Origin of the sequence: Segatella copri, assembly GCF_051861805.1 — a bacterium.
Classification (GTDB): Bacteria; Bacteroidota; Bacteroidia; order Bacteroidales; family Bacteroidaceae; genus Prevotella; species Prevotella copri_M.
In genome coordinates this window covers 1,921,030-1,978,700 of the sequence record NZ_CP146520.1, presented here as the reverse complement: position 1 = coordinate 1,978,700, position 57,671 = coordinate 1,921,030, and the positions used below count along the sequence as shown (strand labels likewise).

Below are 57,671 nucleotides of genomic sequence, written 5' to 3'. Positions count from 1 at the left end.
TTCTGACCAAGAAGCCAGTACCATCTCTGGGTTCCGACGAAGCAAACAGCGAGAAATATGGCAACAACCAGGTAGATATCGTTCGCGACTGGGTAACCGTAGCCGAGGATGGCTATCTCACCCTCCGCTTCCGTGCTCTCTGGGGAGGTCAGAAGCCTCATTACATCAATCTCGTAACAGGAGTAAACCCAGAGAATCCATACGAGGTAGAACTTCGTCATAACGTAAATGGCGACCCTCAGAACTACTGGCGTGATGCCCTGGTAGCCTTCAATCTCAACGAAGCCCTGCCAGATACCAAGGGCAAGACGGTGAAGCTCACCATCCGCTGGCGTTCAAGCCAAGGCTACAAGAAGGTAGATTTCGACTACTGCTCCCGCAAGTCCATCACCAGCACCAGGATGCTGGAAGGCTATAGCGAAGCTGGCGAAAGCATCAGATAAAAGAAAGATCTGAAAAGGAAAAGGATATATGGAATAAAAGGAAATAAGGAAACAAAGAATCCCCTGATGACAACTCCCCCATCGGAGTTCATCAGGGGATTTTTGTATTTATTAGTAGTTACTAATCCCGATGCCTTGGTTTAGGCTCCGCTACCATTGCCGGTTTTTCTTCCGGCAATTCATACCTCCTAATATGATGATCTTCCAGGAAGATATGGTTCAGGGTAAAAGCCAGCGACTCCAGAGTCTTCTCTCTGACAGCCGGTTTCAGTTCGCATTCCCAGATAACGATGGTATGCCATCCCATTTCAGCCAACCGATGCAGCACCTCATGGTCCCGTTCCCGGTTCCTCCTGATTTTATCCTGCCAGAACTGGGTATTCGATTTCGGCATCACATAATACCTGCACCCTTCATGTCCATGCCAGAAGCATCCATTCACCAGAATGCAGGTACGATACTTCCTGAGCACAATATCCGGTTTTCCCGGCAACCGTGGATGATTGAGCCGATACCTGAATCCTCTAGCCCACAGGAACTTCCTTACAAGAATCTCCGGTTTGGTATCCTTGCCCTTGATTGCCGCCATGTTGTTGTGGCGCTGTTCTATGGTCATTTTATCTGGCATACGCTTTATTTATTAAAACATCTTTTTTCTAATCCAATCACGCCATTCGATACAAAATTAATCTTTTCTCACGAAAACACAAAAGAAAAAGGCCAAAAACTTGCATAAAAGAGAAATATTTCTTATTTTTGCAGCAGATTTAAAACATAAAAAGATGGAAATATATAAGTATCAAGCAGAAATAGACGCATTGATACAACAAGGACTAAAGTGACTAACAACGATAGCAACATTACTACACCTGCTAGTAACGGGCATTATAACTTGTTTGAATTCCCATCATGTGACTTATCCAAAACATTTAAACTAGAGGAGGGAAAATTATGAAAACAATAAAAGGTATTTGCATCAAGAAGCGCAATTTCGATAAATTCAAGAAGGTGGCCGATCTGATATATTTCGATGGACCATTGTTGTCACACTACGTAACCAACAAAGGTGATAACTATCTCTTCTATTGGATAGACCAAGACGATACTGCCAACCGCTGGATGTTCATCAGAACCGATTACGATAATATACAAAAGTATACGAATAAAAAGCAAACATTGCGTAACGTATTAAGTTCGCCATTAGACGACATTGTATATACAGTCGATATTGATGAAGAAGGCAATCATCACAACTTCCAGGCCCACTCCATAGAAGATCTTCCAGAGGATTATCTCCCTACAGAGGATTCTTATTATGAATTTGAGCCAGAAGATGTAAACAAGGAGAACTTATCCATAGCAGAAATGAGCGGCAAGAAACTCGACTGGTTCCGCAAGGTCTGTGCTGCTATGCTATAGTCACCTTTCCCCCCACACGCCCTGAAAGGGCAGAAGCTCCTAGCCCAGGGTAACACCCTGGGTATAAGCGCAGTCTGCCTTGCGCCCTGTAAGGGCAAAAGCATGATGGCACAGCTCTAAAAACAAACTATTTTTTTCTATATCCCATCAGCTTTTCTGCCGTCGTAAACATCGGTTCACCAGGAACATAACTATCAAACTCCTTCAGATGCGCAGCCTTTAAATCAAGAAACAGCCTTCTGATATCAATCTTTCCGATATTCACCTCCTCGTCAAAACGATAGAAGAAGTAATTACGTTTCGTCTCACTATCCATCCCTTCGGCAGCCTCCATCGGATACCAAGTCTTGCGCATTCTCTCCTCAGTCACCTTGCTCGCAGTATCCTTTACATGAAACACCCTATATTCACCGGTTTCTTCTACTCCATCAGTATAGAGTATCACAAAATGCACATTCTTCTTTTCATAGAAATATGCAGTATGAGCACCATCACGAGCCTCATCTTCCTTAAGTTTCAAACGCACATTATAAACCAGACTTCCCTTGTCATTATTGCCAAGAATCCACCGCAGGTGTTCTTCCGACTTGTAATAACCCACCAGGATACCACGGTTCAAATCACGCTCCAGATAATGCACAGTAAGCCATGGTGGTGAAGCCAATGGCAATCCAAGCTCATGCTCCAGTGCCGGCCTCAACACTTTTTCTGGGTCCTTACCCATATTACACTCATCAATGATGAAGTCTTCCTTCAACTCATAAAACTGCCCCTCTGTCTCTTTCCATTTATTCAAAGGACGAGCATACGCAAAATACACTTCCCTGTCATCACCATAAGGCTTAAACACCCTACCATTCAACTCATAGAAATGCTTCTGCATATACAGCTCACCATCTACACCAAGCTTTGCTCTCATGGCATAGATGCGATAATTTTTCTGAATCACCTCCCTAATCTCGTTACGGAAGATGTCTCTCACCTTTCTCTTCCACTGCGTCTTTTCGTTGGCCTTGTTTCGAGCATAAAGGAAAAGCACATACAGAAAGTTAACATCATATTGTGACAGGAAGAGCGTATCACGGTCAAAGAGTCTGTCAGGGAACTGATACGATACCGTGGTGCAATGCTCACCCTTACCATTACAATGCTTGCGGATATTCTTCTCGCCTGCATTATATCGGTGGTCATCATACACAAAACCACTGATAAAGAAGTTAGGTATCACATCATAACCCTCGGTAGCTTCAGCATCCTGCAGATGGATATCTTTGTATTTCTCCTTGTCTTTCGTCCTGTTTTTCCTATCTTCATCATCAAAGGCAGTATCATCCGAGAGGAACAGGTTGATGTTCCACTGTATCACGTTTCTAGCATAAGTATATTGCTTATAGATAGATTCCGATGTCAATGGATGCCCATTCTTATAGTACTTGCTGTCACCGATGTAATACACCTCACGGCTAGCCTGTGCGTCATTAGATGTCAAAGCCAAATCCGTATAAAGATGATCCACCCGCTTTCCATCTTTCTGGTCGGCAAGTCCCTTTGGAATATCGGTATGCGGCGTACCTATCAAATCATCTATCATTGCTTCGAAAATGATATTGAAATTCTTGGCAAGAATATATTCCTGGGCATGCGCATTGATTGCTATACGGTAAGAGTTCTCGAAGAAGGCATAGCACATATCCCAAAGTTGCAGCGCCTTGTCCGAGAAATACTTATATTTTATCTGCATGAGCCTCATCTTACCCATACCCTTCAGATATTCCTTGAATTGCTTACCGGTAATCAATTCATACTGAATATTGATAGGTGTCTGAAATCCATACTCTTCGTTCAGATAGTTCAGAATACTATAGTAGATAACAAACAGTTCCTCCTCATAGTTCACGATACGTTTCTTATTGACAAGTTTCAGATATACAGGCGCTCCATTCTCCTGCATAAAGGCAGAAGAATGACTGATGGTCTTCGTCCAGTTAATCTTATTATTACCCCGATGCAGGTTCTTGACGGTGAAAAGCACGAAGTTACGATTCTCCTGATTAAACCTGATCAGCGAAAGAACGATGTCGAGATAAGTATTCGTATGCTGTCGCTTACCTTTTCCTGTTCGGGTAATGTGCTTATACAGGATGGCCTTGCTGTTGGGGTTTGCCTTGTAGAATACACTCAGCGCACGATATACCCAAACAGAGAATTCGTAGATAAACTTACGATATTCACGGCTCAGTTTTTTCTGCTTTTCAGGAGTCATTACCTGCTCTGGGCTTACAGTTTCTCCATTTTCCAAAGTCACCCCAGCCAGCACTTCCTGTTTCTTTTGAGGATCATCTCTCAAGAGCACCTTTGGCAGAATAAAGACACAATCTCTGAGCTGTGGATTATAGAAATAACCCACATACTGCACGCTCACCTTCTTATCCACATCCTGCAGCACATAGATGTCCTTCAGGATTTTCTCTACAGTAGAGCTTTCATACTGATGTTCCTCAAATAGAATATACATTATTCGTTCTCCGTATTATTATTTTGCCATTTCATTATTTTCTTCAGGAAGTCAACCAGTCTCACTGTATTGACCTGCTCTCCTTCCTCATCATAGAAATCAGCGAAGGCAAGGTCTTTATCCATTTTCTTGCCATCCTTCTCCTCCTGATAGGTAAAGAGCGAAGCATCTTCGAAGCCATAATCTTTAAATACATCGTTCCAGAGATAGAATATCACCTTACCCACCAGCGTATCAGCCGTAATGATGGTAGGTTTCTCGTCTGTCTCGTTAGCCTTCTTAGATGGCTTGCAGAAGAAATACCCCAACTGCTTATCGGCACTGGAGGTCATGGAAGCGATGATTTCATTCACCTTCTGGATAAAATCCCACCAAGGGAGCTTTGTTTCCTCTTTTATAATCTTTACAGGTTCACCATTCACACCCTCTATCTGGATGTTCCAATCTAACTTCTTGCCGTCCTTATCCTTACCAGGCTTAATCTTGATGTACTTCCAGTCCCAGCGACGCTTAAAGGCAGAATCGATTGGGAAAAGACTCTGGTCGCTGGTGTTCATGGTAGCAAGAATACTCATGTTAGTGGGCAGAGCCATGAAGCCAAACCAATCCCTATCAGGGTATCTATCGTTACCCTCCTTATCCAAGCCAAATCTCTTGTTCATAGTCGCAGCATACCCAGGGATACGAAGTTCTTTCAGATGTTCTGCAATATCCGTATCAGCCTTGATAGGATAAGTACTCCATCCGTCTCCACTTCTATCCAAGAGCTGGAAGATATCACCAAACACCTGGGCACAGTTACCACGATTAATCTCCTCGATAACCAGGGCGATTTCCTCCTTTGGATTCATCCAGGCTTGCTTGTAAGCCTCCAGGAAAGCCTGCTCCACAAACTCATAAGTCAAATCGTTGGTACCTTTTATCTTATGTGGCTTGTAGCATCCCACAAAAGTAGCATAGTCGCTATCAGGGTGGAAGGTGGTACGGATGCAAGTAATCTTACCTTCATCCTCTTCCTTCTTGATGGTATGCGATTTACCTGTACCAGGAGCACCATAGAAGATGATTTGACGAGGGGTGAAATCACCAAATTCCAGGGGACCGTCCTCGGGTTCTTCCAATGGCATAGTTGAATCATTTTTCAACAATTCAACAAATGCATCATAGAACTTGCGGAGATTCTCATTTGGTTCCTGTCCGTCATATAAGCCAAGGTCATCCAAAGACACAACATCTTTAGTAATTCTTTCTTTAGAAGGTTCAAGATATTCTACTAGTTTCAAAGAAATGATAGTATCACCATTCCAGTTGGCAAGCACATTATGCCCAGTACTATCCCAATGTAGATAAGCGGCATTTCCTTTAGGTCCCTGTCCATGTACAGCGATACAAATTCTACCAGCAGAATATTGCTCCCATGGCTCTATCTGCTTTTGAATATTACCCCCATTGTAACCTTGCCCTGACTTTCTAAAAGAATCATTCTCTACAAATGGCTTCAAATACTCCTCGTAGCCTTTAACTGTCTCATCACCAGTAACAACATATTGAAGATGGGCACAGAAATACTCTAGGAGATGCTTGAACTTAACGTAGTCAGAAGTTTCTTCACCATTTACATTTTGTATGATCTCAAAACTTTCTGGATTATTAATCTCCCACATTTCATGAGTTCCTTGAGCATTACGATACACATACTTTTTGCCAAAGCAATCAGATACAAACTTGACAAAATCAGGAACCATTAACTGGGTATCTTTTCCTTTAGAATCTTTTCCCGGAAACCAATCCACATAAAGATACAATTCCCTCCCATCTACATAGAATGGATCTGTGTACCATCTTCTTCCATTATTTGTCGAATTACGAGTATTTATTTCCGTTATGTCGGCAAACATAAACATATTCTGCAACTTATATGCATCATCTTTTTTAATAGAGACTGGCACATTAGATTCTTTTGTATTAAAATAGGGGAGCATTTTGTCCAACTCACCCATCATACGAAAATAATCCAAACATAAATGTACAAAAGTTCTATGTTCTTTAGATATTGCAATAAGTCTATTCTCGTGTGAAGTATCATACGTTGAATCTATTATAGCAAGCAATTTTTTGAAAGAACGAATTTTAGTTAGCAATCTAAAATATTCTTCCTTTGATGCTGTATATACAGATAAAGATTGACTATTTCCAAAAATATCCTCCAAACCCGAATAATCCTCAGATTTATTGTTTAAAAGCCAAAATACAGGGGTTTGATTTTCCAATGCAAACCACACAAGATACCAGTCAACTTTATCATTAGATGCAATATTTCTAATTTGCTTTACTACTGACTTTACAGGTGTATTTGTTTGAGAATCAACCTTAGTACTTCTCTTATTACCAATCTTACTAAACGCACACTCCACAAACGAACATGACTGATTTACAACAAGAATACCATCCTGCTGCACCGGAGTATTTGGCAGATAGGTTAAAACCTTCTCAGAAAGTCCTATGTGAGTTTGACCACTAGGAGAGTTCTCTCTATTCAACTCTGCATCAGAGAGTTTCTTTACGCCGATAGAATATTCTTTATATAATGTTATCATATCTCTTATTGTTAAATGTAAAACGGTATCAATCTCAATTCAAAGCAATCATCTCCCATTTCGAAATCTAATGCAGAAGAAAATTCGACCAGGAAATCACGAATCGTGAACCCTTTTTGCTTCAAGTTTTTTAAATAAATTCTTCCATCCTTTCTTCGATACAAAGTAACAGTATACTCCTTAAAATCATTATTGCCAAAGAAACTATCTATGGCACATAAGAGTTTCTCAAAGATAGGATTCCCTACTTTTATTTTTATACTTTCTCTAGATGTACTTCTATACAGAGGAAGCTGAGACTCAATAAAACTTAAAGCATCAACATAGTCCTTCTTATAAATGCGAAAAGTTATTCCACATTCTTCACCAGAATCTACCATGCCATAGGAAAGATAGTCGAATATTTCACTACTCAAATTAATACTCGTCTCCCCAGAACATCCAGCGGTTTGCTTCCACCCACTGTCTTGACGCCGAATTTTCTTTACCATTCCCATAATTACATTTTCATTATGTTATTATCAATCAAAAAAGATAAAACTGCATAGATAGTATTAACACTAACCGCATTACCAGCTTGCTTATATAAAGCACCATCAGCCACACCTGCCTTGCTAGCATCAGAGGCAAATGAAGCAGGAAAACCTTGTAGCATAAAAGCTTCTTGCGGTGTTAATCTTCTTATTGATATCTTTGCCAGTTCTTCCTTTGACATCCATGTAGAAGGTCTAACTTCTCCTTTACTGTCGATGAACATATCACTATAATAATTATCTTGACATGCACGATGCATTTTATGCATAGAAGCCGTAAGGGTTCTTGCTACAAGCTTATCAATTTCAGAATTCGATTTAAACTTACCGCTACCATCACTAAGAATGGTTGGTTTTATCCTCTCTGACAAATAGTACTTCTCTGAAACGTTCTTCGCCAACACATCTATTGTATTGTTATAGAAACTGAGAGAACAATCATTCCGTTCTAACGAATTGAAATGTTGAGACACCAACTCATTTGTAAACTCAAACTCTCCGTATTTTGAACTTCGTGCAAAAATTAGTGTTCTATTTCTCACTTGTGGAAGTCCATAATTTACAGAATTGAAAACATCATGATGAACAATATATCCTTCCGCTGACAATTCTTGCAATATTCTACGAATTGTTTTACCACTATCATGAGTCATTAAATTTTTCACATTCTCCAACAAAATATACTTAGGATGTTTGAGCTTTACTATATCCATTATCCGGAAGAACATCTGACCTCTATCTTCCTTGAAACCAGCCATCGCCCCCATCACACTAAAAGTCTGACAAGGAAAACCACCAGTTAACAATTCAAAATCTGGCAGTCCAACAACATTATGCTCATCAGAAGTAAATTCAACTATATCTCCCAATTCTATTTCACCGTTTGTATTATAATTGGTCTTATAGGTTAAGACGGCTTTAGATTCGATTTCAGAGAATCCAATACATGTTACAGGTACATGATAATCCTGTCCAACCAAATCTATGGCTCGACGAAATCCTCCAATACCAGCAAATAATTCTAAATGTCTCATGCCTCTATAAATTTCATAATACCCATACCTATAGCCTTAGCTAGCTTTACAGGAACAGCATTTCCTACTTGAGCATACCACAAATTCTGGGCTCCAGTCAGCACATAGTCATCTGGAAAGGTCTGAATCCTGGCAGCTTCACGTGGACTTAGCCCTCGTGCCTCCCAGGGATGGATATACATATTACAATCAAACTTCATATGAGATGTTATAGTCTTACATATCTGAGTTTCATCCAATTTATAATACTTATCCTTGAAGATGCCGTTTCTTCTCGAATATGGCATAATATCAGCTATTGAATCATGCAAAGAATTAGCCCCTTGAGGTAAGCGACGATAAATTTCAATATCTCGAGGGTTATTGTACCTATTCTTATGATTATATAACTTATCAATATGTCTATATCCATTGATGAAATGGTAGAATTCTGTTTCTGGATACACAAACTGTCGTTCAGTAAATCCAGACCGTTCATTCTCTTCATTTTTCCCAATTCTTTTTCTAGACTCAAGATGAGGCAACCCCTCAAGAGCATCCTTCAAAACGAACGGAGAACGTCCCTGTTTGAAAATTTCTTCAAAAATATCATTAGGATTTACTCCAACACGATTGCCTATCATTATGAAGCGTTCCCTGTTTTGAGGTACGCCAAAATCTTGAGCTTTCAAGAGTCTATAATCAAACTGATACTCCTCACCTAGATATTTAGCAAAATCATCCTTTATCTCTCCTATTTTTTTAGACATCCCTTTAACGTTCTCCATTATAAAGAACTTTGGACGTACTTGACTTAAGAAATAAAGATAAGCTTTATACAACTGATTACGTGGATCATCCAGAATTCTCTGGCGATTTGCCATAGAAAATCCTTGGCAAGGAGGTCCACCACATACCAGCGTTATATCTTCCAGATATTCTTTATAGTCATCCAGATTTTCATTTAAATCATTAATGTCACCGACAAAATAATGATCTTCATCCAGATTATGATTTTTTTTGTATGTATTACAAAACGTTTCGACAATTTCATTCACGAACCATGGAGTAAAGCCTGCTTGTTCCAAGCCACAGCTCAAGCCACCACATCCGGCAAACAAATCGACTATCTTGTATATTTTCTTAGACATTACTCAGTAATCCTTTCTAATTTTCCATTAATATAATATTCCTCACTGTCTGCAGTATTCTGCACCACAGCTCTATCATTGATAAACGGTCCGATATTATAGTACTTCGGCTTAACCTTAACCGTTCCATTTGCAAGCAAGATACCCCATTTTCCATTTTGCTTAAACGGAATATATCCTTTATGGTAAGGGCGCATCTCTTCATAGATGGGTGGAACTATCACCCTGTTGTTATGATTGCAAACACCATACAAACCATTCTTTCTAAATACATTGTACTCCGAAAGACTTGCTGCCTGATTAGCAGCATCAGGCCTTATCTGAGCATTACCTTCTGCATGTTCTACAACAACCATTTCTTCATCATCCTCAGAATAATCAGGCTCATACTCCGAATCAGAATCAAGAATCAAGTCACGTTTGATACCTGAACCATCATTATAGCCTTCCTCATTATCAGTACCAAGGAAATGATACCGCCAATGACGGTTTGCCATCGGAGTACCGAAACGATTATAAAGTCCTACGTTGTCCAATATAACCGTAGTCTCCTTGCCTTCCGATATTCGAAGACCTCTACCCACCTGCTGGAGATAAAGCGAAAGCGACTTGGTTGGTCGAGCCAACTGTATAAACTCTATATCCGGACAGTCAAAACCTTCTGAGAAGATATTGACATTCACGATAACCTCTATACTTCCATTGGCAAAGTCTGCTATCTTTTGCTCACGCTCAGCGGTTGGAGTTGTACCATCTATCATACAGACACTAACGCCCTTTGTAGCATATAACTCACAGATATGATTGGCATGCTTGCGGTCGATGGCATAGATAATACCCTTTTTTCCTTTGGCATATTTCTCGTAGCTTTTATATAAACCGGCACGTATCTTATCCTTGTCTATCACAGCACTCAACTCAGAATCCAGATAATCGCCATCAGCCCCCATTCGGTCGATTCCATTAATGGCATGCTGAACTTCCGAGGTTGGCTTGATACTGATGTAATCATAATTGGCCAGATAGCCCTGATTAACAAACCATTCGATACTCTTTGCCAATACAATATCACCAAACAAAGCCGTAAAACCACAGTGGCTCATACGCCACGGAGTAGCCGTAACACCCAGTTTTTTACTATTGGGGAACATCTCCCAAAGCTTCTGGTATCCTGGCGCCATGCAATGATGAGCCTCATCTATGATGATAAAGTCAAATTGCTCACGGCGCATCATCTCATAATGCCTACGACTCATGAAGGTTTGGATAGAAGCTACCTGTATAGACTGGTCCAAATCCAGTTTCTCTCCGCTTACGATCACTCCATGAGGGATATCCCCCAGCTTCTTGCTTGCTTGCCTTATCAATTCCCTACGATGGGCTACAATCAATATCTTAGATTCATGACTATGAAGGTTGCACCATCTCAAGATATCCTTAACAACAGAAGTAAAGACAATTGTCTTGCCTGTACCAGTAGGCATCTGAAGCATCACATTGTCTATCTTATCCCAAAGGCCATAAACATTGTGTTTCATTTCCGCCTGGTAAGGACGCAAGCCCACATCATCCGACTCAATATGAGAGAATCGGATGGCAGGGCGTTCGAAGGGTTCCACCTTCTCCACTTCCTCGTCAAGATATATGTCTTTATCTGTTATCATTTTAATTCTTTATTTTTCGTTCCAACCAGCATCCACGGCTTTCTCGTAAATGTCGAGAGCCCATTTAGATTGCTTGTATGTCAATGCACGTCCCCGTTTTGAAGAGAAAGCCACCTGACCTATGAATGCCTGCTCCTTTGGAGTCAGTTCACCAGGATTATCTTTTGACCATTTATTCAAGGCAAACCATTTATCCGTCTCCACTTCCTTAGCCTCATCCATCTTTTTCTTCTGGCCTTCGGTTATCTCTTCATCAACATCACCTACACCGCCCAAGAGTTCTGCTGGTATATTGTATTTATCGCCTTCTTGTGAAAGCTTTGTTTTGAGAGCATCCCAGCAAAGAGTAGCCTTTGTCCACTCATTGATATTCTTACCCTCATCTACATCTATCAAATGCTTATAAACAAATGGTTCTATATCTTTTACATAAAGCAGAACCTTGTAGAGCATTGTTGCCTTTAAGCGTTCAATATCCTCTTGTGGAATTTCCTTTGGTACATAACGATTTTTACGTCTGCCATTACCATCCGTATATGATTCCTTAATCTTGTATGTAATATGCTCTGCACCACAAAGGAGTTTGGCATAAACATTATAAATATCCAATGTCAACTCGTTGTAAACCGAAGGACTGATTACACACTGCTCATTCCAAATAGCATCAAGATTCAATGCTCTACCTGAATTCAGCGACAGCAAAGACATCGTATAAGCTACCATGTTCGACTTATATCCAGGCAATGCCAATCCATCTTTACCATACAAAGCATCTATGCCCTTGAAGAGGATAGCCTTTGCTATTGTACGCTGGTAACGAGTCTTATCGAAATGAGCACCATTACGTTTCATCTTGTCAAAGAACTTAGTATAGTTATTCTCGCCACCCTTACAAACACTGGCAGGATCCTGCTCCCAGCTCATCACAAATTTAGAGAGCGTAGTTTTGTCAAACATCTGATTCTTTGGATATTCTGCATAGAACTCTTTTTCTGCCTTGCTGGAGTTTTGACGTTTTGCCTTATCCAAGTACTGCCCACGAGTTCGTTCAAAGAACCATTTGCTCACAGGTTTACCACTGATATTCAGAACCCATGTTTCACGAGATTGCTGCTCTAATTCTACGAGGAATCCTTCATTGATGTTAAAGTCAGACTTCTTGACAGCGGATTGCGTATTGGCAAATCTCGAGATCTTCGGAACTATCGCAGACAGATTATCCTTATCCTTGACAACAGAGATTTTCATAGCCACATAGACAGAAGCCAATTGTGAATAATCAACGTCTTTCATGCCCATAACAGCACTGATAGCCGCTGTAGTCTGACCACCATTAACTATCTGCCAAGATTTAATCTTGGTTATAGCAGAGCCTTCTTCATTCAGTTTTACATCAGAAGCCGTGGCAGAGATACCATTGTTATAGGCAAAGAACATATCAGGTTCAGGCAAGGTATCCTCCATACCTTTTTTGCGTTCAACAGCTGTTGCCGTATGCCCTATCAATGTATCACGGATGCCTTTGTTTGAAGCTCCCTTAAATTGAAGGAATGTACGAACATTCATCTCCAGTATCTGCTGGTGGTATTTATGGTAAACTTGCGAAAGCACCATACCTGGAATAATACAGAGATAACACATAACATGGTCAGACACGTCTGGCATCTTGACACATGGCAATGTGCAATTGTAATCACCTTCGAAATCAACAACGATAGGCTTTCTACCAGATATGATATTATCTTGCTGCATAATGCGCTTGGCATCCCAGACATAGAACTCGCAGGATGTACCATCCGCAATCTCTATGTTATCTTTTTCATAACTGACAGGTGCTATTGCATTGGTAAGGATAAACAATCTGATTCGGTCTATCTTGTTTGTACTATGAATAAGATCAGCTACCTGATAGAGGTCACTCTTAGTATCATCCATAAATTTGCCCAACATTGCACCACTTACCGACTGATCGTAAAAGCGCTGCAGCCAGTTGAATTGGCGATCTAAATCATTAGCCGAAATATTAGAACCATTGTTTGGATCCTCATATATGGTCAAGAAGAGATCTATCGTTGTAAGGTCTTCATCACCATTAAAGCCCCATCCATCAAGTGCTACTCCATTTTTTGATTTGTAAGAGCAGATATTTACCTGATTCACATCTCCACATCCTTGAATATACCCTACGATAATTTGAGTCAAATTGTCTTTAGGATTATCAGACATCAAGAGCTGATCATCAAATTCTTCCTTGAACAACTCCACTTCCGACAACTCTCGTTCTATCACGTTACCGATTGTCTCATTGACAAAAGCAGCTTGCTCTTCAGCTGGTTTGAAATCATCAAAGATTTCGTTATTATCGAATTGTTCCATATTATTCGGCTATTTTGTTAGTTTTCTTATCATGTTCCATTTTTCTTGCTTCGATTTTCTCAACTTGAGGTATAATCTCAGTCTCAACTTCCTGCATGAAATCGACAACAGACATTCCCAACAAGTTACAAATGGTGCGGAGCTCTATAAAATCCATCCTGCGCTCACAAGTTTCAATCTTGCTCACATAAGATTGCGGAAGACCGAGCATCCCAGCCAACTGTTTCTGGGTAAGACCTCGCTCTTCTCGCTTGGTTCGTAACCGAGCTATCACCTTTTGGTAAAGTATTGTATGTACACTTTTATCTATTGCCATTTTATCAAAGTCATTTATTATTTTAATTTTAATAAGCAAAATTACCCTTTTTCCAATGAAAACCCAAACAGGGTTTTCCCTATAATAACCGAAAATACCTAACTATAGTTAGGTTTCATATCACGCTTTTCCTACATTTAACCCAAATTAACAACAAGACATAGCAAAATACAAAATAACATAGCATTATTTTCATTAATCTTTGCAAGATTCAAGATTTAATTATATCTTTGCGGTAGAAACAAATAAAATGCAAATTATGGAGTCAAGAGAACATTATATAACGCAGATTTCATCTCATTCCGAAGAGCTAAAAAAGAACTTCGGAGTTAAGTCGCTGTGCCTTTTCGGTTCGGTTTCAAGAAACGAGCAGAAAGAAGATAGTGACGTGGATATATGTGTAGAAATGGAACCTAAGGCATTCCTTGTTGTTAGACTAAAGCGTTATCTAGAAAACCTACTTGAAAGTCCCGTAGATTTAGTAAGAAAGCATAAGCACATCAACCCATACCTTCTTCGAGAAATAGAACAGGATGGAATATATGTTATCAAATAGAGCTGGCAGCGATAGCTGGGTATGGTACCGATTACTGCTACGCTTGGCACCAATACATCGCTATCGCTACTAAAGTACATTACTCATAAAAGTTTATGAGTCAAAATGCATCTCTTTAAAATCAAAATAGACAGAATTCTTAAAATCTGCTTTCTTAAACTCTTCGAGAAACTTTTTATATTCATTAAGCTTAGCTGATTGAATATTTAAACCATTTACAAATTTATAGTATTCATCCCAACCTTGCCATATATGAGAAACGACATTACTTATATAATATTGTCGATCAGTATTTGGTCGCAAAAACGAAATGGTATTCTCTGCGAATTCTTCTATGTGATTTATCGCATAATCCTTCATCGCTTTGCGTGATATATCAGAATGTTTTATTTCTTTATGTCTATACCCATCACTATGAGAAATCCAAACTTCATGTGAAGTATCTCGCCAGCAATATAATACATCAATCATTGGATGTTTTTCTTTTAAATATTGCAAAAAGATCTTTTGTTGAATCGCAATAACCTCATCTTCAGATAGAATAAAATCATCCACAAATGAACCATTGCAAAACAATTCACACAAAAAATCTAGCATAAAACTATTGATACCATTTTCATCTAAGCATTTTAAGAATTCATCTTTATCTTCTGTAAGGTAGTTATGTGGTTCTGCATTCAGGTCCTTCAACTTTTTAATTCGTTCTACCATCACCCGAGATTCGGGTTTATACTTATTCCCTATAGAGCCCAGATAAAACAACATATGAAGTTGCTTATAAGCATCTGCTTTATTTTGGGCATCTATCTCTTCAACTTTTTTCACCAAAGAGTATGACTTATTAACCATCCATTCCTGCAATGTCGGTTTCATTACTTCAAAAGGTAATTTCATCATTTTTTCAAATTGCACATCAGAAACGTCAGAATCCAATATAGAAGTATGCAAATACCTTTGGGTATATTCAGGTACATTAATTCCCTTACTACTTTGTGTTCTATATTCACCCCAAAGAGCATCCAGTAACTTCTTCAAACTATCAATCTTAGCTTTAGGCACAGATAGTGCTTCACTATTTTTCTCTATGTATTCTAAGATATTAAAACCCTTAAAGGGATACATTTTAGAAAGAATATCATCCTTTTCTTCAGGACCATTTTTTCCATTAAAATAAACATATTTTCCACTATTATTACACAACAAAATATCATCCTTTCTATCAACAATAAGTTCTAGGACAAAAGGATACTGCTGTCTTAAAATTTCCATTATAACATAATCACAGATATCGATTTCACCATGAAGTTTTTTAAGATGTAAAAGTAAAGCATTTGCAAGGCGTTTTATGTCCCTTATATTTCCTAGATAATTAAACACATTAATTGAATTAAACAATTCTCTGTTAAGCAGTTTGTCTACCTGTTCCATTTCTTCTGTATTCAAAAAAACAGATAATTTTTCCCGCAGAACAACTTTCAACTCATTATTTTTGATAATAGGAAGGAAAAACTCTTCTTGTAGTATCTTTTGAGAATAACTTAGGCTATGGGATGGAAAGACACTATTAAGACTATCCACAACATACTTTTTATCATAAGCCATAACAAAATACATAAAAGGCAAGTTTGATGTATTTCGTACTAATCTAAACAACTCCTCTATTTCATTTGGCCCTAAACGATCTATATCATCAATAAAGACAACTATTTTTCTCTGTATATTGCTGATATTCTTCTTCAAATCCTCATACTGTTCTTCAACTGTTTGAGAGGCAAAACACCCCAATATACTTCCAAGAAATTTCGTCGTAGAATTCTCAATACTAGACACAGTACGAGCATAACGAATTATATCATAAGAAAAAGAAGTACTATATGGCGCTAAAGATTTACTTAATTCTTCAAAGAACAAATATGTTAAATTAGATGACTTTCCATATTTCCATGGATGAAATGAAATGGTAACTACATCACCAGCCCAATTATTATCTATATGCTCTTTCAACATATACAAAAAAGAGGTCTTACCATTTCCCCAAGGGGCAACAACACCAAATGTAAAGGCATTTTTTTCTGTATTTGTTGCCAACAACTTTTCAGCAGCATCATGGGCATATATTTTTCTACCCAACAAATCATCCTCACTACGTGTTATTGGCTCATCTGCCAAAAATCCATCAGAAGAGATTTCGCCTTTCATTGAGACACTACGAAATAACCGCAAGATGAGATATTTTCCTGTGAGAACTGGAATAAAATCGACATAACAAAGAAAAGGAATATATGATATATAAGCTGAATCTGCACCAAGACGATACTTTCCCCAAAGAAATAGCATAAACAACCAGAAGCCTACAGTTTGATTACTTACGAGTATTCTTTTTTGATACTTCCTAAAAAAATCAGCAATAATACAGACCAATAGTATTACCAACACAACTGTCGACATCATACTAACAGTAAAGCCCTTCATTATTGGTAACAAATATGCAGCAAATAATGATTCCAATGTCTTATCAAAGCACAAATAAGCACCAATACAACATACCAACAATTTATTATCAAAAATAAATGTACGCAGATTATCCCAACCTCGATTAATCAATTTACAATTTATAATTATTTTCATATAAAAAAAGAGATTATACTTAACTTAAACAATACAACAATTCAACTACAAGACACTTTAAATTCAATTATGCAGTATTTATACTTAGTGCCCTCCTCATCAAATCGAAACCGACACAATAAATCTCGACATTTGATTTTTCGCACACATTGAAAGATTCTTCCTTTGGCTCCACGTTCTACAGCTGCCTTGATATCTTTAGACAAGAGTACCAGACTGGCTTTCTTGATAAAGCTGACCGAGAAGTTAAATGCCTTGCAACGACGCAAGTTCATCTGAATGGTTGACAAGAAGGTTGTCTCTGTATAATTGGTTAAGAACCTTGATTTCATAAGCCTTATTTTTTATTTCAAATGCAAAAGTACAAAAAAGATTCCACTTACGGTACTTTTCTCATATTTTTTTTCAAAATATTGGCTATACACAGCTATTAGGAATGCTAACATATAGTAATAGGAGGCCAAAATAAAAACTGTCACAACTGTAATGTAACGCTTTTAGTACGAGTAAACCCTAAGCGATTAAAAGTATATATTACTGGTTGTCAATACTTTAAGTCTAGCGACCCTGCGTTTCACAGGGTCGCTAGAATAGGTAGGTCTGGCTAATTTACTGTATCTACCAGTTGGCTGTCTCTACCCATACGCAGCATTTCGCTGCATCATGTGTATTAACACTCTGGTTTACAGCTATATACTCTTTTTAGTCCTATGCATCAAATGCTTGATTGTACTTGTCACGATTAGCTGTGTCTTGAGAATAATGATAGCAGCGAAAAAACAAAAAAAAGTCAGGTCTAGCGACGCTGCGAAACGCAGCATTGCTAGACCTAACCTAACTCTTTTGCTTGCTTTCATTACTTTTCCTTAACTCACATGCAGCTCATTACTCCGAGCAGTGTACCAATGGCTGTAGTCATACAAAAGTTACTTACCTGCGTTCCTACCATTTCGTGGAGTGCACTTTACTTTACGATACTTAATGTTCCCTGTCCATTTTTTTAGTGATTAGTGTGTAGTGTTTAGTGAGTAGCGAGCAATGAAGGAATGGTAAGTAACTCTTGGCTTTCTAAAAAATCAGAGGGGGACGATTTCTCTGAATGACGGTGCAAAGGTACTACTTTTCTCTGATACCACCAAAAAACACCCTGCACAGTTCTGTTAAACGGAATTAACATTTGTGGCGGATTCAGTTAAAAATAAAAACTCATAGATCTTTGGGTGAGAAAACTATGAGTTGATATCAGGAACTCTATGAGATAATACCAGGAACTCTATGAGATGATATCTAGAAAAGCTTAGTGCGTTTTTGCTCTCATTTAGCTCAAAAACGTTACAGTTACAGTTGTGACAGTTTTTTTCCGAAGGGGGTACCCCGTTTTTTGCAAGTTTCAATCTGTAAGTAGTATATAATAACTTATATATATAATATATATAAGTTCCTTCTATATAACGAAAGAAAGAGGGGTGCGAGAAAAACTGTCACAACCGTAACGTAACGCTTTTGCCTCACCAAGCGTTCATCAAGAAACCGCACAGAGGGCTACAGAATGTCTATTTATTTCACACAAAGATAGTCGTACAACTAAGTGGTATACAGTCGTACAACCAAAAGGTATACACTCATACGACTAAAGGGTATATGGTCGTACGACTAAGAGGTGTATACTCGTACGACAATTCAGGTTGTAGTTGTACGCTTTAAAGGTGTTGCGACTAGGCTCAGCAGACGTGCTGACTGCAGTCTGCAGACCTGCCGACTAGGCTCAGCAGGTCTGCTGAGCCTAGTCGCAACAGTCAAGAAGATACCTTCTCGAACCCCGAAAGATACCTTCTCGAACCCCGAAAGAGGCATACTTAACCCCCGAAAGAGATATTCTTGAACCCAAAAAGAAACATCCTTTAAATTAATATCCATAATCGTGGAATAAAATGCTATTTTCGAAACCGCTGTTTCCGAAATGGCGGTTTCGAACCCAACATTAACAAAACAAGCTGAATATCAGCTTGTTTGTTTGCTTATTTAAACTTTTTTAATTGTTTGAATATTGTTGATGTTTCCGAAATAGAGGTTCCGAACATAACGCTTTATCAAGGAAAAACCAACTCATAATTGGTGCTTCTGCCACCCTCTCCTGTGGGTCTCAATATGCCCTTGGCTATCAAATCCTTGATATCACGATTGGCCGTGTCCTGAGAACAATGATTTATCTTATACCATTTGGAGGAATTCAACTTGCCTTCAAAACCATCAAAAAGCATGTTGAGAACCTTACGCTGACGCTCGTTGATGGAAACCGTGCGATGCGCATCCCAAAACCTGGACTTGCGCAATACTCCTTCTGTTTTCGCAAAAGCAGCTTCCAGCGCTAACTTCAATGTCTGCAAAAACCACTGAATCCAAGGCGTCACGTCAAGACGCTAAGCACCCGAAATACAATTATCTCACATCACCAACAATTTTGAGAAGATTATTTGGAGTTCTCATAAAAAAGCTGTAACTTTGCCGATTCAAAGATGAAAGAGAAATCATAATCAATAATAATAGCATTAATAGTAAAATAAACAACCAAGTAATGAAGACTCATACGACATCAATAACAAGCCACAATAAACATCACTACCGGGAACTGCTTTCCATCGGTATTCCTATCATCATCGGACAGTTGGGTACCATCATCCTGGGATTCGCCGACACGCTGATGATCGGTCATCACAGTACGCCCGAACTGGCGGCTGCCGGACTGGTGAACAATATCTTCGGTCTCGTATTCGTATCCTACATGGGATTCACCTACGGACTCACCCCTATCATCGGCAGGCTTTACGGAGAGGAACGCACAGACTGCATCGGACAAAAGGTGCGCAACTCCTTCTTTGCCAACATGATTACGGGCATCCTCTTCACCCTGGTCCTCATCCTGCTCTATTTCAACCTGGGGCGCATCGGACAGCCGGAGGAACTGCTCACACTCATCCGCCCCTACTTTCTGGTGAACCTGGCATCGGTGCTCTTCATGGGCATCTTCTTCACGATGAAGCAATTCCTGGATGGTATCGGACAGACCAAGGTGGCGATGTGGGCGATGATTGGCGGAAACGTGGTCAACATCCTGGGCAACTGGGTTTTGATTTACGGTGTTGCGGGATTCCCGGAGCTGGGTTTGCTCGGAGCGGGCATCTCTACCCTGGTAAGCCGCATCCTCATGGCTACGGCGATGGTGGGCATGGTGATGGTGTGCAGGAAATTTGCTGATTACAGACACAATATCATTCATAGTGAAATCAACAAGGTGGATTTCAAGGAGATGAACCGGTTGGGATGGCCTGTGGCATTGCAATTGGGTATGGAATCGGCTGCCTTTACGCTGAGTTGCGTGATGGTGGGCTGGCTGGGCACCATTCCGCTGGCGGCTCACCAGGTGATGATTACCATTTCACAGTTGTTCTATCTGGTACTTTCGGGTATGGCGGCAGCGATGGCTATCCGCGTGAGCCACTTTATGGGACAGAAGGACTATGTTGCGGTGCGCCGCAATGCCTACGACGGATTCCGACTGAACCTGCTCTTCTCGCTGTGCATGGGTTTGCCGGTGCTCTTGCTCCGCCATCAGATAGGCGGTTGGTTTAACGACAATGCTGAGGTTCAGGCTTATGTGGCAGTATTGATTATCCTGATGATGGTATATCAATTTGGCGACGGCCTGCAGTATACCTTTGCCAATGCGCTGCGAGGCATCGCCTGCGTAAAACCGATGGTGCTCTATGCCTTCATCGCCTACTTCGTCATTTCATTGCCTTTGGGATATACCCTCGGTTTTCCATGCGGCATGGGCTTGCTGGGCATCTGGATAGCCTTCCCGTTTGGCTTGACCATAGCGGGCGAAATGTATCGAAGAAGATTTGAGAAGGAATTGAAAAAGATTGAAAAGAAATAAAGAATTAGAGGGTGTGTCAAAAGTTCAAGACACACCCTCTTTTTTGTTGCTTCATCGTTTTTCTTCATCGGATTACGCTGAGTTAACGGAACATTCTTGCTTCACGGATTACGCACGGAATTTAAACGGATTTGGCCTTACGGCCATTGGGCTAGCGCATTCGCATTCCAGCTTTAGGGGGTATCGCCACGACCGTTAGGTCGAGTTTCCGTTTAAAATCCGTGAGTAATCCGAGGAAGGCGGTTAAGGTTCCGTTTATTCCGCGTAATCCGATGAATAATGACACACCCTCCTAAAAAATCTGACGGGATTTACTCAGCAACCTGCTCAGCACGATCATCTACGTTCTCACCCTCTGTTGGAGCGAGAGTAGCCTTGAAATCGGTGATGCCGTACTTAGCGAGGATGTTGTACCACTGGAGGAGCTTCTTGATATCGCTGTCGTGTACACGGTCGCGGTCGTAGTTAGGAAGAACCTCTGCGAAGTAATCGTGGAGCTCAGCAGCTGGAGCCTTCTTGTAGTTGAAGGTGCTAGGCTTGCCCTCTTCCTTCTTGCTTACGCTGTCGAGAACCTCCCACAATGGAACCTCGTCTGCATCAGTATACATAGCGATGTCGCCAAGACTTGTAACGCGGTCTGTTGCGAAAGCTGGCACACGCTTGTGAGTCTCGTCGAGAGTCTCAACGATAAGAGTTCTGTTACCTCTTGAAACCAGTTTATAAAGGCCTGGCTTGCCTGCAATTGAAAGGATTGTTTCCATTTTCTTTATTCTTCTATTTTTTATATGATTTCTTTTATTTCAAATGAATTCCCGGATGATTCAAGCCATCCAAATAATTCAGCAGATTCACTACCTGCTCTTCCACATTCCTCACCCCATCATTCACGATTTCAAAATCAGAACGGGCTTTGAGTTCTTCCTGCGGCATCACGGCATCTATCCATTGCTGCGCCTTCTGCTGCGAGATATGATCACGCTGCATGATGCGTTCGATACGCACGGGGATGGGAGCTGTGACGCAGACCACGAAGTCGAAGTGGGTGCGACGATAGAAACCGCTATCAAATAGGATGGCACTCTCCAACCAGCTGCAATCGCTCTTTTCGAAATCGCGCGCCACGGCTGGATGCACCACATCATTCACTGCCTGCTTGTTTGCCTCGCCGGTGAGGATAAACTGGGCAAGCACGGGCTTCTGCAAGATGCCATCGGCACTATACACCTGCTCGCCTACCAACTTCTTCAAGCCGGTCTGCAAGTCAACATCCTGCCTCATCAACCGCTTAGCCCCGGCATCGCAGTCGTAAACCCTGATGCCGTGCTTCTCCAAGATTCTGCACACATAGCTCTTTCCGCTACCTATGCCCCCCGTTATAGCTATCTTCATCATAGTAGAAAAACTATCAACTATAAACTATCAATTATCAACTATAAACCATCACTGCTGTTCCAGCAGATAATCCACCCTATCTATTTCGAGCGAAGCCTTGCTCACGGAGCGTGGCACACTGCGAAGCTGCAAGGTGCATTTATCCGACGGATTGGCTGCCAACTCTTCGTAATCTACCACCACCTTAAACAGGTTTGGCTTGATGGTACGGAAGAGACTGGCTCCGATGGTAAACCTCACTGTCACCTTGGAAGGGAAGGTTCTGAGCACCATGCCCGGAGGCATATTGATGGCAGTAATCGGCACTTCGATAGCTTCTTCGGTCAGCACATCAGGATATACCGACAATCTAACCGTAGACGGAACGATTTTAACGCCACGAATCTTCCTGATCTTCACCGCCTGGCGGATGGTATCCTGAAGATTGCGGTAATTGAAAGGTTCTATCTCTACCGTCTGAAGCTTGTCAAGCTGCTGCTTGTTGGCATACACGGTGACCATAGACGGATAGAATTCCGTATGAGCCAGATAATAACTCTTGCTGGTCGTAATCTTACCCCTGAACACCACCGGCACCTTCTTGGAAGTTCCATAGGTGAAATAGAAGTCGAATGCACCCGGTTTTACCTGCAGCAGTTTACTGGAACCATACATCTGCGAGAGTACCTGCTTCTGCACATCCGTCAGCGGTATCACTCCCTTGCCTTCATCCTCATCAGCATAGTTGCTGAATCGGAAGACGAGAGGACGGAAATCGTAGGTAACGAGCGTGAATCCCTTATCTCTCACCGTAACGCGCACGGTATCAGGCAGTTCACCCGTTATCACGGCATTTCTAGGCACGCCGGTCAAGCGCATAGGAATCTTGAATTCTCTCTCCATGGTCTCATTGAGCGTCATCAACAACCAGAAGGCGCCGCTGAGAGCGAGAAAGAACAAAAAAATCAGAAACTCCTTATTCAGGCCACTGAACAGGAAGTTTCTGACAGCTTTCAATATGTTCCGAACACTACGCATGAGAGTTCCTAGTGAATCCTATTTATGCGTTAGGAGTCTGGCTGGCAGCATCGGCAAATACATAGCCCTTGGCTACAGTGATGACCACGCCACGTGCAATCTCCACATCTACAGTGTTCTGCTCAAGGTTTACATGCTTTACGGTGCCATAAACACCACCACCAGTAACCACCTTAGATCCCTCGGCGAGAGAGTTCTGGAACTTGCGTATCTCTTTCTGCTTCTTCTGCTGAGGACGAATCATGAAGAACCACATGATAGCGAAGATGGCTACCATCATAATGAGGAAACTCATGCTGCCACCACCAGCAGCTGCTTGCAATACTAAATTTGTCATGTCTTGATGTTATTATTTTGTTGAATTATCTATTTATCTATCTATTCACTCTATCATACCCTACATCATTCAATATATCATACACACTATATAATGTACGCGCGTACATTATAATATATACTACTTATCGTAATGTGGGTTATTTGGTTGATTTGGACGATTAGGATGATTTGTATGATTAGGATGCTGACCGCCTCTGTTATTCTTGCGCTCTGGCATATCCTTCTGGATGAGACCGCGAGAGTTGAGGAAACGGGCGATGTTATCGAGCATACCATTCACATAACCACCGCTGCGAGGAGTGCTGTATGCCTTGGCAAGATCCACATACTCGTTGATAGTAACGATGGCTGGGATGCCAGGGAAAGTCATCATCTCGGCGATGGCAATCTGCATAACTACCACATCCATGTAAGCCAGGCGTCCGAAATCCCAGTTGCGGCAGGCATCGCTGATGTAGCGCTGGTAGGATTCGCAATTGAGCAGGGTGGCACGGAAGAGCTTGCGGGCAAAGTCGCGGTCTTCTGCATCCTTATACTCTGGGAGCAACTCCTGGTTTGCCTTGTTGGCTGGGTCGAAGCGCTTGATGGTCTTCAGCACGAAGGTATCTACGATGTCCTTATCGTCGTTCCAATAGAGGCTCTTCTCTTCGAGCATGGCATCGAGGTCATCGCTGTTCATGATAAAAGCCTTGTAGGCACGGCGCCAGAACTCACGGTCGTATGCATAGTCATCGAGTTCTCCCTCCTCGTGGTCCTTTGTCATGGTACCATCAATATAGCTGGTATAGAGATCGCTAGAGACGATGGCAGTATAGAGCTTGCGGACCACCTCGATATCCTCTTCCCACGAAGACTTCTTGATATCAATCCATTCTACGAGCATCTTGTTCTCCTCCAACTGCGTAGCGAAGCGGTTGAAAGCCATTCTTGAAGAAGGCTCTGGTGTACCCTCACGCTGAGCTCGTGCCACCTCTACGTCATAACGCTTGCGAGCCTCCTGGGTGATAGCCACCATGAGCTGCAACATGTAGTTGTACAAATCATACGACTTTGAGAGAGCAAACATAAGCTCCTTTTCAGCATTATCAATATTATGATTGCTGTTCTGATAGTATGCATAGGTTAACTGCACAATCTTACGTCTTATCAAATCCCTATTAATCATTCTCTAATAATTTAAAAGATTTATTTATATATTTACCTAAAACACTGCAAATTTACATATTTAATATATAATATGCAAGAAAACGGGTAATCTTTTCTATTTTTTTAAGGTTAGAAGAGCGTTTTTAAATATTTAACGCATCATGAGTGAGAAAAATCGGGCTAAAATTTGCGTAATTCAAATAAAAGTAGTAATTTTGCACCCGCTTTGCGAGAAAACCTCGCGGGGCATGCTTAAAACAAAGCTAATCCGTGTGATGGCGAGTTAAGGCAAAATTATTATTCACAACTTAATTTAGAGTAACACAAATGAAAGAGATTAATGTAACAGGTCAGAAGCGTACAGACCTTGGCAAGAAAGCTTCTAAGGCATTGCGTAAGGAAGGTTTTATCCCATGTAACCTTTATGGTGAGAAGAAGGATGCTAACGGTGCTCCTGAGGCTTTGTCATTCGCAGTTCCATTCACAGAGTTGCGTAAGATTATCTACACTCCTCATGTATACGTTATCAACCTCATCATCGATGGTGAGAGCCGTACTGCTATCATGAAGGAGATTCAGTTCCACCCAACAACAGACGCTCCTCTGCACGTTGACTTCTACGAGGTGAACGACCAGAAGCCTATCACTATCGGTATTCCAGTGAAGTTGGTAGGTCTTGCACAGGGTGTACGTGATGGTGGTCGTATGAACCTCTCTATCCGTAAGATCAACGTTACTGCTCCATACCAGCAGATTCCTGAGCACCTCGATGTAGATGTTACAGAGTTGAAGATTGGTAAGAGCATCAAGGTAGGTGACCTCTCATTCGAGGGTCTCGAGTTGGCTACAAGCAAGGCTGTTGTAGTTTGCTCTATCAAGATGACACGTAACGCTCAGCTCGCTGCACAGGCTGCTGCTGAGGAGGCTTAATCGATAGTCATCAAAGATTTTACGAACCTGAGTAAAGCATTATCAAACATTGGATAAATATTTGATTTGTGGGCTTGGTAATCCTGGCGACGAATACGCTGATACCAGGCACAACACAGGATTTATGGTATTGGACGCTTTTGCTAAAGCGTCCAATATTCATTTTGAGGATAAGCGATATGGCTTCATTGCCGAGACTACGCTCAAGGGAAGAAAGATTATCCTGCTGAAGCCTACCACCTTCATGAACCTGAGTGGTAATGCCGTGAGATATTGGCTGAATCAGGAAAAGATTGACCAGAGCCGACTCCTGGTAATCAGCGATGAGCTCGCCCTGCCTCTCGGCGCTTTCCGCCTGAAGGCGAACGGAAGCAACGGTGGTCACAACGGACTGGGTCATATACAGCAGCTTATCGGTCAGAACTACGCCCGCCTGCGCATGGGTATCGGCAACGATTATCCACGTGGCGGACAGATAGACTGGGTGCTGGGTAAATACACTGAGGAAGACATGAAGCAGCTTCAGCCTGCCATCGACCTGGGTGTGGAAATTATCAAGAGCTTCGTATTGGCTGGTATCGACATCACCATGAACCAATACAATAAGCTAGGAAAGAAATAATCATGAAAGAATCAGCACGAATAGACAAGTGGCTTTGGGCTGCCCGCATTTACAAGACCCGCAGCATTGCTGCCGATGCCTGTAAGAATGGCCGCGTCATGGTGGGAGGCGTAACGAGAAAGCCTTCTTTCATCATCAAGCGTGGCGATGTGGTGAGCGTAAAGAAAGCCCCTATCACCTACTCTTTCGAGGTGCTTGATTGCATAGAGCAGCGTGTAGGAGCCAAAATGCTCTTCGGAGTCTATAAGAACGTGACCGATCCTAAGCAATATGAATTGCTGGAGATGAGTCGCATCAGCGGATTCGTAGATAGAGCTAGAGGCACTGGTCGCCCAACCAAGAAGGAACGCCGAGCCCTTGACGCCTTCGTAGATCCAGCCATGTTTGGATTTGACGAAGAAGGCTGGGACGAGGATGAAGAATAAAAAAGAGGATTGAATTAACTCGTTGAAGTTAATTCAATCCTCTTTTTCTTTATTTTCTGAACTTTCGTATGCGGTTTATGAACGGGCTGAAGGCCCAAAAGCTCCTAGCCCAGGGCAACGCCCTGGGTACATTAGCAGCAACAAGACGCCCTGTAAGGGCAAAAGCTTTGTAAATTGCCTGGTTCTTTTGAAGTTTTTGCCCTTACAGGGCGACAGGTTTGCGCCCGTAATAACCCAGGGCGTTGCCCTGGGCTAGGAGCTTCTGCCCTTTCAGGGCGTATGGAGCTTATTTGCGAAAAACAGTTTATTTATCTTAAGCCGAAAGGCTTTTTTCTTTCTTTTGCTTCTTTGTATCATAGATACCTATTCCTAATCCTACCAAACAAAGTAAGAAAAGGGTTCCTAATATAAGCCAAGTATTAAGTTCATGAGCATCCATATTTATTTTCCTTTCTTTTTTACTTTGCAAAGATACTACTTTTTATCAAACAATGCAAGAAAACGGGGATAAAAAAAATCTAAAAATATTCTATATGGTAACAATTTCGTATTTTTTCGCCCGATTTAAGCAAATAATCATTAATTTGTTTGGACTCTATTGTGAAAAATTATATCTTTGCACCCGAGAGATGATGGTAAGGCATGATAAATGGCTACCTCATTTCAGCTTTATAGTAACATACTATTTCAAAAGCTACGTGAATATTAACAGTTTTAAATTTATAATTTGAAAGAGTTATGAAGAAATTATTTGTTATGGCAGCTATGGCGCTGTCTTCAGTAGGTGCTTTCGCACAGCAGGCTGCAGGTACAACAACTCTCCAGCCTAAGGTAGGTTTGAACGTTGCTACAATCGGTGATAACGACTGGAAGGCTGGTTTCGCAGCTGGTGCTGAATTGCAGTATCAGGCATCAAGTAACTTAGGTGTTGCTGTAGGTGCTCTCTATTCTGTGCAGGGCTTCAAGGCCAAGGATGTAAAAGTTGCAGGTATGACTTTTGAAGGTGGTAAATGGAACCCAGGCTATATCAATGTGCCTATCACTTTGAACTACTATCCTGTATCTGGTCTCGCTCTCAAGGCAGGTTTGCAGCCAGGTTTCTTGGTTAATAAGGATGATGCTGAAGGCGTAAAGACTGTAGATCTCTCTATCCCAGTAGGTCTCTCTTACGAGTATCAGGGCATCGTATTCGATGCTCGTTACAACATCGGTGTAACTAAGGTTGCAGACAACTGGGATCACTACAACAACGTAATCCAGATTACTGTAGGTTACAAGTTCGCTCTCTAATCAATGAACTTTTAGTAATCCCAAATAAAACAATCCCCGTTCTTCATTACGAAGAGCGGGGATTTCTTTTTTCTCGTCATACCTATTTGAAATAAGCCTCGCATAAACATTGAGTGAGGCTTACTATCGTTTTAAATGAAGCTTACTTCATTTTCTTTTTAGAACATTCTTCCGAATGGACGACCACCACCGAATGGACGACCACCGAAGTTAGGACGACCACCAGGTCCACCAGGTCCGCCAGGTCCATCAGGTCCATCCCTGCGAGCCTGCTTGCCTCCGAAGAGATTCAAGCGATATACCACATGAAGCATCGCATAGCTGTTGATGGCATTATACTCCGTATCCGTACGGGATGTAGCAGAAATGGCACGGGAGAAAGTGCTCTGCTGACGAAGAATATCGTAGAACTGGAGCATGATGGTCAATGGCTTGCCCTTCAGGAAACTCTGGGAGAGCTGCGCATTCCATACATACTCATCAGTGTTCATGCTGCTGTCATTATATCCACGACGACTGCTGATAGAGAGGCTTGAGTTCAAGCTGGTTCCCCAAGGAGCTGTAAGCGTCATGCTAGGACCATAAGAGAACTGCCAGGTATCGAGGTTGCTGTTAGGCTGCAACTTGTTCTTGGCATGGTTATAATTCAATGTTCCATCAAGCGAAAGCTCCAACCAGTCGTTGCGATAACTGAATGAGAGGCGCTCTCTCCAAGTAGTACTCCTGGTGGTATTCTTCTGGGAATCAGACTGCTTGTCGAGACTCAGATAGCTCACGTAGTTGTTGTAACCCAAGTTGGTATCGGTATTCACGTTCCATACACCAGCACTGTCGATAGAGCAGTTGAACATGAAGGCTCCCATCACATTCCAATTACCATTGATATTCTCCGGACGGGTGATTCTTCCACCAGTCGTCTCATCGTAGGTCACCTTGTTGCTGATGCTATTGTTGGTGGTAGAGAAGTTGATGAAGGTCATGACACCCTTGTTGTGGTTCTGCACGAAGTTGTTGTAGAACAATCGGAAGTTCTGGGTGAACGATGGCTTCAAGCCAGGGTTACCCTTCGAGATATTCAGCGGGTCGCTGTTATCTGTGATATCAAGCAACTGCGAGATGCTTGGCTGAGATGTGGTACCACGATAGTTCACACGCAGGTTGCTCATCTTTGAGAAGCGATAACGGAAATCGAGGGTTGGACTGATATTCGTTACGTTGCGAACGGTATCTACATGCACTCCCTGATAATCCTGGATATACTTCGACTGCTGTGGCTGAACCATCACACCGAAGTTCAGATTATACTTCTTACGGATGAATCGCATCATCACCTGGATATCATGGTTATAGTTGCGATACTCAGAGAAACGGCTCAACTCATTATCCCTATAGTCATTGAGTTGACCGGCAAACGGATTCAGATAACTATCCCAACCACGATACTCATGATCTCCTGTCATCGCATTCTTGCTGAAATCGTAGGTGTTGCGGTCGCTCTTGGAGTAGCTGTAAGTAAACTTATAGCTGAACTGCAGGAAGGTGGCCTTCCAGAGTGGCTCACTATAGGTCAACTGTCCCGCATAACTGTAATCCTTTGAAGGAGTCAGGTTGTAGCGGTTGGTCTGATAGGTAGAATCCTTACCCTCCGCTGTCTGCACAAGATAGAGCTTGGCATTGTTGAGCGAGATGCTCTTGCTGTCCTTATCCGTATATTTGGCATCCATACGCAAGGTGATGTTGCGTCCCTTGTTGCCCAACTTGCGGTTTACCTGCAACATGCCACGGATATTGTTGTTATCAGAATAGCTGATTCCCTGAGAAAGCTGTCTGTTCACCATAGCCTCAGCCTTGTCCAACTCCTCAATACCTTCCTCAGAAAGAGGGTCTTTGGTGGTGATGGTGTAAGGATCCTTGTTGTAAGATGCCGACTGGCTGCCGCTTAAACCATCGCTGGTGCTCCAGGAGATGGAAGGACGGAAGAGGATATTGGTCATCGTATCAGGCATCCATTCCAATCGGATGTTACCATTCCAACTGTTGCTGCGGGAGAAACTCTGGCTCAGACTATTGCTGAAAGAGCTGCTGCTACCCATGAAGTTCTCGCTGGAACGACTGCTCCATACATCGCCATCGCTGTGGTTCCAGCGGAGGGAAGTATTGAACTTGAACTTGTTCTTCAACTCATAGTTATAGTTGGCAGCTATCATCTTGCTGGCATTCAAGCCATTGGCACCGCCCCAGAATCCTCTGCCAGGACCACCGCCGAATCCACGGTCGCTGGTATTGTTGGCATTGGCAAAGAGCATGAATCGGTTGTTATCATTGAAATAAGCGCCCATGCCACGCATATTGTAGCGGCTCTTGTTGCCCACACCCAGGTCGATATTGGAAATCATACCCTTGTTCATACCCTTCTTCACACCGAAGTCGAGCACGGTCTGCTCCTCGCCATCATCAATACCGGTTACCTTAGAAAGATCACTCTTCTCATCGTAGGCCTTGATCTTGTCGATGATGCTGGTAGGCAGGTTCTTCAGGGCTGTCTTGGTATCGCCCGTCATAAACTCCTTGCCATCCACGAGAATCTTCTTCACTTCCTTACCATTGATCTTGATGGTACCGTCGTCGCTAACCTCAGCACCCGGCAGGCGCTTCACCAGCTCCTCAACCACCGAACCTTCCGGTGTGCGGTAAGCCGCCGAGTTATAGACGAAGGTATCCTCCTTCAGGTTCACCTTCTGCGCCATGGCAGTAACCACGGCACCCTTCAGCATGATGGCATCTGCACCGAGAACCACATTGCCCATTGCCAGATTCTTATCATCGGCAATCTGCACACGCTTCACGGTAGTCTTGTAACCCACACTCGAAATCTTTAGTAAATACTTGCCATTGGCAGGTGCATTGAGATGGAAGAGTCCCTTCTCGTTGCTAATGGCACCCGACACATAGGTGCTGTCGGCCTTAAGTAGCTGAATCGTTACTTGCTCCACGGGATCCTTAGTATCGCGGTCGATAATCGCACCGCTTATCAGGCGTTCCTGAGCAAAGGATGCCATGGCGAAGATAGCCAGGAGCATCGTCAGAATTGTTCGTTTCATCATTTATTTAATGTTATTATTTATTCTATGCATTTTATAACTGCCTATTTTGACGCACGAAATATAACAAGGTTTAAACTTTTATCATTAAAAAGTGCTTTTTTATTTTGTTTTGTCTCTTATTTAACGTACCTTTGCAACATAATTTCAGATGAGCCAGCCAAAGATGGCTCATAAATAATGACCTTTAAAATGTTTATATGTTATGAATCAAAGAGTTATCATATCAACCCATCTAGAAGGCGAACTGGTGAGCGCCCTTGCCGAATGTGAGCACGACAAGCTGTTTGTTCTTACTGATACCACTACCCAGAAAGAGTGCCTCCCGCTGCTGAAGAAATTCTACTGCATGAAGGAAGCACAGGTGATTACGATTCCGGCAACCGACAGCCACAAGGACATCGAGAGCCTCATGATGGTTTGGAAAGGATTGCAGGAGGGTGGCGCTTCCCGTCACTCTTGCATGATTAACCTGGGAGGCGGCATGGTGACCGACCTGGGAGGTTTCGCTGCCAGCACCTTTAAGCGTGGCATCAACTTCATCAATATCCCAACCACCCTGCTTGCCATGGTGGATGCTTCGGTGGGCGGAAAGACCGGTATCAACTTCGGCGGACTGAAGAACGAAGTGGGCGTTTTCAACGACTCCAAGTTCGTGATTCTCGACACCGAGTTCCTGAAGACCCTGGATGCCGAGAACATCTGTTCGGGCTATGCCGAGATGCTGAAGCACGGTTTGATTTCTACCGAGGCGATGTGGGAAGAACTGGTGAGCTTCGACCTTGCCAACCCCGACCTGAAGCAGTTGCAGCGTATGGTGGGCGACAGCGTGAAGGTGAAGGAGCGCATCGTGGAACAGGACCCTCACGAGAAGGGCATCCGCAAGGCACTGAACCTGGGTCACACCTTCGGTCATGCCTTCGAGAGTTGGGCATTGAAGCGCAAGCCTATCCTCCATGGCTACGCCGTGGCATTCGGTTTGATTCCAGAACTTTACCTCAGTGTCATCAAAACGGGATTCCCTACCGAGAAGATGCGACAGACCGTGAACTTCATCAAGGAGAACTACGGTACGCTGAACATCACCTGCGATGACTACGACGAGCTGATTGAGCTGATGCATCACGACAAGAAGAACCAGAATGGTATCATCAACTTCACCATGATGGGAGGCATCGGAGATATCCGCATCAACCAGACGGCTACCGTTGAGGAAATCAAGGAAGCACTCGACTTCTTCAGAGAAGGATAGATCGCTTTTTTCATCGGATTACGCGGAATAAACGGAACCTTAACCGCCTTTCTCGGATTACGCACGGATTTTAAACGGAAACTCGACCTGACGGTCGTGGCGATACCCCCTAAAGCTGGAAAAAGCCAGCCTATACTGGGCAATCGCAAGCCTGCCTATACGGCGCTAGCCCAATGGCCGCAAGGCCAAATCCGTTTAAATTCCGTGCGTAATCCGTAGAGCTAGAATGTTCCGTTAACTCAGCGTAATCCGATGAAAGAAAGACAGCAGCGCTTCGGCTTTCCGGTTTCGGTAAGCGGAAGATGCTCTACATATCGGAATTCCCTTGGAATCCAATATTTATGGTCTGATAAGAGGCGGCGGATAGTCGCCTCTACTTTTTTTATATCCTCATCTTCTGTCAGGAGAACGGCGATTTCTCCAAACTTCTCATCTTTCTTCTTGGCTATCATGAAAGGCTTTTCAAGATGAGGCTTCAAGAGAGCCTCCACTTCTTCTATCTGAATCTTGATACCTCCGCTGCAGATTACATTATCCTTTCTGCCCTTGATTCGGAAACGAAGTTTTTCCACCTTATTATGATTTTCCACCTTATTATATATATAAGGCTCTATTTCCACGATATCATTCGTTACCAGGGTTTCGGCACAAACCAGAGGAGCATCGATGACGAGACAGCCTTCATCAGTCTGACTGATTTTCACGCTATCGAAAGGCTGATACCATTCGCTAGCCTCATCGCCATTGATTCTTCGCAAGGCGATATGAGATAAGGTTTCGGTCATGCCGTAAGTGCTCCAGATGGCAATATTGCCAGGAAGCGAACGGAGTTCTTTTTCTAAAGATGCATCGATGGCTCCACCTCCGATAATCAGATGGCGTACGTGAGTAAGTCGCTCCCGCTCCTCGGGAACCTGCAGGGTGTTATACACCTGCATCGGAACCATGGCAGCAAAAGTAATCTCCCCGTTTACATCTTTTCCATTTGCATCTTTCAAATTGATATCCTTCAGCGGATGGCCACTGGGAGAAACAGAAATAAGATGGAGATGGCGCTCGATACTGCGCACCACCACCATCTTACCTGCAATATAATCAAGCGACATACAGAGCAGAGCACTGTCACCCGGCTTCAAACCCAGGAAATCACAAGTAATGCGGGCGGAGTTGAGCATTCGCTTCTTCTCTACCATCATCGGCTTGGGCTTTCCCGTGGAGCCACTGGTATGCACCAGCACCCGGTCGCTATCGTTATTCCATTCAGAAAAGAAATCTTCTAAAGTCATTTTACAACAAATAATTTATCACCACGGATTTCCAATGGCATCGGGATGTTATCAGTAAAGAGCTGACCAGTGCCCAACCCCTGCGGCATCTCGACATTCGGACCATATACCTTGGCAGCATAATGAGCGATGGCATGAAGACCGATGTTGCTCTCCAATGCCGAGGTAATCCAACTGCCGATGCCTCGCTGGCTGGCCAACTGAATCCACTCGTTGCAACCATAGATACCCCCATGGAGCGAAGGCTTCAAGATGATATATTGTGGACGAATGGTATCGAGCAGAGCCTCTTTCATGCTTCTCACATTCACACCAATCAACTCCTCATCCAGGGCGATAGGGAGCGGAGTTTCCCTACAGAGCTGAGCCATCTTAGGCCACTGATGCTGCTTGATAGGCTGCTCAATGGAATGGATATCATACTTGGCCAAAGCCTCCAACTGGCTCATGGCATTCTCTGGCAGAAAACCACCATTGGCATCCACTCTCAGTTCTACCTGTTCCTGGGTATAGACATCACGAATGCGCTTGATGAGGTCGAGTTCCTTGAAGAAATCGATGGCACCAATCTTCAGTTTCACACAATGGAAACCCGCCTGGAGCTTCTCCTCCAGTCGTGCCAGCATTTCCTCGTAAGTACCCATCCACACCAGTCCGTTGATGGTGATGCCCTCTTCTCCCCTACCGAAAGGAGAGTCAAAGAGATCTGTCAGATTCTCCATTCCGGCTGGAACAGAAACACTTAAGTTCTGCTTCTTAGCCGCATCGAAGAACGAGGCAAAGGCTGTTTCCAAACCGAAGGTAATGCTAGGGTAAGCACGAATCATATCGTATGGGATGCGTCCCATCTGCTCCACCATCTGGCACACCTGCCGAAGGGTGACAGCATATTCCGGTTTGGCATCGCAACTGAGATCTGGGAGCGTAGCACACTCACCCACTCCCTCTACTCCCGGCAATTCATCCGATGTAAGGGTGAGATAATAACTGTGTCTCGTGGTATATACGCCACGAGACGTGCCTGCCGGCTGCTTGAAGTGGAGCGTGCGCTCCGAGATGTCTATCTTATACATTATTTATATCTATATATCAATACAATTGAATTCTTCACTCTTCGTTCTTCACTCTTCACTAAAAGAAAGTGCTCTTCACTTAACTTACTTCTTCTGCTTCAAGTCATAAAGATCCTTGCGGCGATCGCGAAGATTTCTTACAGCACCATAGGTATGAAGCTCGTTTAGAAGGTTCAAATCTACATCTGAAACGAGAATCATCTCGGTATTCGGTGTTGCCTCCGAACGCTTACCGTCGTTAGGGAAGGCGAAGTCGCAAGGGGTGAATACGGCACTCTGGGCATACTGGATATCCATGTTGTGAACACGAGGCAAGTTGCCCACACTACCCGCAATGGCTACATAGCACTCATTCTCGATGGCACGCGCCTGGGCACAGACTCTTACTCGGGAGTAAGCATTCTGTGTATCGGTCATGAACGGAACGAAGAGAATCTGCATGCCATCCTCCGCCATTAATCTTGACAACTCAGGGAACTCCACATCATAGCAGATTACGATACCAATCTTACCGCAATCGGTGTCGAAAGTCTGGATATGGCTACCGCCGCTCAATCCCCAGCACTTCTGCTCATCTGGCGTTACGTGAATCTTCTCATACATATCCACGCTACCATCTCTACGGCACAGGAAGCCCACGTTATAGAGGGAGTCATCCTTGAGATAAGGCATACTACCCGTGATGATGTTGATGTTGTAACTGATGGCCAACTCGCGGAATCGGTCACGAATTTCATCTGTATATTGAGCCATCATGCGGATGCTCTGTGCCTCACCCAAATCGTTGAATCTTGCCATCAATGGCGCATTGAAATACTCTGGGAAGAGGATGAAATCGCTCTTGTAATCGCTCACGGAATCCACGAAGAACTCTACCTGCTCAAAGAGGTCGTCCACCGAAGCGTATGGACGCATCTGCCACTGTACCAGACCGATTCGCACGGTTGGCTTTCTATCTACATAGGAATCCGTAGGTGGCTGATAGTAGATGTTATCCCACTGCAGCAGGGTGGCGCAGTGTTCGCTCTCCTCATCACTAGGAAGATAGTTGCGGATGACGCGGCGCACATGGAAATCGTTAGAGAGCTGGAAGGTAAGAACCGGGTCATAAATTTCACGGTTTCTTACGTGCTCGATATACTCCTTAGGGCGCATCTTGTCGGCATACTTATGATAGTTTGGAATACGACCTCCAAACATGATAGCCTTCAGGTTGAGCTTCTCGCAGAGTTCCTTTCGATACTCATACATACGGCGCGCCAATCGCAATCCACGATAGTCTGGGTGGATAAACACCTCGATGCCGTAAAGGATGTTTCCATGAGGATTGTGGGTATTGAAGGTTTCATTACCCGTTACCTGAGCATAGGTATGGTCGCCTTTCACCATATCATAGTTAACGATGATAGAGAGGGCACAGCCCACAATCTTATCATCCACGATGATAACCACCTGTCCCTCAGGGAAGATAGTAATGAGTTTCTTAATCTGTTCTTTTGTCCAGAATACATCTGAGTCAGCGTAAATACGCTTAAACGACTTGGCGAGCTGGTCGTAATCCTCCATGCGGAGGTTGCGCATACCCACCTTTTCTATTTTTCGAGTTGGTTCCATAACAACTGTATTTTTATTATTATCTAAATCCGGGTGCAAAGATACAGCAAATTATAGATACGACAAAGAGTTTTCGCAAATAATTGATATTTACGAAAACTCTTTTCATGAATTTTACATCAGGAAAGCCTTTTGGCTTAGAATTTAACGCAAAAACTTGGCATCTTCCTGTGGTATAGCCTCATCATGATCATCGAGATAGAGCAACTTTACCGGATGATATTTACCACTTGCCACCGAGTATTCATCCTGGCGATAACGGGTCTGAATGCCACCGATGCCCAGCATGGTATGAAAAGCCGAAAGACTACTCTGCACCTGTTTTGACCGATTTTCTCCCAATGCCTTCAATATATCCGGATATTGTTTACTGAATCCATCAGAAGTCCAAATGATGAAAGGCACATGCAGTTCGTAATCCGAAGCCTTCGGTGCTGCATGAAGGAAGAGACAGCGCTCATCATCGAAAATATTCTCTCCATGATCGCTGGTATAGAGCATCGCTGATGTAGGCTGGCAATATACCCCATCCGTCTTTGCCTGAAGCTTTGCCTGAGTCTTAGCTAGAGCCTTAGCTTGAAGCTTCTCCCATTTCTGCAGACGTTCTACGATACCATGCAGGATATAATCGGTATATCGGATGGTATTATCGTAGGCATTCAGCAAATCCTGTCGGTTTTCCGGCTTCGCTTCACTCCTGCTATCGGGCTTGAAGTAAGCAAAACTCCTAGGATAGCGCTCCTGATAATTGAAGTGCGAACCATAGGTATGAAGCACCACGAAGAGCTTGCGATAGCGGTAATGGGAAGAGGAGGAAGCATCAGCCAATGGCAATATCTCATCCAGTTTCTTCAGCAAATCCGCATCGTAATGATCCCCTGCATCATAATGATTTCCCTTAGAAGCATCCTCTGTCTTCAGAAAATAATGCTCATCAGCCTGTTCTCCCAGAAAATCGATAAACGAATGGTTGGGCTGTTGGTTACTGATAAACACGGTATGGAATCCGGCTTCCTTAAAGGCTGCCAAGATGCCTTTCTCATGAAAGAGCCGCTCAAAATCCTCTGCCGATGCTGCCGAAAGAAGCATCGGTACACTCTTGTGGGTAGTGTTACTCTGCGTCATGGCATCAGGAAAGGCGATGATACCCGGTGTCTTTGAAAGCAACGGGTTGGTATCCCGCGGATAGCCATAGAGACTGAAGTTATGGGCACGAGCCGTCTCTCCCACCACCATCACATACACCTCAGGAGCCTCAGCATCGTGCTCGCTCCTGGCATCAAACTTGAAGTCCCTGCTTGCCTCCCTGTAATTTTCCGATGCCGCATTGCGCTCGAAAGCCAGATAGAGATTGTAGCAGACGTTGACAGGATAGAGCTGGTTGCGCATGCAGTAATCATCCACTACCACATAGCATGCCAGCAGACAGAAGAGGCCGATACCTCCCACCTCCATCACCCATTTTCGAACGTGATGCTGAAATGCAGCTGATATCTGATGTTTCTTCCTGATATGGATAATACCCAGAACCAGCAGTGGCAGATAGATGACGAAGACACCCACCACGGCAGGAGCCAGATTATCCAGGAGTTCCATCGCTTCACCCGCATTGGTGGTTACGAGATTCAGAAACATATCCACCGCTATCACTCCCGTTCCGAAGAGATAGAGCAACACCAGCTGGAAGGCTGCGAAAAAGATGAAGATGAACGCCCACCATACCATCCTTCCCGGACATCTGGCGATGGAAAAGAACCACATATACAGTGCCAAAGGCAGCAGCACGTTGACACCACAAGCCCAGAAAGATAATCTTTCGGTAAAGCACAGGGCTATATTAGGCAGCAGCAGCGCCACCACCGCATAACCATAAAGAAAGGCTCCCGAAGACACCTTATTATATATAGTATTACATATCGTTTTACATATAGAATTATTCATAGCCTACACCTTATTATATATAGAGCATATCATGAAAGCATCGTGAATGCATCATGAAAAAGCCTCATCAAAATGCTTCGTTGATATTGAAGAGGAAACCGGATTGTCCCGACTTTCCAAAACCATAATCCAATCTTACATTCACATCCTTCTTGAATTCCCAGCGATAGCCCACACCGGCATTCGGCAGAATCTGCCGGCTTCTCATGGCAGAGAACTTAGGAAAAACGGTGCCGGCTCCTGCCCAGACCACAATGCCGTTGCGCTTCCACACATGCTGGCGCAGCTCCACCGTAGCCTCCAGAGAATGCTTGTCACGATAGCGACCTTCGTAGTATCCACGCATCGAACTGGTTCCGCCCAACTCCGCCATCATGCCCCACGAAGGATTTCCGAAATTAAGATTCGCTCCAAAATCCTCGGCAAGTATCGTTCCCTTACCCAGCCGCTGATAAGCATCAAAGCGGAATTTCGTACTGCTGAAGGCATAGTCATTGCCCATGAACTTAGGCCGGAACATCTGCTTGATATTCAGATAGATGCCCCGATGCGGATTCGTCAGATTATCGCGATTATCATAAACCAGCGATACACCCGCTCCCACATTCCAGGTATGCTTATCCATGCCCTGCAACAGTTCTGGCCGTTCTATCTGCTTTCCGATTACATAATCATAAGCCGCCATCGGTCCTAGATAGAAGTTATCAGCCACCTTGATGAGGAAGCTTGCCTCCACCTGAGCCTGCCATCGCTTCATATCGCTCTTGTTGTCGTCGTTATCGCCCATCTCAAAGCCCATTCCCCAGAAATCAGAAGGGAATGAATAGAAATAAAGGTGATAGTCTATGCGATAGCGCCCCTGGGGTGCGAGGTGGTTACCCCTAACACCCAACATATAGAACCCCACCGTGCTCACATCGCCAAAGAGCGATACATTGGAAGGAGGAAGAATGCTGTCGTTCACATCTGTACGATAGAGACCCGCCGCCACCATGCCCAAGCCAAACTTGGTATCGGATGCATAGTGCGGACCACCTATCACACTGAAGTCAAAACGCTTATGCTTCTTGTTCTTATTGGCATCATTGAAGTAATCAAGAAAACGAGTCATCCACGATTTCTTGGCTTCATGAATTGAATCAGCCTGCACGATAGTGCTGCTAGCCTTTTCTGAAAAGACACTATCTGCAGAAAATGGCTCCGAGGCATAGCTGCCCAATGCCAACATCGCAACAAGTATTGTCAGGATATGCTTCATAAAGTCAATATTTAAAAGTCAATATTTAAATGATTAATACACCATTGCCACATTATCAATCCACAGGGTATTGCCCGGCGTACCGATATAGGCTCCGCCATGCGAAGAGGAGAACTGCAGGATGAGATGGCTCGGCGTATCGCCAGCACTCGCCCATCCCACTTCCTTCACAGGCACACGCTTTCCCTTGCTGTTGCGGGCGTAATCGGTAGAACGGAGACCCATCGTGGCTGCATCGTAACCGGCCATGTGGCGGATGTCACCATAATGAATGGTATAGGTGGCATTCTCCACCCATCCATTGGTGCTCTTGCCATACTTCACCACCATCGTTCCCACACGCTTGGCCGTGATGTTGCCCTGGGCATCCTCATGACGCTTTTGCAGATAGAGCACGGCGATGGCATAGTCGCGACCCGCCACGGTGGATGCACTGCTGAATCCGGTCTGCTTGATGCGATGAGCCACATTCGGCATGTAGGTCTTGTAGTCGAACCTCACAGCCTTAGGACGTGCCGTAAACGGGATGCCCCAGTTGATAGCCTTCGGACCATCCTTGGTACTGGTAATCGGTTCGCGCACATCGCCCAGAAAGAGGGAACCGGCAGCCAGCACCTTGATGTTGATGAGTCCGAGCACCTTCACCTTTTCTATATGGGTAACCAGTTTGGCACAATATCCCCCCTCGTGTTTGTCGCGATACACCGAGTTGTTGGTTTTATAGATGCCCGACACATGTGCCAGCACATTGGATGATCCCCATGGCGAACCGCCCTTGTTGGTATAAGGCGTATTTCCATTGATGGTCATATTCGGTCCCACGGCATAGATGGTTTTCTGATTACCGCCGATGATAGCCGATTCCTTGATATTTCTTACTACCCAGTGGTCCATATTTCCATATTTCAATGGAACCACCTTTTCCTGTCCCTTTATAGGGAGGCACCACAAGGCGGCAACCGCCATTGCTATGCCAAATTCATTATGCTTCTTCATCTCAATACCTTTTATTATTCCTTAATTCATTCTAGGATATTCTTGTTACTATTCTATGATATTCCTTATCATTATCTAACTTGAAACTGCAAAGATAGAAAAATATTTTCTACTTTTGAGTTTTCCTTGAAACAAACATGAAAATATTAAGAAATTATAATAGATTTATAGGTTTTTAATCGATGAAAAGCAAAAAAGCCCTGCATTTGCGCTAACAAATGCAGGGCTTCTATATGATAGGATGTACTACTATCGGTTAGAATACATGTTGTCGTAGTACTTCTGGTAATCACCAGAGGTTACGTTGTCCATCCATTCCTGGTTATCGAGATACCATTTTACGGTTTCCTCGATACCCTCCTCAAACTGGAGAGATGGCTCCCAACCGAGTTCCTTCTGAAGCTTGCGAGAGTCGATGGCGTAACGCATATCATGACCCTTTCTGTCGGTTACATAAGTGATGAGATCCATATCCTCGCCTTCCTTTCTGCCGAGCAATCTATCCACGGTCTTGATGACTACCTTGATGATGTCAATGTTCTTCCACTCGTTGAAACCACCGATGTTGTAAGTCTCGGCAATCTTGCCCTTATGGAAAATCATATCGATGGCACGGGCATGATCCACTACATACAACCAGTCGCGCACGTTCTCACCCTTACCATATACTGGCAATGGCTTGCGATGACGGATGTTGTTGATGAACAGCGGAATCAACTTCTCTGGGAACTGGTATGGACCGTAGTTGTTAGAGCAGTTGGTCACGATGGTAGGCATACCGTATGTATCGTGGAAAGCACGAACGAAATGGTCTGAGCTAGCCTTAGATGCCGAGTATGGAGAATGAGGATTGTACTTGGTTGTCTCTACGAAAAACTCCTCGCCGTAAGCCTCGTGGTTCTTACCGCTGGATGCCTTGGTAGTGAAAGGAGCAGGAACGCCCTCAGGGTGAGTCATCTGCAATGCACCGTAAACCTCATCAGTAGAGATGTGGTAGAAACGCTTGCCCTCGTAACCCTCTGGAAGACTCTCCCAGTAGATCTTTGCCGCCTGGAGCAGAGACAGGGTACCCATCACGTTGGTATGAGCGAAAGTGAATGGATCCTTGATACTTCTATCTACATGGCTCTCGGCAGCGAGATGGATGATGCCATCCACCTTGTAGTCCTGCATCAGCTTCAACATCAGGTCGAAATCGCAGATATCGCCCTTAACGAAAGTATAGTTAGGCTTGTCCTCAATGTCCTTGAGGTTAGCCAGGTTGCCTGCGTATGTCAACTTATCGAGGTTGATGATGTGATACTCAGGATATTTGTTCACGAAAAGCCTTACTACGTGTGAGCCGATGAAACCAGCACCGCCCGTGATAATGATATTCTTCATTTCAATTAATAATTTACAATTAATAATTAATAATTATTTAGCTTCTGCCAATTCGGCGATGCACTTCTTCAAACTCTCTGTCCAGTATGGCACCTTGAAACCGAAGGTCTGCTTCAGCTTGCTCTTGTCGAGCACTGAGAAGTGAGGACGCTTCACTGGGCTTGGGAACTCCTCGCTGTAGCAAGGCTGGATATCACAGGTGTTGCCGCTGAGTTCGCAGATAATCTTGGCAAAATCAAACCAGGAGCATACACCCTCGTTAGAGAAGTGGTAGATACCGGTCTTGTCGAGCTGGTTGGTCTCGATGATGTGAGAGATGACGGCAGCCAGGTCGCCAGCGTAAGTAGGAGTACCCACCTGGTCGAATACCACCTTCAGGGTGTCGTGACTAGCCGTGAGGCTCTGCATCGTCTTCACGAAGTTCTTACCCCACTGCGAGTAGAGCCATGCAGTGCGGATGATGATGTGCTTGCAGCCTGTAGCTTCGATGCTCTTTTCTCCTGCGAGCTTGGTCTTGCCGTATACACCGAGCGGATTGGTTTCCCAGTCTTCCTTGCAAGGGATGTTCTTGTCGCCCTGGAACACATAGTCTGTGCTCACATGAATCAGGGTTCCATCCACTTCCTTCATCGCCTGCGCCAGGTTGCCTGCCGCCGTATTGTTGAGCAGGTTGGCGAGGTCGAAGTCGCTCTCTGCCTTATCCACGTTGGTATAGGCAGCGCAGTTAACGATAACCTGGATATCATTTTCCTTCACCTTTTCGCGTATAGCGTCGAGGTTGGTGATGTCCAATTTCTCATAGCCTTCAGCCACATCGGTGAAGACAAACTTGTGATTGCTGTTTTTGGCGCAAATCTGCATTTCATGGCCGAGCTGACCATTAGCGCCTGTTACTAATATATTCATTGGATTATATTTATTCTATATTCATTTATAACTAAGATTAAAAACTAAAGTTCACTAGCCCATTTTTTCCCTCGTTCCGTATGAAGGAAAATTGCCAGGCCCCATCCAGCAATAGCAAAGATTGCAAAAACAAAAGTCAATAATTCCATAATAGTTTATTTTTTTGTTTGAATTCTCAGCAAAGAATTTGCTCAGTTTCGATACATCATACAGGTAGGTGGCGAGTATCGTGCGCCTATCGTATTCCTTTTCAGTATTCGACTTATTGCCCATTTCAATGCTCTTTAATATATTATATATAAATATGTGGCAAAGGTACGTAATAAATCTGATATACGCAAGTTTTCGGTGAACAAAGTGAGGATAAAGAGGGAGATAGTAACAAAAATTAAAGTTTAGGCTTTGAAAGTATAGAGCATAGATATGAAAGTTTAGGGCATAAAAAAGCCCACCACCTTCTTTCACAAGAAAATGATGGGTCTTTCCTAAACATAATAGAAAAGCATTTCTGCTTTTTTGAAAGCAATACTGATTCAATCAAGCAGGCTTCCTATTCAATCAATCCTTTTCCCTAAAAAACTAATACTGTCCTTATTTAAATCAACATACTAAATCAACAAAAGGAATATTTTATACCTTTAAAACTAACTTTTAAGAAGACTTGAAGTGGTAATAAAACCTTTGTCTTAATTATACTGCTTTTTTGAATTCCGATGCAAAGGTAGGCATAATTTCTCAAAGTTGTATACCCTTGTAGGAACTTAGTAAACTTTTAAAAAGCAAAAACTCCATAACCGCCTGATAATCAATATAGGTTAAATCTTAACTATTTTTATCAAAGTAAATGATATTATATGAAAAGAAATTTGTATCTTTGCACCACAAAATCGACAAAAGACTATTTTGTCACCCTTTGGAGACTATTTTGTCCCATTTGGAGACAATTTTATCATTAACAAATTACTAATAAAAGATGAAGCAATTGTTATTTTTACTTCTTATGCTTATGATGCCACTGCTCACCCAAGGCAAAACCGATGAGAAGAAGCTTCTGGAGCGTATAGATTACATGATTGATAACGACCAGTATTATCAAGATATCAAGGAAAAAGAGCTGAAACAGCTGAAACTGCAAGCCATTGAGGCAGAAGACAGCAAGACCCGACTGCTTTTCCTTGACAGCATATACCATGCCTACAGTGCCTACCGCTACGACTCGGCTTACGCCTACATGCAGCGTGGACTGGAGTTGGCACAGAAGGTCAACGACACCTATTATATAACACTCAACCAGATCAACCAAGCGTCCATACTCTCGGTTAGGGGATTCTATGGCATGGCCAAAAACAAGCTCGAATCGCTCAACCCCGACGAGATGCCCCACAAGCAGAAGCTGTACTACTACTTCACGTATGCCTGGTTGTATAATTACTTGGAATCCTACGCCAAGGGATCTAATTACGCCGAGGAATTCCGCAGCCAGAAGAAGCATTACATGAACCTCCTGATTCTGAATTTTAACGAAGAGGACAAACATAGTGCGTACTATCATTATCTCATGGGCGAATACATCTATCTCGACAATCCTACCAGTAAGGAAGGACTCAACCATTACCAGAAGGCACTGAAAATGTCTCCAGCCAAATCACGCATCCATGCCATGTCGGCATACGCTGTCGCCAGATATTACAAGCTTACAGGCAACTTCGATCTATACGAGGAATATCTCGTGGAAGCATCCGTGAGCGACGGCCTATGCCAGCTCAAGGAAACGGTAGCCCTGCAGAAACTTGCCTACTTCCTCTTTAAAAAGGATGAAAACAACAGCAAGAGAGCGGCTAAATACATCCAGCACACCATGGAAGATGCCCAGTTCTTCAACAACCGACTGCGCATGATGGAGATTTCAAACATCCTGCCAGTCATCGCAGCTGCCAACCAGCAGGCTGCCGAGCGTTCACGTGCCCGCATCCTTACGGGCTTCATCACCGTAAGCGCAGCACTGATCATCATCATCATCCTTGCCTTCGTGAACAACAGGCAGAAGAACAAACTGAAGAAAAACAAGCAGAAGATTGAAGAGCAGAACAAGAAACAGATAGAGATGAACGGCCAGCTTTCAGAGATGAACAATCAGCTCACCGAACTGAACCAGCAGCTCATAGAAACCAACATCAAGCGCGAAACATACTTGCGCCTCTTTATGGACATCAGCGCTGCATACATCAGTAAGCTCGCTGATTATCGCAAACTGGTAAGCCGAAAAATCAAGGCAAACCAGGCTGCCGACCTGCTGAAGAGTCTCAACACCCACAAGTTGGAAGAGGAAGAGACACAGATGTTCTACAACCGTTTCGACAAGGCGTTCATGGAACTGTATCCAGGTTTCGTTACGGAGTTGAACAAGCTCCTGCTGCCAGAAAGCCAGCTGGAGGCGCCAACTACCCACACGCTGACCACGGAAATCCGCATCTATGCCTTGATGCGACTAGGCGTAACCGACAGTCAGGAAATAGCCACCCTGCTGCATTACTCCACCCAGACCATCTACAACTACAAGTCGGGCATGAGAGCAAAGGCGATCAACCGCGATACGTTCGAATCGGATGTCAATCGCCTCTGCCACATTATTGCATAGTATTATATAGTTAAAAGTTTATAGTTGATAGTTGATAGCAAGATTGCCTATCAACTATCAACTATAAACTATAAACTAGTCTCTGTGTATCACGGTTCCGTTGGCCTGATGCGTAGCCAAAACCAGAACTTCGGCTATCTGCACATGCTCTGGGGCACTGGCAGCATAGAAGGCTACGTCTGCCACATCATCACCATTCAATGGTTCGATGCCACGATACACATTGTCGGCACGGCGGGCATCGCCATGGAAACGCACGTTAGAGAAGTTGGTCTCCACCAATCCCGGCTTCACGTTGGTAACACGCACCTTGGTGTGAGCCACGTCAATACGCAGTCCATCAGAGATGGCCTTCACAGCCGCCTTGGTAGCACAATACACGTTGCCACCCGCATAGGCAGCATCGCCAGCCACACTACCGATGTTGATGACATGACCATGGTTTCTTCTCACCATCCCCGGCACGATGAGACGGGTCATGGTGAGAAGGCCCTTGATATTGGTATCAATCATCTGATCCCAATCATCAAAATCTCCCTCATACTCAGGTTCCAGACCACGAGCCAATCCGGCATTGTTGATGAGTACATCAATCTTTCGCCAATCCAGCGGAATGTAATCCACCGCCTTCTTGGCAGCATCACGGTTGCGCACATCGAAGGCAAGTGCCAGCACCTGGATGCCAGTACCTTCCAACTGTTTCTTCAAGATTTCCAACTTACCGGTGTTTCTACCCGTAAGAATCAGATTGTAGCCGCCTTGAGCAAAGCGACGTGCGCAAGCCTCGCCTATTCCGCTGGTTGCGCCAGTAATAAGAGCAATTTTATTCATGTATTTTGTTATTTAAAGAATCAGAACTCTCACTTCTGCATTCGCCATTTTTTCTATCTGGTTCATCGGGCGCTTGTAGTAAACACTCTGAATCGCCTTGTTGATGATGCCATGTCCCACGGCAAGAATCGTCTTATCGGGATACGCCACCTTGAGCCAGGTAAGGAAGTTCTGGGCTCTCGACTTCATCTTTTCCAATCCCTCGATGTTATCAGGCCAATCCTTCGGGTCCTTGGGAAGCGAAGGGATGAATTTACCCGTGAAATCTCCCCAGTCACGCTCACGAATCAGAGGAGTCGTCACGATATGCTGAAGAATTTCGTCTTCAGACAAAACATGGCGAGAGCCTGCAGGTTCACATTCCAGATGAGGACGGGCGATGATGGCACAGGTCTGCATGCTGCGGTAAAGGTCGCTCGAAACGAAGACATCGATGTGGTCGTTTGCCATCTTCCGGGCTACTTCCTCAGCCTGCTCAATACCCCTTTCATTCAGTCTGCCAGGCGTTTGTCCCTGCATAATTTGTGCGGCATTGTCAACGGTCTCTCCGTGACGCACCAGATATAATGTTGTCATATTTTGTTTTTGCTTACAAAATTACTGATATTTATTGAGAATAAGGAATAAATTGCGTTAAATAAGATATAAAAGGTGTAGAAAACACGGGTTATATGAAATTTCTTTTGTATTTTTGCAGTAGGAAATATATCCTGAAACGAGATATAAGATGACGGATATGACAAAAGGAAGAAAATAAGATTGCAAACGAATAAAATATTAACAAAAAAATGAAAGTGATACATAGTTCATTATTCCGCGCCGTTTGCGCTATCATCGTGGGCGGACTGCTCATTCAATACCGCGAGCAGACCGTAACCTGGATTACCATAGCCATCGGCATACTGTTTTTCCTCTCGGGTGTCATCTCGCTGCTCACCTACCTGAGTGCCAAGCGAAATTCCGAGAAGATGAAGGGACAGTATCTATATGATGCCCAGGGTAACCACATCGTGGGCATGCGTCCCAACTTCCCGCTGGTGGGAATGGGTTCGCTGATTCTGGGACTGATCCTGGCGCTGATGCCAAACGTATTTATCTCCTGGCTGATGTTCATCCTTTCGGCATTGCTGATAATGGGAGCGCTCAGTCAGATGGCGAATCTGGTGGCAGCTGCCAAGATGGGAAGAGTGGGAATCGTGTATTGGCTGATGCCTACGGCACTCCTCCTGCTCGGTCTCCTTGCCCTCTTCCGTCCTAGCTCCATCGCCTCTGCCCCACTTCTGGTCATAGGATGGGCGATGCTGGTATATGGAGTGGTAGAAGCCATGAATGCCTTCAAGGTTTCCAACAACCGCAGAAAATGGAAGAAGATGCAGGAAATCAAGACCACCGCCTCCTCTTCTGATAAGGTTTTCGAGGATGCCACATTCATTGAAGAGAAATAAAAGAAGAAAGAGGGTGTGTCATTATTCATCGGATTACGCAGAATAAACGGAACCTTAACCGCCTTCCTCGGATTACTCACGGATTTTAAACGGAAACTCGACCTGGCGGTCGTGGCGATACCCCCATAGCTGGAAAAAGTCTGCCATTACTGTGCAATCGCAAGCCAGCCTATATACGGCGCTAGCCCAATGGCCGTAAGGCCAAATCCGTTTAAATTCCGTGCGTAATCCGTGAAGCAAGAATGTTCCGTTAACTCAGCGTAATCCGATGAAGAAAAACGATGAAGAAACAAAAAAGAGGGTGTGTCTTGGACTTTTGACACACCCTCTTCTACGATTAATCCACCAGGCCCTCTACATATTTACATAGAATACCGATGCCGGTGGCATTCTCGCCGCCTTGCGGGATGATGATGTCGGCATAGCGCTTGGTTGGCTCGATAAACTGCTCGTGCATAGGCTTGAGCACCTTGAGATAGCGGTCTACCACCATCGAAACCGTTCTTCCACGGTCGATGGTATCACGCTGGATATTGCGGATCAGGCGCTCATCGGCATCCGTATCCACGAAAACCTTCAGATCCATCAGGTCGCGCAAGCGTTTGTCTACCAGCGTCATGATACCCTCGATGATAACCACAGGCTTCGGATCCACATGCACCGTTTCCTTCTCACGGTTGCATTTGATGTAGCTATAGGTAGGCTGCTCGATGGCATGGCCCGCTCTCAGATCCGCCAACTGCTCGTGCAGCAGTTTCCAGTCGAAAGCATCAGGATGATCGAAGTTGATCTGATGACGCTCCTCCTCGGTCATCTCCGAGGTATCATTGTAATAGGAATCCAATGGCACCACAGCCACGAAATGAGGCGGCAAAGCCTCTACCAGTCGCTTCACCACCGTGGTCTTGCCAGAGCCCGTTCCGCCGGCAATACCAATCACAGTTACTTTATCTAGATTTTCCATTTATTCTATTTTTCTATAAGATATATTTTACTATAACTCAAGTTTCGCATGTAAGCTCCACACGCCCTGAAAGGGCAGAAGCCCCTAGCCCAGGGCATCGCCCTGGGTTATTACGGACGCAAACCTGTCGCCCTGAAAGGGCAAAAGCTTTAAAACTCCAGGCAAAACATAAGGCTTTTGCCCTTACAGGGCGTCTTGCTGATTGCCATCATACCCAGGGCGCTGCCCTGGGCTAGGAGCTTTTGGGCCTTCAGCCCGTTCTTGAACCACATGCGAAAGTTCAGTTTTTTACTATAAAATTTCCTTAAACATCTTATTCCTATAAGAGTTCCACAAATTATTCCTATAAGATTTCCTCAAGCATCTTGCGATAGTACTCTGCCTTCTTCTCCACCGCCATCGGATACGCCCTCGAACTCGATGGCATGCGATAGAGACGAAGCTTGCGGGAAGATGAACCCGAAGAAGAACCAGCAGATGCTCCTTCCTGGTCTTCAAACTCAAACTCCACGAATCCTCCCATTTCCGGTTTTTCCTTGATTCCGAAATGTTCAGAAAAGATTTTGGTGGCTAGCTGACCGGCAGTCAGCACCGCCCTACATTCGGGCAGCTGCCTCAGCATGCCATCCAAGTCAGAAGGCTGCACAATCTGCAGGTCCTTATCCGATGCCGTGTTCTTGGTACGGATCACCTGCTGGGCAGTATCATATATCGCCACGCCCTTCTCCTTCAGGAACTCCTTGATGGCATCCAGGCGATACGTCTTGTTCTCCACATCCACAAAGTGCAGCTTATCCGCGAAGTAAATGATGCCGAAGATTCGCCACATATCATTCTGAAAGTTAGGATAATACCAAGGCATGCACCATCGCTTCTCCGAAGGTGGAAACGTGCCGAGCATCAGCAACTTGGCATTGCCCGGCAACCAAGGCTCAAAAGGATGATTCTCAACCATTAAACTTTGAACTTTGAACTTTATGATTAGCTTAGCTATAGATTTTAGAACTTAACAAAGTCCTATAAACTATTAACTATCAACTCTTAACTATCAACTAAATCATTTCTTTTCCTTCACCAGATACAATACCACTGGCAGGTGGTCGCTGTAGCCATTGAGCCATCTGCCACCAGCCTTGGTTCTCAGAGGCGAACCCTTATACTGGCCCTCCTGCTGGATGAGGTAGTCTCTGCGGAACACGTGGTTCTTCCAGAACTTCAGGCTCGAATAGTCCTTCTTCTTCGCATCCTTGTTCAGCAGGTTAGGAGTCATCACAATCTGGTCGAAGAGGTTCCAGCTGCCATTGTAGAACAAGGTACCCTTGCCCTCCTTTGCCAGAATATTATACCAAGGATTATACATGTCGCCCTCGCCCACCTGCGAAATCTCAGGCTTCGCACGGAGCACCTCATGCATACTCTTATCCGTAGGGTCATCGTTCATATCACCCATCACGAAAACCTTCATATCCGGATTCACTCTGAGCAGACTGTCCTTCACCACCTTGGTCTGGCGCGCACCGCTCTCACGATAGAACGAACCCGAGAAACGGCTTGGCCAGTGGCACACAATCACAGCCACGTCTTCGCCCGCCATCTCGCCACGCACCGTCAGGAAACCACGGGTCTTGAAGGCAGAATCCTTCGCCAGTTCCTGCACGTAAGGCACCAGCTTCACGTTCTTCACCCTGAAGAGCGCAGGGTTGTAGAGCAGCGCACAGTCGATGCCGCGCTTATCCGGACCCTCGATGTGGCAGAACTGCATGTTGCGCGCCTTCAGCGGAGGCTGAGCCGTAAGATCCTTCAGCACATTGGCATTCTCCACCTCGGCAAGACCGATGAAGGCACAGCCCACGTTAGGGAGCACATCCGTACCCATATCAGCCAGGGCACGCGACATGTTCTTCAGCTTACTCGTATATTTCATTCCGTTCCAGCCCTTGGCAGGCAGATACTCATAGTCCTTCTTACCCGCATCGTGGCAAGTATCGAAAAGATTCTCCTGATTATAAAAACCCACTGCATACACCTGAAACTGTTTCCCTCCGGCTGCAGCCGTCTTTTTCTTCTGAGCGGAAGCACCCAAGCCAATAATCATCAGCAGGGCAGCCAAAAACCATACTTGTCTTCTCATAATCCTTTATTCGTTATTCTTTCTCGTTTTACATGTATTTAATCTTTTATAACCGCAAAGATAGCATAAATATCGCAAAAAACGCTGCAAAAATGGAGAAAAATTCATTTTTAGCAAATTTTTAACTAAAATGTCTTTCTATATTCAAAAAAAATGTGTTACTTTGCACTTGTACATTTTATTATTAACTTATACAGACTATGCAAAAGAAAATAAAATTAGCGACGTTCGCACTCTGCTCCAGCGCTCTGGCCCTCAATTCCATGCAGGCCATGGCAGCGCAGGCGATGACAGCCGCTCCAGATAACGGAGCCAAGGCCGCTCATGCCGACATGCTCAGCGTGCAGCAGAACAAGAGCATCAAGGGCGTAGTGGTCGACAAGGATGGCACTCCTATCATCGGAGCCAATATCCAGGCAGTCGGCAACGGAGCCACTCAGAGCACAGTTACCGATATGGAAGGCAATTTCATCATCGATGTAAAGCCTGGAACAAATCTCAGAATCAGTTATATCGGATTCATATCCGCAACGGTCAAGGCAAAGAATAAGATGCAGGTCAAACTCCAGAATGACCGCAGCTTCGACAACAGTCTGATGGCTGGCTCCCTCGACGAGAATGCCTTCACCTTCTCCGAGGCACAGTTGGGCGAGGACGATGACATGTCATCCAATGTCACCATCCTCAACTCTTCATCCAACGTATATGCCAAGGATGCAGGTTACCTCTTCTCGCCTGTAAGATTCCGCTATCGTGCCTTCAACCAGAAATATAACGACGTGTATATCAATGGTGCGGCAATGAACGATATGGAGACCGGACAGTTCAGATTCTCCAACATCGGAGGATTGAACCGATTCTCACGCAACGTGGATTTCGCGCTGCCGTTCGAGGCCAACGGCTATTCCATGACCGGAATGGCGGGTTCCAACAACTATGATTTCCGTGCCGGAAGCATGCAGGAAGGCCAGTATGCCAGCGTGGCTGCTGCCAACCGCAACTACACCCTGCGCGGACTCTACACCTACTCCAGCGGATTCAACGCCAAGGGATGGGCCATCACAGCCGGACTCACCTACCGATGGGCCAACCGCGGATACGTGGAGGGCACCTACTACAACGCCCTCTCCTATTTCTTCGGCGTGCAGAAGAAGTGGATGAACGGCCATTCCCTGAGCCTCTCCACCTGGGGAAACCCTACCGAGCGAAGCACCCAGGGAGCTTCTACCGACGAGGCCTACTGGCTTGCCAACGACTACTACTACAACCCATACTGGGGATACCAGAACGGACACAAGCGTAACTCGAGAGTAGTGAACGACTTCGCCCCTTCTGCCATCGCTACATGGGACTGGGACATCAACGAAGGCATGAAGCTCACCACTTCACTCTTCGGAAAATACTCCATGTACAAGAGCACCAAGCTCAACTACAACAACGCAGAGAATCCGCAGCCAGACTACTGGAAGAACATGCCATCTGCCAACTACTACGTGTGGGGCGACTTCCAGAACGGAAACAACATCTACAACTGGGATAGCTGGAACAACGCCGTGAACTACTGGCAGGCTAGCAAGCAGAACCGCCAGATAGACTGGGACCGCCTCTACTACTCCAACCAGCAGGCTGCCAAGAACGGACAGGAGACCATGTACTACTTGCAGGCTAAGCACAACGACAACCTCAACCTCGTGCTCTCCTCAACCCTCAACACCAAGCTCACCAACAAGTCGAGCCTGACATCGGGCTTCATGCTCGGCGTAAACCAGAACCGCCATTACCAGACCATGGAGGATATGCTGGGAGGAAAAATCTTCCACAACATCAACTCCTACGCCATCGGCGAATACTCCATCTCCGACCCACGCGTGCAGTACGACCTGAACACCGCCGGACCTAACAATACCGGCAAACTGGTGTACGAGGGCGACAAGTTCGGCTATGACTACCGCATCGACGTGCAGAAGGCAGGCGCCTGGAGCACCTACAAGACCCAGATTTCACGCTTCGAAGCCATGGTGAGCGGCCGCATCGGCTACACCGGCATGAAGCGCAAGGGATACATGCGCAACGGTATGGCTGCCGACAACAGCTTTGGCAACAGCGGCACAGCCCACTTCCTCGACGGCGGTGGCAAGCTGAGCGTGAACTATGATGCAGGCCGCGGTCATGCCTTCCGCATCGGAGCCGGCTACGAGTGGCGTGCGCCTATGGCAAACACCGCCTTCATCGCCCCTGAAATCAACAACGATTTCGTTACCAACCTCAAGAACGAGCGCATCTTCAGCTCAGAGGTAAGCTACCAGTATCAGAACGCATGGATGCATGCCAACCTGAGCGGTTACTACAGCCGAATGGAGAATGTAACCGAGTGGCAGAACTTCTACAACGACGACGAGAACTCGTTCACCTACGTGAGCATGACGGGATTGAAGAAGGAATACTACGGCCTGGAGGCTGGCTTGAAGTTCAAGCTCACTTCATGGCTCGACTTCAAGACCCTGGGCACCATCAGCGAGGCTAAGAACATCAACAACGTCACTGCCAACTACATGCTCTCAAAGAGTGCCGAGGTATATACCGACAAGGCATACGTGATAGATATGCGTGAGAGCGGTACGCCGCTCACCGTGGGAAGCATCGGTCTCGACCTCCATACCAACGGATGGTTCGTGAATCTGAATGCCAACTACTACGACCGCATCTACCTCTCCTATTCTCCAAGCTATCGCTACGAGAAAGTGCTCAAGAACCGCCAGAGTGCCCACCAGAAGTATCCGGAGATCTTCCCATCTGTGGTTACAGAAGATGGAAACAGCTGGCTGCCTGAGGCTGTGGCACAGGCGAAGGGTCACGGAGGATGGATGGTTGACATGAGCATCGGCAAGAGCATCCGATTGAAGAAGGGTTCGCTCAACTTCAACCTGATGATTACCAACCTGCTGAACAACCAGAAGCTGGTAACGGGCGGATATGAGCAGAACTCACGTTCGGGCTACACCCTCACCACAGGCGGCGAGGTGAACAATGTACGCGTTTATCAGTTCTCAAAGAATCCAAAGAAGTATTACGCATTCGGCACCAACGGCATGTTCCAGATTGGCTACCGATTCTAAAACGATGTATCATCGATTCTAGAATGACATAAAATAGATTCTAAAACGACACGACAATGAAAAAGATAAAATTCATAGCAATGGCCATGATGGCGATGGCGGGAATGATGCTGGCATCATGCATGGGCGACAGTTATGCCGACCCGGAGATGGTAGAGACCATCCCTGCTCCTCCTTACGGCAACAACCTGCTCAGAGAGAAGAACGTGGTTACCATTGCACAGCTCAAGAGCGACTACAAGACCACCATCACCGGTGGCGGATACAAGCTCATCGACAAGCCGATGATGATCAAGGGTTACATCACGGGCAATGACATCAGCGGCAACCTCTATCAGCAGGTGGCGCTGCAGGATGCCACAGGTGCTATCCTCGTTGATATCAACGGCGGCGGATTGTACGGCTATCTGCCAGTAGGTCAGGAGATTCTCATCGACCTCAACGGCCTCTACATCGGCGGTTACGGCAAGCAGGCACAGATAGGCGGCATCTACACCAACCTGAAGAAGGGAACCACATCCGTGGGAAAGATGGACCGAACTGTCTGGCAGAAGCACTTCAAGCTTCTTGACGAGGCAGATGCCAGCAACGTAGAGGCAGAAGAGTTCGACCTGAGCAAGGCTGCCGATGCCAACTATCTGGAAGAGAATGCAGGCAAACTGATGACCATCAGGAAAGTGAAGTTCAACAGCGCCAACGGCAAAAACGTATGGGCAGCCAACGATGAGACTACCAACCAGAGTCTGAAGGATGCCGTTACCGGTCAATGGATCAGCAGCAACACCGTGGTAGTGAGAACATCGGGCTATGCCCGCTTTGCCAATGCCATCCTGCCAGACGGAGCCTACGACATCACGGGTATCTTTACAAGATATAATAATGTATGGCAGATCATCATCCGCAACACCGACGACCTTTCTCCTTCTGTGCTCTCCATCTTCAAGGAGGCTTTCAATGAAAGCCAGGGTGAATTCACTACAGAAAACATCAAACTTGCAGAAGGCGTAAGCTATGCCTGGAAATGGGCTTCGGCTGCATACGGCATGAAGGCTTCAGGCTATGTGAACGGTACCAACGTTGAACTCCAGTCACGACTCAAGTCACCTGCCATCAACCTCTCATCCGTCAAGAGTGCCACCCTCAAGTTCGACCAGGCCATCAATTTCTCTTCCGACATGACCAAGGAATGCAAGGTTCAGATTTCTACTGACGGAAAGACATGGACTGATTTGAAAGTTGCGGGTTATCCAACAAAGAATGGTTGGGATTTCGTTACCTCTACTGCCGATTTAACCAAGTATTGTGGCAAGACCATATACATCGGTTTCCTCTATAGCAGTTCCACATCAGCGGCCCCAACATGGGAAGTCAAGAACTTCGTGATAGATTAACAGAAATCACTTCTATACATTATTATATATAGTAACATCAATAAAAAAGACAACAATATGAAAAAGTATATATTTTCAGTTTTGATGGCGGCAATGGCTGCCTTCACATTCAGCAGCTGCGAGGATGTGCCAGAACCATACACACTGCCTACCAAGCCTGAAGCCGGTGGCACCACTCAGGGCGAGCCAAAGGGTACAGGTACTGCTGCCGACCCATTCAACAGCATTGCAGCTATCAACTATTGCAAGACCCTGGAGGCAGGCGTGGAGTCTGACAAGGAGGTCTATATCAAGGGAAAGGTAGTGAGCATCAAGGAGCAGTTCTCTACCAGCTTCGGCAACGGTTCGTTCTACATCGCCGATGACGAGACCAGCGAGAAGTTCTACATCTTCCGTTCCCTCTATCTGGGCAACAAGAAGTGGACTGCCAGCGACCCTGAGCTGAAGGAAGGCGACGAGGTGGTAGTTTGCGCCAAGGTGATGAACTACATGGGCAACACCCCAGAGACCGTGGCCAACAAGACCTATCTGGTTTCCCTGAACGGCAAGACAGCCGGTGGCTCAGGCAGTGGCGATGTCACTGGCACGGCAAAGGGCGATGGTTCTGCAGCCAACCCATTCAACAGTGTGGCAGCGCAGAAGTACACCGCAGCCCTGGCATCGGGCGCCGTATCAGACAAGGAGTTCTACATCAAGGGTAAGGTACAGAGCATCAAGGAGCAGTTCTCAGCATCCTTCGGCAACGGATCATTCTATATTGCCGATGATGCCAACAGCACCCAGTTCTACATCTTCCGCATCTACTACTTCGGTGGCGAGAAGTGGAAGGAAGGCGATATGACGCTGAAGGAAGGCGATGAGATCGTGGTTTGCGCCAAGCTCATCAACTACATGGGCAACACTCCAGAGACCAACCAGGGCGGTAAGCTCATCTCCGTGAACGGCAAGACCAGCGGCGAAGGCGGCGGCACAGTAACTCCAGACCCTGAACCAAAGCCAAACCCAGGCGAGGTAGCAACAGGCGAGAATGGCGGCTTCGAGAACTGGACAGACAGCAAGCCAACCAACTGGAACACCAACTCTGCCGGCAACGCAAGCCTCACCAAGAGCGAGGATGCCCACAGCGGCAAGTACTCAGTGCAGGTAGCTGGAACTAACAGCGCCAACAAGCGTCTCGGCTACAAGGCGATGAGTCTGAAGGCAGGTAAATATACTATCAAGTTCTACGCCAAGGCAGCCACAGCCACAGGTGCATCCGTATGCCCAGGTCATGTAGCCGTTAATGATGGCACCGTAGATTCACAGAACTACAATTATACCAAGCAGTATGTGAATGTAACCAACACAGAGTGGACTTTGGTAGAGCAGGAAATGACCATAGAGAAAGATGGCACCTACAGCATCGTTATCATGAATGCCAAGAAGCCAGGTGCAGCCGTTCTCATCGACGACTTCACATTCTTATTGGGCAGCACAGCCATTATCAAGTAAATTCTGAAGCAGATATTGTGTATTAGAAAAAACACTGATCCCCATCGTCCTCTGCACAAACAGAGGCGATGGGGATTTTTTCTCATCCATATTGTTAAATATCAAATATTTATCCCCCATTCCTTGCGTAATTCAGAAAAGATTCTTATCTTTGCAGCAGAATTATAAAATAAACTCATAAACAGATAAAATTATGGCAACACCAATCAGAGTCATTCCTACGCTTCACGGCGAGGAAGCAAGAAAATTCATCGAAAGAGCTGAATGGGTGGAAGCTCATCCAGGGCAGACAAAAATGGATCCAGAATACATCAAAAAAATGAAAGCCTTTTTGCGTGAAATGAATTTGAGTTAAAATGACAAGATTCTAATTAGTAAATTAAAAATATTAATCATAAAATTAAGGAGGAATAAATATGGCAAGACCAATAAAAGAGACTCCAATCCTCTATGGAGAAGAGGCTCGTAAATTTGAAATGAGGATGCTAAATCCAACCCCAGTTTCTCAAGAAAGAAAAGAACAAATCATGCGCGACTACGAATTT

The 57,671-nt window shown here is 44.6% G+C and carries 47 protein-coding genes (2 of these 47 only partly in view); 16 read left to right on the top strand and 31 right to left on the bottom strand.

Annotated elements, in window-relative coordinates:
• Positions 1-443, top strand: partial view of a NigD-like protein gene (locus V8Z93_RS07545; RefSeq protein ID WP_439431155.1) — the 3' portion only. Its footprint begins 307 nt before the window's first position; only the last 443 of its 750 coding nucleotides appear in the window; its start codon lies beyond the left edge, outside the window; it ends in the stop codon at positions 441-443.
• Between the two features lie 121 nt (positions 444-564).
• On the opposite strand, the gene V8Z93_RS07540 is transcribed toward V8Z93_RS07545, so the two are convergent.
• Positions 565-1,071, bottom strand: coding sequence for a very short patch repair endonuclease (locus tag V8Z93_RS07540; protein ID WP_439431154.1), 507 nt, complete (start codon positions 1,069-1,071; stop codon positions 565-567).
• Between the two features lie 323 nt (positions 1,072-1,394).
• On the opposite strand from V8Z93_RS07540, the gene V8Z93_RS07535 reads away from it, so the two are divergent.
• Positions 1,395-1,862: a DUF6575 domain-containing protein gene (locus tag V8Z93_RS07535; RefSeq protein ID WP_299334829.1), complete on the top strand. Its 468-nt coding sequence runs from the start codon at positions 1,395-1,397 to the stop codon at positions 1,860-1,862.
• 127 nt (positions 1,863-1,989) lie between these two features.
• On the opposite strand, the gene V8Z93_RS07530 is transcribed toward V8Z93_RS07535, so the two are convergent.
• The 8 genes from V8Z93_RS07530 to V8Z93_RS07495 form a co-directional block, all read right to left on the bottom strand.
• Positions 1,990-4,377: a restriction endonuclease gene (locus tag V8Z93_RS07530; protein WP_439431153.1), complete on the bottom strand. Its 2,388-nt coding sequence runs from the start codon at positions 4,375-4,377 to the stop codon at positions 1,990-1,992.
• Positions 4,377-6,041, bottom strand: a complete 1,665-nt coding sequence (locus V8Z93_RS07525; RefSeq protein WP_439431152.1) for an AAA family ATPase — start codon at positions 6,039-6,041, stop codon at positions 4,377-4,379. Before V8Z93_RS07525 ends, V8Z93_RS07530 begins: the two co-directional genes overlap by 1 nt.
• A gap of 944 nt (positions 6,042-6,985) precedes the next feature.
• Positions 6,986-7,465: a hypothetical protein gene (locus V8Z93_RS07520; RefSeq protein ID WP_439431151.1), complete on the bottom strand. Its 480-nt coding sequence runs from the start codon at positions 7,463-7,465 to the stop codon at positions 6,986-6,988.
• Positions 7,466-7,473: 8 nt separating this feature from the next.
• The gene (locus V8Z93_RS07515; protein ID WP_439431150.1) at positions 7,474-8,541 is read right to left on the bottom strand and encodes a DNA cytosine methyltransferase; all 1,068 of its coding nucleotides are present in this window, start codon (positions 8,539-8,541) and stop codon (positions 7,474-7,476) included.
• Positions 8,538-9,671, bottom strand: coding sequence for a DNA cytosine methyltransferase (locus V8Z93_RS07510; protein ID WP_439431149.1), 1,134 nt, complete (start codon positions 9,669-9,671; stop codon positions 8,538-8,540). The genes V8Z93_RS07515 and V8Z93_RS07510 overlap by 4 nt, the downstream gene beginning before the upstream one ends.
• Positions 9,671-11,335, bottom strand: coding sequence for a DEAD/DEAH box helicase family protein (locus V8Z93_RS07505; RefSeq protein WP_439431148.1), 1,665 nt, complete (start codon positions 11,333-11,335; stop codon positions 9,671-9,673). The genes V8Z93_RS07510 and V8Z93_RS07505 overlap by 1 nt, the downstream gene beginning before the upstream one ends.
• A gap of 9 nt (positions 11,336-11,344) precedes the next feature.
• A complete protein-coding gene (locus V8Z93_RS07500) occupies positions 11,345-13,711 on the bottom strand; it encodes an AIPR family protein (protein ID WP_439431147.1) in 2,367 nt (788 codons plus the stop codon).
• Between the two features lies 1 nt (position 13,712).
• Positions 13,713-14,027, bottom strand: coding sequence for a helix-turn-helix domain-containing protein (locus tag V8Z93_RS07495; protein ID WP_439431146.1), 315 nt, complete (start codon positions 14,025-14,027; stop codon positions 13,713-13,715).
• Between the two features lie 259 nt (positions 14,028-14,286).
• Between V8Z93_RS07495 and V8Z93_RS07490 the strand changes: the two genes are divergently transcribed.
• Positions 14,287-14,583 carry a nucleotidyltransferase family protein gene (locus V8Z93_RS07490; protein WP_439431145.1) on the top strand — a complete coding sequence of 99 codons (297 nt, stop codon included), beginning with the start codon at positions 14,287-14,289 and terminating at the stop codon, positions 14,581-14,583.
• Positions 14,584-14,676: 93 nt separating this feature from the next.
• On the opposite strand, the gene V8Z93_RS07485 is transcribed toward V8Z93_RS07490, so the two are convergent.
• Complete coding sequence (locus V8Z93_RS07485; RefSeq protein WP_439431144.1) at positions 14,677-17,211, bottom strand: KAP family P-loop NTPase fold protein; 2,535 nt, start codon at positions 17,209-17,211, stop codon at positions 14,677-14,679.
• A gap of 2,090 nt (positions 17,212-19,301) precedes the next feature.
• The gene (locus V8Z93_RS07480) at positions 19,302-19,589 is read right to left on the bottom strand and encodes a hypothetical protein (RefSeq protein WP_203040306.1); all 288 of its coding nucleotides are present in this window, start codon (positions 19,587-19,589) and stop codon (positions 19,302-19,304) included.
• A gap of 197 nt (positions 19,590-19,786) precedes the next feature.
• Between V8Z93_RS07480 and V8Z93_RS07475 the strand changes: the two genes are divergently transcribed.
• Complete coding sequence (locus V8Z93_RS07475; protein WP_439431143.1) at positions 19,787-21,148, top strand: MATE family efflux transporter; 1,362 nt, start codon at positions 19,787-19,789, stop codon at positions 21,146-21,148.
• Positions 21,149-21,459: 311 nt separating this feature from the next.
• Here the strand turns inward: V8Z93_RS07475 and V8Z93_RS07470 are convergent, their stop codons facing one another.
• The 5 genes from V8Z93_RS07470 to nusB form a co-directional block, all read right to left on the bottom strand.
• The gene (locus V8Z93_RS07470; RefSeq protein WP_203049000.1) at positions 21,460-21,909 is read right to left on the bottom strand and encodes a DUF5606 family protein; all 450 of its coding nucleotides are present in this window, start codon (positions 21,907-21,909) and stop codon (positions 21,460-21,462) included.
• 34 nt (positions 21,910-21,943) lie between these two features.
• Entirely contained in the window at positions 21,944-22,537 is a 594-nt protein-coding gene (coaE, locus tag V8Z93_RS07465) for a dephospho-CoA kinase (protein WP_439432838.1), read from the bottom strand.
• Positions 22,538-22,588: 51 nt separating this feature from the next.
• On the bottom strand, positions 22,589-23,557 hold the full coding sequence (locus V8Z93_RS07460) for a CdaR family protein (protein ID WP_439431142.1): 969 nt from the start codon (positions 23,555-23,557) through the stop codon (positions 22,589-22,591).
• 22 nt (positions 23,558-23,579) lie between these two features.
• Positions 23,580-23,894, bottom strand: coding sequence for a preprotein translocase subunit YajC (gene yajC, locus V8Z93_RS07455; protein WP_203040302.1), 315 nt, complete (start codon positions 23,892-23,894; stop codon positions 23,580-23,582).
• A gap of 120 nt (positions 23,895-24,014) precedes the next feature.
• Entirely contained in the window at positions 24,015-25,061 is a 1,047-nt protein-coding gene (gene nusB, locus V8Z93_RS07450; protein ID WP_203040301.1) for a transcription antitermination factor NusB, read from the bottom strand.
• A 308-nt stretch (positions 25,062-25,369) separates the two neighbouring features.
• Here nusB and V8Z93_RS07445 point away from each other — a divergent pair, with 308 nt between their 5' ends.
• From V8Z93_RS07445 to V8Z93_RS07435, 3 genes are read left to right on the top strand one after another with little or no spacing between them, the layout of a single operon-like run.
• Positions 25,370-25,972: a 50S ribosomal protein L25/general stress protein Ctc gene (locus V8Z93_RS07445; protein WP_203049003.1), complete on the top strand. Its 603-nt coding sequence runs from the start codon at positions 25,370-25,372 to the stop codon at positions 25,970-25,972.
• A 49-nt stretch (positions 25,973-26,021) separates the two neighbouring features.
• The gene (pth, locus tag V8Z93_RS07440; RefSeq protein ID WP_203040299.1) at positions 26,022-26,594 is read left to right on the top strand and encodes an aminoacyl-tRNA hydrolase; all 573 of its coding nucleotides are present in this window, start codon (positions 26,022-26,024) and stop codon (positions 26,592-26,594) included.
• A gap of 2 nt (positions 26,595-26,596) precedes the next feature.
• Positions 26,597-27,019 carry an RNA-binding S4 domain-containing protein gene (locus tag V8Z93_RS07435; RefSeq protein ID WP_203040298.1) on the top strand — a complete coding sequence of 141 codons (423 nt, stop codon included), beginning with the start codon at positions 26,597-26,599 and terminating at the stop codon, positions 27,017-27,019.
• A gap of 313 nt (positions 27,020-27,332) precedes the next feature.
• Here the strand turns inward: V8Z93_RS07435 and V8Z93_RS07430 are convergent, their stop codons facing one another.
• Positions 27,333-27,458 (bottom strand): hypothetical protein, encoded by a 126-nt coding sequence (locus V8Z93_RS07430; protein WP_256624761.1) that lies wholly within the window; start codon positions 27,456-27,458, stop codon positions 27,333-27,335.
• A gap of 299 nt (positions 27,459-27,757) precedes the next feature.
• Between V8Z93_RS07430 and V8Z93_RS07425 the strand changes: the two genes are divergently transcribed.
• Complete coding sequence (locus tag V8Z93_RS07425) at positions 27,758-28,309, top strand: porin family protein (RefSeq protein WP_439431141.1); 552 nt, start codon at positions 27,758-27,760, stop codon at positions 28,307-28,309.
• A 158-nt stretch (positions 28,310-28,467) separates the two neighbouring features.
• Here the strand turns inward: V8Z93_RS07425 and V8Z93_RS07420 are convergent, their stop codons facing one another.
• Positions 28,468-31,410, bottom strand: a complete 2,943-nt coding sequence (locus tag V8Z93_RS07420) for a TonB-dependent receptor (RefSeq protein WP_439432837.1) — start codon at positions 31,408-31,410, stop codon at positions 28,468-28,470.
• Between the two features lie 205 nt (positions 31,411-31,615).
• On the opposite strand from V8Z93_RS07420, the gene aroB reads away from it, so the two are divergent.
• Positions 31,616-32,662 (top strand): 3-dehydroquinate synthase, encoded by a 1,047-nt coding sequence (gene aroB / locus V8Z93_RS07415; RefSeq protein WP_203040295.1) that lies wholly within the window; start codon positions 31,616-31,618, stop codon positions 32,660-32,662.
• A gap of 239 nt (positions 32,663-32,901) precedes the next feature.
• Here the strand turns inward: aroB and V8Z93_RS07410 are convergent, their stop codons facing one another.
• From V8Z93_RS07410 to rfbD, 8 genes are all read right to left on the bottom strand, one after another.
• Complete coding sequence (locus tag V8Z93_RS07410) at positions 32,902-33,948, bottom strand: AMP-binding protein (RefSeq protein ID WP_439431140.1); 1,047 nt, start codon at positions 33,946-33,948, stop codon at positions 32,902-32,904.
• Positions 33,945-35,021, bottom strand: a complete 1,077-nt coding sequence (locus V8Z93_RS07405; RefSeq protein ID WP_439431139.1) for an o-succinylbenzoate synthase — start codon at positions 35,019-35,021, stop codon at positions 33,945-33,947. Before V8Z93_RS07405 ends, V8Z93_RS07410 begins: the two co-directional genes overlap by 4 nt.
• Before the next feature lie 84 nt (positions 35,022-35,105).
• Positions 35,106-36,635, bottom strand: a complete 1,530-nt coding sequence (locus V8Z93_RS07400; protein WP_218411848.1) for a carbon-nitrogen hydrolase family protein — start codon at positions 36,633-36,635, stop codon at positions 35,106-35,108.
• A gap of 144 nt (positions 36,636-36,779) precedes the next feature.
• A complete protein-coding gene (locus V8Z93_RS07395) occupies positions 36,780-38,576 on the bottom strand; it encodes a sulfatase-like hydrolase/transferase (protein WP_439431138.1) in 1,797 nt (598 codons plus the stop codon).
• Positions 38,577-38,643: 67 nt separating this feature from the next.
• A complete protein-coding gene (locus tag V8Z93_RS07390) occupies positions 38,644-39,687 on the bottom strand; it encodes a BamA/TamA family outer membrane protein (RefSeq protein WP_439432836.1) in 1,044 nt (347 codons plus the stop codon).
• A gap of 180 nt (positions 39,688-39,867) precedes the next feature.
• Positions 39,868-40,830 carry a PCMD domain-containing protein gene (locus V8Z93_RS07385; protein ID WP_439431137.1) on the bottom strand — a complete coding sequence of 321 codons (963 nt, stop codon included), beginning with the start codon at positions 40,828-40,830 and terminating at the stop codon, positions 39,868-39,870.
• Positions 40,831-41,079: 249 nt separating this feature from the next.
• The gene (locus V8Z93_RS07380; RefSeq protein WP_334559444.1) at positions 41,080-42,213 is read right to left on the bottom strand and encodes a dTDP-glucose 4,6-dehydratase; all 1,134 of its coding nucleotides are present in this window, start codon (positions 42,211-42,213) and stop codon (positions 41,080-41,082) included.
• Positions 42,214-42,246: 33 nt separating this feature from the next.
• Complete coding sequence (gene rfbD, locus V8Z93_RS07375; protein WP_203040288.1) at positions 42,247-43,119, bottom strand: dTDP-4-dehydrorhamnose reductase; 873 nt, start codon at positions 43,117-43,119, stop codon at positions 42,247-42,249.
• Positions 43,120-44,125: 1,006 nt separating this feature from the next.
• Between rfbD and V8Z93_RS07370 the strand changes: the two genes are divergently transcribed.
• The gene (locus tag V8Z93_RS07370) at positions 44,126-45,757 is read left to right on the top strand and encodes a DUF6377 domain-containing protein (protein ID WP_439431136.1); all 1,632 of its coding nucleotides are present in this window, start codon (positions 44,126-44,128) and stop codon (positions 45,755-45,757) included.
• Between the two features lie 75 nt (positions 45,758-45,832).
• Here V8Z93_RS07370 and V8Z93_RS07365 read toward each other — a convergent pair whose 3' ends face one another.
• Positions 45,833-46,588 (bottom strand): SDR family NAD(P)-dependent oxidoreductase, encoded by a 756-nt coding sequence (locus tag V8Z93_RS07365; protein WP_203049016.1) that lies wholly within the window; start codon positions 46,586-46,588, stop codon positions 45,833-45,835.
• Between the two features lie 12 nt (positions 46,589-46,600).
• The gene (locus V8Z93_RS07360; protein WP_218411854.1) at positions 46,601-47,164 is read right to left on the bottom strand and encodes a histidine phosphatase family protein; all 564 of its coding nucleotides are present in this window, start codon (positions 47,162-47,164) and stop codon (positions 46,601-46,603) included.
• Between the two features lie 212 nt (positions 47,165-47,376).
• Here V8Z93_RS07360 and V8Z93_RS07355 point away from each other — a divergent pair, with 212 nt between their 5' ends.
• Positions 47,377-48,033, top strand: a complete 657-nt coding sequence (locus V8Z93_RS07355; protein WP_203049017.1) for a DUF308 domain-containing protein — start codon at positions 47,377-47,379, stop codon at positions 48,031-48,033.
• A 337-nt stretch (positions 48,034-48,370) separates the two neighbouring features.
• Here V8Z93_RS07355 and udk read toward each other — a convergent pair whose 3' ends face one another.
• From udk to V8Z93_RS07340, 3 genes are all read right to left on the bottom strand, one after another.
• On the bottom strand, positions 48,371-48,997 hold the full coding sequence (gene udk, locus V8Z93_RS07350) for a uridine kinase (protein ID WP_439431135.1): 627 nt from the start codon (positions 48,995-48,997) through the stop codon (positions 48,371-48,373).
• Between the two features lie 343 nt (positions 48,998-49,340).
• On the bottom strand, positions 49,341-49,952 hold the full coding sequence (locus V8Z93_RS07345; protein WP_439431134.1) for a uracil-DNA glycosylase family protein: 612 nt from the start codon (positions 49,950-49,952) through the stop codon (positions 49,341-49,343).
• A gap of 102 nt (positions 49,953-50,054) precedes the next feature.
• Positions 50,055-51,128: an endonuclease/exonuclease/phosphatase family protein gene (locus V8Z93_RS07340; protein WP_439431133.1), complete on the bottom strand. Its 1,074-nt coding sequence runs from the start codon at positions 51,126-51,128 to the stop codon at positions 50,055-50,057.
• Positions 51,129-51,328: 200 nt separating this feature from the next.
• Between V8Z93_RS07340 and V8Z93_RS07335 the strand changes: the two genes are divergently transcribed.
• The 5 genes from V8Z93_RS07335 to V8Z93_RS07315 all read left to right on the top strand — a co-directional run.
• Complete coding sequence (locus tag V8Z93_RS07335; protein ID WP_439431132.1) at positions 51,329-54,244, top strand: carboxypeptidase-like regulatory domain-containing protein; 2,916 nt, start codon at positions 51,329-51,331, stop codon at positions 54,242-54,244.
• A gap of 56 nt (positions 54,245-54,300) precedes the next feature.
• Positions 54,301-55,635 (top strand): DUF5689 domain-containing protein, encoded by a 1,335-nt coding sequence (locus V8Z93_RS07330; RefSeq protein ID WP_439431131.1) that lies wholly within the window; start codon positions 54,301-54,303, stop codon positions 55,633-55,635.
• 57 nt (positions 55,636-55,692) lie between these two features.
• A complete protein-coding gene (locus V8Z93_RS07325; RefSeq protein ID WP_439431130.1) occupies positions 55,693-57,126 on the top strand; it encodes a hypothetical protein in 1,434 nt (477 codons plus the stop codon).
• Between the two features lie 193 nt (positions 57,127-57,319).
• Positions 57,320-57,481, top strand: a complete 162-nt coding sequence (locus tag V8Z93_RS07320; RefSeq protein WP_439431129.1) for a hypothetical protein — start codon at positions 57,320-57,322, stop codon at positions 57,479-57,481.
• A gap of 61 nt (positions 57,482-57,542) precedes the next feature.
• Positions 57,543-57,671, top strand: partial view of a hypothetical protein gene (locus tag V8Z93_RS07315; RefSeq protein ID WP_217743810.1) — the 5' portion only. 33 nt of this gene lie beyond the right edge of the window; the window shows 129 of its 162 coding nt (coding positions 1-129); its start codon is at positions 57,543-57,545; its stop codon lies beyond the right edge, outside the window.

Coding starts and splice junctions, on each gene's coding strand:
- V8Z93_RS07325 (WP_439431130.1), top strand. CDS start 55,693: ATGAAAAAGTATATATTTTCAGTTTTGATGGCGGCAATGGCTGCCTTC.
- V8Z93_RS07425 (WP_439431141.1), top strand. CDS start 27,758: ATGAAGAAATTATTTGTTATGGCAGCTATGGCGCTGTCTTCAGTAGGT.
- V8Z93_RS07335 (WP_439431132.1), top strand. CDS start 51,329: ATGCAAAAGAAAATAAAATTAGCGACGTTCGCACTCTGCTCCAGCGCT.
- V8Z93_RS07385 (WP_439431137.1), bottom strand. CDS start 40,830: ATGAAGAAGCATAATGAATTTGGCATAGCAATGGCGGTTGCCGCCTTG.
- V8Z93_RS07355 (WP_203049017.1), top strand. CDS start 47,377: ATGAAAGTGATACATAGTTCATTATTCCGCGCCGTTTGCGCTATCATC.
- V8Z93_RS07530 (WP_439431153.1), bottom strand. CDS start 4,377: ATGTATATTCTATTTGAGGAACATCAGTATGAAAGCTCTACTGTAGAG.
- aroB (WP_203040295.1), top strand. CDS start 31,616: ATGAATCAAAGAGTTATCATATCAACCCATCTAGAAGGCGAACTGGTG.
- V8Z93_RS07500 (WP_439431147.1), bottom strand. CDS start 13,711: ATGGAACAATTCGATAATAACGAAATCTTTGATGATTTCAAACCAGCT.
- V8Z93_RS07320 (WP_439431129.1), top strand. CDS start 57,320: ATGGCAACACCAATCAGAGTCATTCCTACGCTTCACGGCGAGGAAGCA.
- V8Z93_RS07435 (WP_203040298.1), top strand. CDS start 26,597: ATGAAAGAATCAGCACGAATAGACAAGTGGCTTTGGGCTGCCCGCATT.
- V8Z93_RS07340 (WP_439431133.1), bottom strand. CDS start 51,128: ATGAGAAGACAAGTATGGTTTTTGGCTGCCCTGCTGATGATTATTGGC.
- V8Z93_RS07410 (WP_439431140.1), bottom strand. CDS start 33,948: ATGACTTTAGAAGATTTCTTTTCTGAATGGAATAACGATAGCGACCGG.
- V8Z93_RS07330 (WP_439431131.1), top strand. CDS start 54,301: ATGAAAAAGATAAAATTCATAGCAATGGCCATGATGGCGATGGCGGGA.
- V8Z93_RS07390 (WP_439432836.1), bottom strand. CDS start 39,687: ATGACTCGTTTTCTTGATTACTTCAATGATGCCAATAAGAACAAGAAG.
- V8Z93_RS07535 (WP_299334829.1), top strand. CDS start 1,395: ATGAAAACAATAAAAGGTATTTGCATCAAGAAGCGCAATTTCGATAAA.
- V8Z93_RS07505 (WP_439431148.1), bottom strand. CDS start 11,335: ATGATAACAGATAAAGACATATATCTTGACGAGGAAGTGGAGAAGGTG.
- udk (WP_439431135.1), bottom strand. CDS start 48,997: ATGGAAAATCTAGATAAAGTAACTGTGATTGGTATTGCCGGCGGAACG.
- V8Z93_RS07430 (WP_256624761.1), bottom strand. CDS start 27,458: ATGGATGCTCATGAACTTAATACTTGGCTTATATTAGGAACCCTTTTC.
- V8Z93_RS07395 (WP_439431138.1), bottom strand. CDS start 38,576: ATGAATAATTCTATATGTAAAACGATATGTAATACTATATATAATAAG.
- nusB (WP_203040301.1), bottom strand. CDS start 25,061: ATGATTAATAGGGATTTGATAAGACGTAAGATTGTGCAGTTAACCTAT.
- V8Z93_RS07525 (WP_439431152.1), bottom strand. CDS start 6,041: ATGTGGGAGATTAATAATCCAGAAAGTTTTGAGATCATACAAAATGTA.
- V8Z93_RS07510 (WP_439431149.1), bottom strand. CDS start 9,671: ATGTCTAAGAAAATATACAAGATAGTCGATTTGTTTGCCGGATGTGGT.
- V8Z93_RS07495 (WP_439431146.1), bottom strand. CDS start 14,027: ATGGCAATAGATAAAAGTGTACATACAATACTTTACCAAAAGGTGATA.
- V8Z93_RS07400 (WP_218411848.1), bottom strand. CDS start 36,635: ATGGAACCAACTCGAAAAATAGAAAAGGTGGGTATGCGCAACCTCCGC.
- V8Z93_RS07370 (WP_439431136.1), top strand. CDS start 44,126: ATGATGCCACTGCTCACCCAAGGCAAAACCGATGAGAAGAAGCTTCTG.
- V8Z93_RS07470 (WP_203049000.1), bottom strand. CDS start 21,909: ATGGAAACAATCCTTTCAATTGCAGGCAAGCCAGGCCTTTATAAACTG.
- V8Z93_RS07420 (WP_439432837.1), bottom strand. CDS start 31,410: ATGAAACGAACAATTCTGACGATGCTCCTGGCTATCTTCGCCATGGCA.
- V8Z93_RS07380 (WP_334559444.1), bottom strand. CDS start 42,213: ATGAAGAATATCATTATCACGGGCGGTGCTGGTTTCATCGGCTCACAC.
- V8Z93_RS07515 (WP_439431150.1), bottom strand. CDS start 8,541: ATGAGACATTTAGAATTATTTGCTGGTATTGGAGGATTTCGTCGAGCC.
- rfbD (WP_203040288.1), bottom strand. CDS start 43,119: ATGAATATATTAGTAACAGGCGCTAATGGTCAGCTCGGCCATGAAATG.
- coaE (WP_439432838.1), bottom strand. CDS start 22,537: ATGAAGATAGCTATAACGGGGGGCATAGGTAGCGGAAAGAGCTATGTG.
- yajC (WP_203040302.1), bottom strand. CDS start 23,894: ATGACAAATTTAGTATTGCAAGCAGCTGCTGGTGGTGGCAGCATGAGT.
- V8Z93_RS07345 (WP_439431134.1), bottom strand. CDS start 49,952: ATGGTTGAGAATCATCCTTTTGAGCCTTGGTTGCCGGGCAATGCCAAG.
- V8Z93_RS07360 (WP_218411854.1), bottom strand. CDS start 47,164: ATGACAACATTATATCTGGTGCGTCACGGAGAGACCGTTGACAATGCC.
- V8Z93_RS07490 (WP_439431145.1), top strand. CDS start 14,287: ATGGAGTCAAGAGAACATTATATAACGCAGATTTCATCTCATTCCGAA.
- V8Z93_RS07475 (WP_439431143.1), top strand. CDS start 19,787: ATGAAGACTCATACGACATCAATAACAAGCCACAATAAACATCACTAC.
- V8Z93_RS07365 (WP_203049016.1), bottom strand. CDS start 46,588: ATGAATAAAATTGCTCTTATTACTGGCGCAACCAGCGGAATAGGCGAG.
- V8Z93_RS07520 (WP_439431151.1), bottom strand. CDS start 7,465: ATGGTAAAGAAAATTCGGCGTCAAGACAGTGGGTGGAAGCAAACCGCT.
- V8Z93_RS07405 (WP_439431139.1), bottom strand. CDS start 35,021: ATGTATAAGATAGACATCTCGGAGCGCACGCTCCACTTCAAGCAGCCG.
- V8Z93_RS07540 (WP_439431154.1), bottom strand. CDS start 1,071: ATGCCAGATAAAATGACCATAGAACAGCGCCACAACAACATGGCGGCA.
- V8Z93_RS07445 (WP_203049003.1), top strand. CDS start 25,370: ATGAAAGAGATTAATGTAACAGGTCAGAAGCGTACAGACCTTGGCAAG.
- V8Z93_RS07460 (WP_439431142.1), bottom strand. CDS start 23,557: ATGCGTAGTGTTCGGAACATATTGAAAGCTGTCAGAAACTTCCTGTTC.
- V8Z93_RS07485 (WP_439431144.1), bottom strand. CDS start 17,211: ATGAAAATAATTATAAATTGTAAATTGATTAATCGAGGTTGGGATAAT.